Below are 52,193 nucleotides of genomic sequence, written 5' to 3'. Positions count from 1 at the left end.
CATCCTGCCACCCTGACCTCCATGAATAACCTCGCCACGATACTTCAAGCCCAAGGAGACTTCGCCGCGGCCCGCGCCCTGCAGGAACAGACCTTGGCCCTCCGCAAACGGATCTTAGGCGAAGGACATCCTGAAACCCTGACCTCCATGAATAACCTCGCCACGATACTTCAAACCCAAGGAGACTTCGCCGCAGCCCGCGCCCTGCAGGAACAGACCTTGGCCCTCCACAAGCGAATCTTAGGTGAAGAACATCCTGCCACCCTGAGCTCCATGAATAATCTCGCCCAAACCCTTCAAGCCCAAGGAGACTTCGCCGCGGCCCGCGCCCTGCAGGAACAGACCTTGGCCCTCCACAAGCGAATCTTAGGTGAAGAACATCCCGCCACCCTGAGCTCCATGAATAATCTTGCCCAGATTCAAAAGGCCCAGGGAGACTTAGCAGGGTCCCGCACTCTTCAAGAACACACCTTAGCCTTAGCTAAGCGGATTACCGAGGAAGGACATCCCAGTTTAATTTATTTCATGAGCAATCTTGCCCTAATCGAAAAAGACCAGGGAGACTTAGCGGCGGCTAGAACCCTTTTAGACCAGGCATTGATCCTTGCAAAACGTACCCTTGGGGAGAAACATCCAACTACCATTGGTTTAATTAACAATGTGAACGAAATTCTCGAAACCCTTGTGGATAAAGAGGGTTTATAATCAGGGTCAGGACAACTGCTTTTTAAGTATTAGTTGGAAAGACAATTTCCGTTAAGATATTTCTTGTGGCAATACCAGGTGTCCTCCGTGTCTGGACAGGCTTAGAGAAGGCTTTTCTGCCATTTCTTTGTTTATACCAGTTCATCTCCCCAGATGAAGACTTCCCCACTTTTTCCACGAAATCGTAGCCAAGCCGCGGAATAAAGCATAGGTCGCACTAGCAATCGGGCCATTGGGTTGATAGACAAAAGAAAGGTCGAGATGGGTTTTAGGGGAATTAACCGTGAGTGAGGATGATGCCGAGGGCAACCACAACGCCGCCTCCCATGGCGGCCAGACTGTAGGGACGGTCTTCCCGCTCGGCTAAGGGCAGAAGATGCGTGGCTCCCACATACACAAACGCCCCGGCTGAAACCGCCAGCAGCGCGCCGAGGACGGGCTCATTGATCTCATGGATCATAGGGATAGCCAACAATGTTCCAATCGGTGTGGTCAGGGCCGCAGCCAGAAAGGCAAACAGCCACGACTTTTTTGGACTGAACCCGCTGCGAAGTAATAGCACATAGGTGACAATCCCCTCCGGAAACTCATGCAAGACCATACCGATACCCGCTAACGTTCCGGTTAAGACGCTGACGCTAAACGTGATGGCATATACCACTCCATCCAACGTCGAATGCAGGCCGATACCGAGCAGAGGAATCAGTCCAATGGCTGTGTCGGGAGTGCTATCGCAGACATAGGCATGAATGAACCGGTTGATGAGGTGAAAGGCCAGATAGCCCGCCAACAAATACCCGGGCGCCTGGTCATTCATGTGGAAGGCATGAGGAATGATATGGAGGAAGGCTACCGAAATCAGCACACCTGCCGCGAAACAGGAAAAATAGGTGGCATTGTATTGTCCCCATGTTCCAAACCGGCGAATGACATAGAGGCCTGTGGTCGTGACCCCGGCCGCGAGGAGACTGGCCAGGATGGCATAACCGTAATGGGTATTCGTCATGAAGTCGGGTCACTTCCGGAATGGTTGTGGGAAAATACCTGCCAACACCCAGCAGGCATGACAAATTAAGGCAAGAATTCTAGTCTTTACCCGGAAGAGAAACAATAATTAGCGCACAAATTTGCATTAATTCTGCAAGCGAAAGACTTGATGACATTTCACGCAAGCGTGGATGGTTTGTTCGAGATGAGGGAGAATCTGCTTGAGGTCTTTGGTCGGGATCACTGCGCCCAGCGCTTCCGCAGCCTGATGATGTGCCATCGCCAGCTCATGGTATTCCGGCGGGAATGTGACACCCTGCTCACGCTGCATGGCCACATGGTGTTTCGGGAAGCCCAGTTCCTCATTTGTCAGAGTAGCCGCCCCGGCAAAATCTTCTCGCCCTAATGCGCCAACAATGGCATCAATGGCTTCAAGATGCTCCCGCATGGTCAATTTCAACCCCTCCTTCGCAGCCGGAGGGATATCCAAGGCCATGCGCTTTGTCACCGGGACTTTCGATATCTCGTGTCCGGGCTTGTGTCCGCCGGAATGATTGGTCTCTGCGGTCGTGAAACCAACGCCCGACAATAACAAGGAAACCAGAGTTATTCCGGCCCAGACCTTTTCCCGTTTCATGCCTTTCTCCTTTTTCATGATGTGGCGGCCAATTGGCCAAATCCATTTGGCTTAGCGGTTTGGCTGGCCAAGTGGCTGCTTAATACTGACTGCCCCACGCAAGTCTCCGACTTGGTAACCAGTGGCAGCATCGAAGGGATAGTGCTGCTTTAATAGTGTCTTGATCGATTCCGGCATCGTCTCTATTGGCCCATGACAGAGCAGACATTTTGGCTGGATGGGAATAGGCTTCATGAACCGATAGTACTGTCCTCCCGGTTCCGACACCACCTCCCCATGACTCATGCCGGCGAACGTTTCACCCTTTGCGGCCCGCGCAGCAAATCCTTCGAGGATGCGCTGTTCCCACGCATCCGGCATGCCGAGCAATGGATTCCGCACGCGTGTTCCCACGCGAGTCACCCGCCACCCGTTTTCCCGAGACAAGCGGTTGGCAATTTCCGGCGCTAATTCCGCACAGACCTTGATGGCCTCCATCGGACCACCTTTCGTCATTTCCCGGGTCATCGCCTCACCCAACTCTTTCAGGAATGCAGCAGTGACCTTCACAGCACCCTTTTCCCGTTCGCCGGTATCGGCCGTGGCGGGCCCCATGAACACCACCACTCCTGTGATCACCACACCGAGCAACAAACCGAATGAACAGGAGATATCTCTGGCAATCATGGCGGCCTCCTCTTTATGGGATCCTTCGGTTTATTGAGAGCCTGTACATTCACACAGGATATTTACCGTTTCAGGGAACGGAGGTAGGCCAGGAGATCGGCAAATTGCGCTTCATCTAGGGCTCCTTCAAATCCTACCATTGCGGTGCCTGACCGACCGTTCATGATCACGGCTTTAAGATCAGCGTCAGACTGAGACTGGGTTTGTTCACTGGCCAGATTGGCGGGAGGAGGGTTTAAGTATCCACCCATTTCTCCGTCACCTTTCCCGTCTAATCCGTGACAATGGCCACAGGACTGTCGAAACAATGTTTTGCCTTTTTCGATATCGGCGGCTTCGGCAACAGCGAGACCGGCCATCATGATTCCTATTACGACCCCTACCCACAGGATGAAACCATTCGTTTTCTGGTTTCCGGAATTCACCCGATCTACCCGTCTGATCATCTCTCACCCTCCTCGACCATCACTGTGATGATTATTTGAACGTCATCATGTACGCCGTGATGGCATAAATATCCTTCTCCGGAAGCGCAGGATTGGGAATATACGCTCCACTCTCTGGAACAAAGTCATCAGGGTTCAGATTGAAACGATACACCCAATCGGCCTGGAGACGATTCCCCATATTGACGAAAGAGGTACTGGACGTCCCGCCCGTATAGCCACGACGGTTGTCCGCCGGCGTCCAATGGCAATTCTGACAGACATGCTCACGATAGAGTTGCTCGCCCCGCGCGATTTCGTCCGGTTTGCCCGGCTTCATGATGCCTTCGGTGATTCTCCCATCTTTCAGCGTGCTCAAAAAATCAGCCACCTGTTCCGCTTCACCAGATGACAGCGCAAGATGTCGACCCTTGCGTTTGAACTTGAAATCGTAGCCGACCGGATAGAGTTTTTCTTTGGGGTTTTCCAGCCAGGCAACCAACCAGGCTCGCTGATATTTATTCCCCGCCCAGATCAGGTCAGGCGCTTGTTTGGTGGAGCGCGGCATTGGCGCACCCTGAATTCGATGGCACCCCACACAGGTGGATTGTACGATGCCTTCTCCCTCATTCTTGAGGTCGGCCGCCCTTGCGGGAACCAAAATACCTGCCAGGAGCCAGCCAAGGAGAACGGCTCCATTAATGAACCCGCATGTTTTTTTAATCTCTTTCCCAAAAACATTCAACCTTATCGCCTTCCTTTCTTCTGCTTCATTGCATGTCGTGCATCATCTTGCCACGGCCCTGGTGCCGTCCGCCTCCCTGAGGACCTCCTCTTCCACCATGGGATCCTCCGGAAAAACTTTCCTCATATTGCATCACGGTCCATATTTCTTCATCCGAAAGCATTCCACCAAAAGGAATCATCCCGGTCCCCGATGATCCATATTTGATCACCCAAAAAATTTCCCCTTCCGACCGATGTCCCCAAAACCCATGTGACCGGAGTACACGAGGCGGAGGGTTAAGAGTCGCCGCACCCGGGCCATCGCCCCGTCCACTCACCCCATGACAATTGACGCATCCACCCTTCCCTTCATATATCGATTTGCCTTTTTCGATAATGTCCGGTGAGGACGGCAACGGGCTCTGCAGCGCTCTGGCTTCAGCCAGCTTATCCGCGGGGACCCGGGGCTTCATCATCTGTTGGTGCCCATGTTCTTGAGCCAACACCTGGGATCCACTCACCACCAGCGCTAAGATGAGTCCACTCGCCCATCGAAATGCCTGTCTCATTGTCCCTCCTTGTGTTTTTCCTTCTCTGCATTCGACAACGACATGAGGCCAATACAACTCCTTCATATCCATCCAGGGTCATCTAGGACGTTCCGCCTACATCGAGGTTACCGGTTCAATGATTCCGCAGGCATCACGAGCCCCACCGGCACATCCCGGATTGAGTTCGCTATCCTGATCGCAATAGAGGTCTTCATTGGTGTGGATGATGAATGAACTGCCATCTTCATCAAACACGCTCAACCGGCCATCCGATAACGCAACCCGGGTGGTTACCGCATGCAGTTTCCCCACTCCGTTGACTACCGTGATATTGACCAAATCCCCCATGTGGAAGGGATGATTGAAGTCCGGCGCGTCAGGTGTGGATTTGCCAAAGGGTCCGGGATCATGATGGCCCTTCGCAGCTCCACACGGCTGACAACTGGCAACCTCATGAATATGGACCGCATGCTTCCCGTCCTTTAATCCCTTGACCTCCATCTGGACATACAGTTTTTTGATGCCTTCTTCAGATTCAAATTCTTTGAGAGTGGCGGTTCCCGTAATGGCCGGATCCGTGCAGCCTTGAATGGTCGCCTTGGCCGTCTTGGATATTTCGTGGTTTCCGTAATGACTACATCCCCCAGCTACCGCCAACAGAAGAGCGGCAAACCCTACCATCTGACTTGTTCTGAATTGTTGTTCCCGCATGATGTCCCTCCCTCTATATGTATATATTATGACTAAGAGATGAAATCCTTTCACACGACTGGGTGTATTCTGTTAAACATCGATGCACCATTATGTTCCTCCGAAGGTTCGGATATAGGCGATGATCTGCCAGGCCTCCTTATCCGTAATATACTGCGGCATGTATGCCACCATATCGGTCCCATGACTCCCATGAATCAGAACCCAGAATAGTTCCCCATCACTTCTGGCTGCCTGCCATGCCGCATCTGCAAAATTGGTTGGCATTTTGACATCAGGAGGAAAGGTTCGACCGGCGGTCGGTGCCCCTGTTCCCTCCCAGCCATGGCAAAAGGCACACCAGCCTTTCCCTTCATAGAGTTTTTTCCCACTCGCAATAAATTCCTCGGTGGGGGTGAAGGGATTCGTAAAAGACAGCGCCTGTTCCATACGATCGGATGGGACCCGGGGCTGAAGATCTCCGGCACTGCCCGCCCAAGCCGAAGCACAGACCAAAGAAACCGTGGCAACGATGATCCAGACTCTCCATTGAATCTTTTGCCAAAATATTATTTGCATTAGGACTGTCTCCTTTGTTGGTGATATAGACCTGACTGATGCCCCTGTTTTGATAGGTCATTCCAAATAGCGTGCCAGCGTAAAAAGTGGTATTTACCCAAGGTTTTCTTCTTTCAAGCATGAAAGTGAGGCAATTTGCATCACTCCTTTAACAGCGCAGATGCCCAAATTTCCCCAAATCAGGATCCTGCGTTGTGAGGCCGCAATGGGAGGACACTGGAACGGAACCCCTTCGGTCATTTGCAGTTTTCTGGATTGTTAAGAAAGGAGAAGATTTGGCGCGACAACGAACCAAATATTAGACAGTCCAGGCCCGAAGGCAATACAACAGAAGCCAGAAACGATGGGGTCATGCAAGGGGGAAATGTCGGTGAATCGCACGAGGATTCAGGAGCATGCTGCAATCTAACGATAAGATCCTGGCGTGGAAGTCCATGCCGGCTTCATCGTATTAAGGCCAAGTGCCTTTTGATGGCAGCAGAAGAGGGAGTAAGGGTTTACAATAATTTTCTGTCGGGTTCGTCCTTGGGCGCGTCTAAAGCCTGGAGTTCCAGCCCTTCAATTTCCTGCAACGTTTTCCCGGCGATGCCTTGCAGGTCCCCATACATGCCCACGGTCGCCATCATCACCCGATCAATTTGCTCTTCACGTTTAGCCCATTGCTTCATGATGACTTTTCGCTCCTTATCAAGATCCTCCTTCATTGAAGAGAACCCTTCGACGATCGCTTGAACCCGTTGCCGGAAGCGCGGACCCATCAAATACTGATAGACCATTTCCATTTTGGTTTGCTGCCCTTCCGAGGCCTGACGGGCGCCAGCCACCTCCATGAGCGTATTACGCATGGCAATGGCCAGCGGCAGGGCGACTTTGGGATGAGTGACCCAGACGCCGTCGATGAATTCGAATGTTTCCACTTCTTTGGGTAGGGCCTGGCTGACGATGATCGCGATTTCAGCTTTGGCCTGCCGCTGATCCTCACGTAACTTGATGAGCCAGCCATCACTCCAGTTCTTGGTTCTCTTCGATTCCCACAAGATGGTTCCGCAGGCTTGGCCGACTGAGCTGGCAACCCGGTGCAGCACATCACCGCCATGCTCGCCTTTGGCCACGGGTGAAATCTGATCCAGGGGGAATTTCGAGGTGAGCATGGCCTCGAGTTCGAGCTCCTGGACTTCGCCCTGAAGTTGTTGGGACCCCTGTTCAGCACGACGCTTGAGTTCTTCAATTTGTTTTTGCATGGATGCAATGGTCTGTTCTTTCTCCATGACTTTAAATTTGAGCCCTTCTTCGGCTTCTTTTTTGGCCTGATCCCTGGTGGCGGTGAGTCCCTCCTGCACGCGCTTTTCTATGGTGAGATCCAATTCGCGTTTGGCGTCATCCAGTTCCCGTTGCTTTCGGAGCAGATCGGCTTGAACTTTTTGTGCTTCCGCAAGCTTCTCATCCTTTTGTTTAAGAATTTCTTGAATCTCATGTATTTCTTTAGATTTCTGATCGAGATCATTCGAGAGCGCCAGCCTGGCTTTTCTCGCTTCTTCCGCCACAATTTTGCTGCGTTCGAGTTTTAGCTTGTCAGCCACTTGCTCTTCGAACCTTTCCTGCGATTTGGCCAGCAGAGCTTCGCGCTCACGCAAGGCTGAATCCCGCTTGGCGGCATCAGCATCTTTTTGAGCAAGTCGTTGCTCGAAGTCCCGCTTGGTGGCTTCGAGAAGAGGGGCCGCGAGCGACTCAGTCAGTTTGATTTCCGTTTTACACTGCGGGCAGATGATCGTGGGTTCAGTCATGGGGATTCATCCAGGTCTGCATTAAACATTAGAACCCTAGTTCCTATAGACACGCCAAAAATACTCACTCTCCGCGCGAATTATTTACTTACAGATTTATCCAAACCCGCCTCGACCTGCCGAAACAAATCCAAGGCGAATTGATCACGTTGGGCACCCGAACATTCGCCATAGGCTTTAGGCAAGCCAAAACGCTGGCGATCCAGCCGAAAGTTTTGCATCTGTTGCAAGCCTTTCAGGTGATACTGGCAATAGCACAAAATAAATAAAATGGACTCAAATTGCCCTGAATTCCTTCAGTCGACTGAACTCAACAAGCTTATCCAAAGTTTTTAAGGTAAAGACTTTGCCTTTTGTGGCAGTAAGTAACTTTTTCATATCCTCCCTTCGCACTCCGAAACCTCTACCACCAATGCAGGCAATGACTTCATATTTGGGTTGGTCAGATGGTTGCCCCACTGTGCTCAGATGCCCAAGATGTTGAACCCTAGTTATTTTGTCACGGGCTGTTCCATCGTCTTCAGTAATCTTAGCTTCAATTACTACTTGCGGGTTGAATTCACTTGGGATAATGAAGTCAGGCGTTTGGTCAAATCCCAGAATGCGTTCAGCCCGTTTGGTTTTTCGGTAACTGATGCTAGCCTTGGTTAAAGCATCCTCTATGGCGGACTCCATGCTATCACCGATCAAATCTGACACTGAATCTCGGTGCCCGGCAAAAGGTCTTCCAAGGAAGCGTTCATAAAGAAGCATGGCATAGGGAACACCAATACCTGCCATTGTCCTGATGGCATCCGGGCCGGTTTGAGTATCTGCTTTAAATAATCGGTGTATTTTGCTGAATTCAACTTTTGGCGCACCTTCGCAAAGAAGTTGGCATGCAGTTTCTATAAGCGCCTTTATTCGTTCTTGTGTAACTTCGCCTTTCGCTAGAGGTCTAAGTGGAGTCATGCGAATCTTTCGATCTAACGTGCGAACAAATCCCTGGCTGACATCTATCCCGGTCTTCTGAGTGGCGACATAGGCCCATTCAGGGGGAGTAAAGCCAAGCATGGACCTAACTACAATGATGGCAATTGGCACATCTAGAGCGGCATTGAGCATTGTGGTCGGTGTTATATTGCTAAAACCACTTGTGGATTTTTTTAAGGCCTCATATCCAGATTCGAAAACAGAGTATTCAATGAAGCCTTCGCCCTTGGGCATAATAAGAAATTCTGATTCTAGGCAGGAGAAAACTGCCGAGACAAACTCTTCAGGATTAGCTTGATATTGTTCAAATGGAACTTCAAAAGGAAATTTCATTACGGCGCGTCCTATATTCAATATCCGATTCGCGTACTATTGCATTTTGAAATTTTTGTGCATTTCGAAAAGCATCGCCAAGATATTTTTCAACAGTCTCTAGTCCACCCAGGCTCATCGTCTGACTGGCAATTTCTGAAAGTTTATCCTTGACAGGTCTTGTCCGATCCCATTCCTTTCTAAGATTCCAAACCGCCATTCTTATGAGATGTCCAAAGATTATGCATCGGATATCTCCGCGCGTTGCCGTTACGTTCCCGGCTAAAAGTTTAGAGATATCTTCGCTAACAAGACTAGCAATTCCTTTGGCGGATTTGACAATCCAGCGACTCGGTAATTTTCCATGTGATCGGCACACAAAAACGGTATCAATAATGGATGAACCAGTACCGTTGATATGTATGGAAGCCCCCATTTCGGCAGGGCAGGGTATAGAAGCTGAGCAAGTTAGCCCCGAATCTAAGATGGCAACAGCTATAGGATAGTAGGCTTCTAATGTGTTGTGATGGTAGGTAAACGCTAAGGGAGAACCTAGCTTTAGGGCTTTAGCCATTCGGATGAATACCTTAGACAATCCTTCAGTAAAATGAGGCAATCCTCGATCCAGGGTCAGATTACCCGTCAGCTCATTAGAATTCCTGGTTGAGTGAGTTTTGAAAGCATCTTCTGTTGCCCCCAACAGTTGACGTAACCACACATAACAGAAATCCATCAATTCGGCATATTGAACATTTCCGAAGTAAGGCGGATCTGTCAAAACCGCATCCAAAGACCTTGCGGAAATGGAAGAAAGAGTGCCACTTTTACATTTCAAGCTCACCCGACGTTTTTCAGATTCTCCTGCCCCAATTTTCTGATCTCCGATCCACTCCCCAACAATAGGCACCTGAACCTCCCTGCTCCCCTTCAACTGAATCTCAAATGGTTCATCACAATAGGCTTTTGCCTTGGAGTATTTTGAAATGATGTTCACCCAGCCACCGCTACCAACAACCGCTCCTGAGCTATCATTGGTAATACCAAGAAGATTGGATTCGCATTGTATGAGACCTACGGGAAAACCATGAACAGAAAAAATATCCAAGGACTTGAGTGCCATTGTGTCATAACGACAAAGCATATTTTGATAGCGAAGAAGATCAGATAAATTCGTTGCCAGAGCGTTCCTGACCCTTTCATCTTTGAGACCTGCGATAGCTCGACAGCTAAGTTCCAATCCAAGTAATTGTCGCGGATTAAACATTTCTCGATAAAACTGATAACCCCATTTATGCAGTCTATCTGTTTCGTCCCCTGGAGGGATCCGATCTTTGGGCACAAAGGTTGGTTTGATTCTACGCCACATATTTTCAACTTCCACAAGTTTTGACAGGTCGTCCTTGTCAGGCTTTTTGAAAAACCGACCTCGACGGGCACTTTTACATGGGTGGCAAAAGTATTCGATAGCAAACATGCGATGCCTGGGGGGTCCCAATTGTGCAGTCTGGTAAATATTGGTTACTCCGCAATGTGGGCAATTACAGCGATTGCGCTTGGCCGGTCCGGAAAGAGAAAGCCGGGAGTCACATGAATGACAATTTCCGGGAATTTGCCGGTTTTTGGCCTCGTTTAGCTCACCGCATACAGGACAAACAAAAACGTTTAGTGGATGTCGCCGATCTTCCGATAGCAGGTAACCAGAGAATAGGTCGAAATCTTTATGGCATTCTTTGCATTCCTGTATTTTTACCCACAAAAAATACTTGACATGAGCATCCTTTGTTCCGCACAAAAGGCATCTTGTTCGGTAAAGTTCCCCGATTTTCTTTTTAAGCCATGCAGTTAGATTGAAAGCTGCAGAGTGATAAGCATGCAAATCTAAATACTCAATTTCCTGTCGAACAATCCAATACGCCATAGGGTTAATATCATACCCAAGGACTTCACAACCAAGCCGATTGGCTTCGACCAGTGGTGTGCCTCCTCCCATGAACGGATCGGCCACTCTGATGCCTTTTAAGTTATTTGTTTCAAAATACCGCTCTCTTAAGGGTCCTTTGGTAAATTCGGATAGGAGCAGGGATCGAAAAAGAGTGCCAGGGCGACGAGCAAACCACTTATGAACAGCGATTATAGGCCTGTAGTTCTGCTGTATTTGTTTTTCCCGCAAGGCCATCGATGCAACGAGGGATATATCGAAATTTTTTTCAATCATTAATGATATTTATTTCCTACATGTCTGTATAATTTTTTTTCATTTTATCCAAACGGGCTTCGACCTGCCGAAACAATTCCAGCGCAAATTGATCACGATGAGAACCCGAACATTCTCCGTAGGCTTTCGGAGAGGCGAAACGCGGGCGATCCAGCCTAAAGATTTGCGTCTGGAGTAAACCTTTCAGATCATGCCGTTCCAAATCGATGGGTTGCAACATGACCGGAATGACGGCCAGACCTCCACTCTTCACAAACTTGGGAAGTTCGTGATCCTGAATATATTGAGACCCGAGCAACGCAGGACTGATCAGGACTAATCCCACATCGCACTCTCCCAAGGCGTGTTGAATTTCTTCGTGCCATTTTTCGCCTACCAGGATATCGCTATCCCGCCAGAAGGTATAGTGATACTGCTTGGAGGGCGCGGCCTGCTCTTTAAACTTTCTCGAAAACCGAGCCGCCAGATCACGATTGGCGCGGGCATAGGACACAAACACGGTGATGTTCTTTTTCATACTCGTGTAAGCAGGGGCGGCCGATCTGTCGAACCATCCTAGCCAACACATGCAACAATGTACAGGTCAGGGTCTTGCCGATTGTTCCCTCTTCACTTACTTCCTTTTTCATGTCAGGATTGAGGCTTCACCCACCATCTCAGTTGGCCTTTGAATGACACAGAAGATTCTCCTGATCGGCAATTCTGATGGAATCGGAGCGGCGGTGACCCGCACCCTTCTTGCCCGCGGCGAACATGTCGTCGGACTTTCAAGAAGTCCCAGTCCACTTGGTCCCGACGGCCCACGGCATATCGTACAGGATATCACCGCTCCCGAATATCCGCAGGTCCTAGAATCTCTTCTTGCCGACGAAGGACCGTTTGACGCCTGCATATTTTGCGCGGCCATTGGTTCGAGATTGACACTTCCTGACCTCTCACAGGAAGCCCGCGTCATTGACGTGAATTTCACGTCGATGGTTCAGACCCTGGCTGCCCTCGCCCCCAGCTGGCTTGAGCGAGGACAGGGACACTTCATCGGCCTATCAAGTCTCGCGGATGATTTTTACAACGCCGACTCCCCTGCCTTTACGGCATCGAAGGCCGGATTCAGTCATTATTTAGTCTCCATGGGGTTCAAACTCCGATCGCATGGCGTGTATGTGAGCAATATCCGCTTTGGCTTTGTGGATACGAAGCTGCCCAAGGCGTCCTGGAAACCCCTGATGATGACCGCCGATCAAGCCGCAGGCCATGTCCTACGCTGCTTGAAAACAAAACCCATGCAACTGAGCGTCCCCAAATTCGCAGGCCTCGCCATTCATGGTATCCGTTGGATGCAAACAATTCGAATATGGTGGTCTTAAAAACGGTTTAAACAATAGGCAAGATTTGATACAGTCGTGAACTTCAGATCACCCGTCACTTCGCCTCTTGACCCTCTGTGCTCACACTTTCCTGAAAGGAGCCTTTCCTGATGACCGGAACCCACCATTCCGACCCTACACATGCGGAAATCATTCGCCACTTGGGCCCACTCTCTTCTCTAGCCGGGACCTGGGAAGGCGATACCGGTATTGATATCGCACCGGCCAAAGAGGGCAGCCACGAAACTCATTTCCGGGAACGCTTGCAATTTGATCCAATCGGACCTGTCGTCAATGGCTCGCAAGTGCTTTATGGTCTCCGTTACTCGACTGTTGCCTGGCCATTGATTCAGGAACAGCCGTTTCACGAAGAAGTAGGGTATTGGTTGTGGGATGCAGCCAGCCAACAGGTGATGCGGTGTTTTATGGTCCCTCGAGGCGTCCTGGTAAATGCAGGTGGGACTTCGGCGCCTGACGCAAAAGAGTTTCACATGGCCGCTGACGCGGGGAACGGTGTGTATGGCATTATCTCCAATCCCTATCTGGATCAGGCTGCGAAAACGGTGCGATATGAATTATCTGTCACCATTCACGAAACCTGGAAGTTCAGCTATAAGGAAGATACGCAGTTACTGATTGCGGGACGCCCTGAGGTGTTTCACCACACTGATCAAAACACCCTGACACGCATCCAACTTTAGGGGATTAGAAAGGCGAACGGTCTTCGTTGAAAAATATCATACGATCACTGATCCCCTTTTTTCTCTAGGATCAATGAAACTTTTTTTCTCCCAGTCATACACCCACACGTCACCCGTCCCGATGGAATAGACCCATCCATGCAGGCGCAGATTTCCCCGACGCAATCCCGTTGCGACCGCCGGATGCGTCTTCAGATGATCGAGTTGAACCAACACATTTTCCCGTATGGTAGCCGCAAATAACTCCTCTCCCTGCAAATGCGTGTATAGATCTTTCATAATTCGCGTTGTGGTCTCGGCATGTTGCAGCCAGGCTTTGACAGCAGGAAGCTCCTGAAGTTTTTCCGGATGCAACAAGGCTGCCATGGCACCGCAATCCGTATGGCCGCAAACGATAATATCCTTTACTTGAAGGACGGAAATCCCATATTCAAGAGAGGCGGTGCTTCCCCCGATGGCCGCACCATAGGTCGGAATTAAATTCCCCGCATTTCGAATAATAAACAAATCCCCCGGTTCGGTTTGGGTGAGCAAGGTAGGATCGATCCGTGAATCTGAGCAGGTCACAAATACGGCTCTGGGCTTTTGATGGCCGGACAACCCCGTAAAAAGCTCTACCTTTTTTAAAAACACCTCTTCCTGAAACGTGATCAACCCTTTCAATAATTTTTCCATTTGCTCTCCCTGCTATATTATTGATCTTATTTTCTTTGTCGACCATTGGCCTTTCACGGTCTGGCTGGGGTACATTGGATTGGCCATCGACCAAACCCAGGACTGTTCATTGCTTGTTCACGGGTACCTATTTTATACGACAAAAGACACGTAGTCCTCTTTAATTCTTTTGCCCTCATGACACAGCCACCTCCTGATTACGACCATTTTCGAGCAACGCTCCTAACCCTCCAGAGAGATTTATTGGCCGTATCCTCCACCGGGAAGGAAGCAGCCCAACCAGTGGAACTTGACCAGACCGCAGTCGGGCGCGTCTCACGAATGGATGCCCTCCAACAACAAGCGATGGCTCAAGCCGCGCAACAACGTCGACACATTCAATTGCAGCGGATCGAATCCGCCCTCCAACGTCTTGAAAACGGCAAATTCGGCTGGTGTGTGAGGTGTGGGGAAGAAATTTCCAGAAAACGATTAGACGTGGATCCCACCGCCCCCCTCTGTATCGCCTGTGCCGATGGAAGAAGCCAATAAGTGTCACAGGCCCTGTTCACCGACCCGTCTCCTACCAGAATCCACAAACAAACGTGGATACCTGTCATGAAGAAATCTCATACTGAGACGGATGACCAAGCCTGGCGAGCCATCTTCTATCATCACACTCCTTGTTCATTCTGAATCCTCACGCGGGGAACCTATCGCCATTTCTCATGCCTGCCCACTGTGTTTCAAACCGGCATCCACATTAGTGGGAAACGACCGGTGCCGGTCATACTTCTCCTGCGGGCACTGTGGGCTCATTTTCGTTCCACCCGTCTATTACATATCACCCGAAGAGGAAAAGGAGCACTACGACCACCATGAAAACCATTCTGACGACCCGGGCTATCGAAAGTTTTTAAACCAATTAGCCGAACCACTCCACAATCGCCTGAGACCTCATAGTTCCGGATTGGATTTTGGCTCTGGTCCCGGTCCAACCCTCTCTCTCATGCTTCAAGAATCCGGACATACCCTGTCGATTTACGACCCCTTTTATGCGTACAATCCTGCTCTCCTGGAACAGACTTATGATTTCATCACAGCCACGGAAGTGGCCGAGCATCTTCACCATCCCAGGCTGGAATTGGACCAGTTATGGGCCCGACTGAAGGTCGATGGCATATTGGGAATCATGACTCAACTGGCGCCACCCGATCGACCATTTCTCGATTGGTATTACATCAAAGACCCCACGCATGTCTGCTTTTATTCACACGAGACCTGGGCATGGCTAAGCTCACGATGGGGATCGGAAATTATCTATTTGCAAAAGAATGTCGTCTTATTTCGCAAACTGTCGGACTCCCAACACAGATAGATCCTCACTCACTCCAGACGTTGCCTATGCCTTCCGACATCGACATCGCCATTATCGGCGCAGGAGCAGCAGGGCTGGCAGCCGGCATTTTCGCGGCGGAGACGAACCCGAATCTCTCTATTGCCCTTCTGGACAGTGCGAAAACTATCGGAGCCAAGATCCTGGTATCCGGAGGTGGACGTTGCAATGTCACCAATCAACGTGTCACCGCTTCCGACTTCCACGGGAATAGAAAGCTGATTGACCGGATCCTTCGACGATTCGACGAACAGGCCACCGTTCAATGGTTTGACTCTCTAGGGATCCCGTTAAAAGTCGAAGCCACGGGCAAATTGTTTCCTGTGAACAACAAAGCCCGAACAGTCCTTGATGGGCTCCTCAGGCGATGCGAGGCACTGGGCATTGCTCTTTTGACTCACCACCTCGTTCGAGACCTGACCAGGAAAGGAGAGAAATTCTTGATCCAACATTCCCAGGGAACGCTTCGGGCCAAACGAGTCATTCTCGCGACCGGTGGCCGGTCTCTCCCCAAAACCGGATCCGATGGATCAGGTTGGGAGTTGGCCCAACAGTTGGGGCATACCGTCACCGCCACCTATCCTGCCTTGGTTCCTTTGCTCCTTGAGCCTGCGTTTTTCCATGCCACCCTATCCGGTATTTCTCATGATGTAACGCTCACCACTACCATTGCGGGAAAAGCCTTCGATCGACGCACCGGCAGCTTGCTGTGGACACATTTCGGCATCAGTGGGCCGGTGGTCTTGGATGCGAGCCGGGTTTGGGTTCGCGCAGCCGCGCAAGGAGAAGCTGTCCGCCTTCATCTCAATTGCTTCCCACACCTCCCGGACCAGGATGTGGAGAAATGGCTCATGCAGGCCGCCACCCTCCCCGGGCGAAAACTTGTTCCCACACTATTAGCCGAGCAGTTACCCACGCGTGTAGCTAGCACGCTGGCCAGCATCCAAGAACCTGGGCTTTCTGACACTCCGATTAACCTCTTGTCCAAAGAGGCTCGCCGGAATCTGGTCGGGACACTCACCAAGCTTGATCTTCCCGTCATCGGATCACGCGGATGGAACTTTGCCGAAATCACGGCTGGGGGTGTCCCCCTGGAAGAAATATCAGCCCATTCCATGGGCTCCCGGCACGTGCCGGGGCTCTATGTGATTGGAGAAATGTTGGACTGCGAAGGCCGAATCGGCGGGTTTAACTTTCAATGGGCCTGGGCGACAGGGTATCTCGCTGGATGCCATGCGGCCTTGGATATCATGAAACAACCGGCAGCAGAGAAAGGGTGATGAATCAGTATATTTTCGACAACAAATCTGAAGAGCGGGAATTTCAACGACTACAATTGGTTGAAGCCGCGAACGATCCCACGACCATCAGACTGTTGGAGGAAACAGGAATTCAACCAGGGTGGCATTGTCTGGAATTGGGCGCCGGGGCAGGATCAATCTTGCGTTGGCTGGGAACTCAGGTGGGACCGGCAGGACTGGCGGTGGGTGTCGACAAGAAAACCACATATCTTCACAAGGATGATTCGCCGCCTGTTCAGATTTACCAAGGGTCCTTTCTTGATGTCCCCTTAGAACAATCCTTTGATCTCATTCATAGCCGGTATGTCCTGATTCATAATCAAGAAGAGAGGACCATAATGGGGAAATTGTATTCTCTGCTCAAGCCTGGAGGCTGGGCACTCTTTGAAGAACCAGACTTCACCTCGGCGACATTGCCAGACCGGAAGCAGGAGACCCCGCAAGGAAGAGTGAACCGAGCCATTTGCCAGATGTTCATCAATCTCGGATTAGATCCGGCCTATGCTCTCCGGCTTCCGCACAAACTGCAAGAATCAGGATTCCATATTGTCAGAGCTCAATCCCTCATGCATCTCTGTCCTGGAAATTCGCCAATGGCTAAGGTGATGGCGGAATCGGCGATGGTACTCGAACAGGAATATTCAAAGACCGGCTTATGCTCACCCGAAGACATTCAAGCATATATCAGACTCTCACAGGACTTTACCCATTGGGCGTTGTACCATTCCACCACCTCCGTAATCGCTCGTAAACCCGTCATCTGATCACACACACATTTTCCTCTTCAAGCCATATCGCAACCAACTCAAAATATTGGCGTACCCATTCACACACGTGCAATGGACTCGAATTCATTCTCTCCGGCCTGTCACTCTGCTCCAAAGGAGCAATATGTCTACGATGGGTGCGCGGTGAATCCTCTGTAGACATCTTCACTGACCGTCTCTTCCTCCTGGTTATACACACTCCAATCATCCTTTCCATTTTTCCTATTAATTTTCAGGACTGTTTTCCAAGTGAGGGCCATATTCCCTTATCAGCCCATCAAGGCACACTGGTTGCAGATACTGATAGTTATGAATGCTTCATACCATACAAAAGGATTCAGCTGTTTTGTGGGGGCAGAGACACCCTTTCACTGCCTGCGTGGCTTCAAGGGGGATTCGCCATGAACATGAACTACTTACCAGGTACGACTCAACGAACCGCAGGCATGTTTTCCGGCCAGAGCTATCGGGGCGGAGTCCTGGTCATTGATGATGAAAATGCCATTTGCAAAGTCGTTCGGATGGCCTTGGAAAAAGACGGCTACTACGTGGTGGAGGCGGAAGACGGCGCGCAAGCCATCCGCATCCTCAACGAAGGAGAGCATCCAGTGATTATTGATGTCATTATCACGGATATTCGGATGCCCAATATCAATGGCATAGAAGCCATAAAATATTTTCAACGGGAATACCCGAGCCTGCCGTTGATCGTCCTGACCGGATTTCCCGATATCGATCTGGCCACGCAACTCATGAAACAAGGAATAACCGATTATTTGGTTAAGCCGGTCGATCGGAAAAAACTACACACCGCCGTGGCCGATGCCATAGCCTCACGACATCTCAACTGGTTTTCGTGAAGTTGTTTTGGCATTATTTTGGGTGTTCCCAAGGGAGAGCCTCGCCCTCACTCTTCTGAGCGGAGACAGGAATTCGAAGAGGACGCTTTATGGCATTGCCTCTTCCCGTTCATTCTTTTTCTCTTTTGGCTTTATCCTCCCCGCGAATTCGGGCATAATGTGCCATAGACTCCGCTTAACATTATGACCCTCCTTGACCATTTTATTGATACCCTCCCGAACTTTTTCCCAATTTTACTGGTCCTCGCACTGGTTACTACAGGTTTATGGGTAGCCCATTGGTTCTTCTTTCGCCGAAATGGCGGATTGAAGGAGGAAGACCGATTTTCAGCCCGTGTTGGGATGTTGCTGCTAGTGGGCATTGGGGTTGTTCTTATTCTCCTGGCCCTTCCTCTCGACAAAGAAACTCACAAGGAGCTTTTCCAGTTATTGGCACTGTTGATCACAGCGGTGATTACCCTTTCTTCCACGACCTTCGTCTCGAATGCCCTGGCGGGCTTTATGTTGCGAGGCATGCAAAGCTTTCGGTTAGGTGATTTCCTTCGCGTGGAAAATCAATTCGGTCGGGTCACAGAGCGGGGCTTGTTTCACACCGAAATTCAAACAGAAGAACGCGACCTCACGACTCTTCCTAACTTATTTTTAGTTTCTCACCCTATTACCGTGCTTCGTTCCTCTGGAACGATTGTCTCCGCCACGGTGTCGTTGGGATATGACATCTCCCACAAGACCATTGAAAAACTCTTACTGGATGCCGCTCTTGCCGCCAAACTCAATGACCCATTTGTCCACATTATGGAGCTGGGGGATTATTCCGTGACCTATCGAATCTCTGGATTTTTAAGTGAGGTCAAACAATTGCTCAGTGCACGATCGAACCTTCGCGCAAAGATGCTCACCACGCTGCATGGAGCAGGAATCGAAATTGTTTCCCCTGTGGTCATGAATCAACGCCGGCTGGAGGATGGCATTCGAGTCTTGCCGCCCCAATCCTCCGAGTTGCCGCATGCTGAAGAAAAGATAGTGGAGAGTAATCCTGAATCACTGATCTTTGACAAAGCCGACGCGATGGCACAGATAGAGGCCTTAAAAGAGCAGCGTGAAGCGATTCGAGAGGAAATTACTGCTTTGGAGGGTCAAGCCAAATCAAAAAAAGAACACATTGGCCCATGGATAGAACAACGGATAACGCGCATTCGACTAGAAGAAGAGCGTCTCTCTCTCCAGATTCAACAAGCCGAAGCAGCAAAAATTGAATAAGTTCGCCAGAACTGCCTCATCACCAGTAATCATTTCAGAGATTCCATACTTTCCCTGATTAGGGATGATCAAGCTCACCTGTCCTCCTCAGGTATTTTGAGGTCCTTCGCTACTGTTTTAAAGTAGGCCAAAAGGTCTCGCACCGATATAATACCGACAATATCTCCATTTTCTCCGGTAACGGCTAAGTGGCGAATTTTCCGATCGGCCATGAGATCCCGGGCATAATGGACAGACATATTCCTGTCTACAGTTATGATCGGGCTGGACATCAGTTCCTTCACTTTCAAGCGTTCAACTTGGGCAGGGTGTTCAGCGACCGCGCGCACGACATCCGTTTCCGTCACAATTCCAGAAAATTCGGACTCGTGCTTAACCAACAAGGAACCAATCCGCTGGTTATGCATATGTGTAGCCGCTTCCTGAATGCTGGCATCTTCAGTCACAAAACTCAGATTCCGTGTCATGAATTGCCCAATCGTGGCCATGTCTCTTCCTCCTGCTTCAAAATTAAAAAAGTCTATTGTGGAGGAAATGCCAGAAAAGATCCAGATTAAAGACGTTTCCGTTTTCCATTAATCTTTAACCATACCTAGTAAAGCGCTGATCGCATCAGCGGATTCCACTCTCGTTTTTCTTTAATCCACAAGCACGGGCCACTCCATCACGATAGCGAAGCCAAAGATCAAGTGTTTTTTTGATCGCGGCCAGAATTTTATTTTGATGGGAACGTGTGTCGGCATAGTGGACCACCATCGCATAGGCATCATGACGATGACCGGTCTCAACCATTTGATGCGCTCGGATAAGATCCATGGATTGGTGTGAGACCCCTTGATGCTGAACCAGGGGATGATGTGTAATCTTTTCCTGAATATGCCGGAGAGCTTTGGATTTAACCGGATGGAGGAGTTCCTGACGATCATTGACGCTGCCTTCGACAAAGATCGTCAAAACGGCAGCGCTTAAGACCCAATCAGCACTATTAGAAATCCGGTCCAACCAGGACCGATAGCGCTGGGTAGCAGGCAATAACCGAATCTTTTCAAATTCGCGTGAGCGAAACCCTAAACCCTCCATCATTCTCATAAAGAGTTCCGGATGTGAAGTCCCCAATGACAGCATCCCGGTATCTTCCTCATAAATATTTTCGGCTAACATTTTTCGGACTTCTAACGGAGGATTTTGCCCGTGAATACGCGCCAAGAAAACGGGGAAGTCCCGGACATACACCGCGTACTCTTGTTGATAATGAATTTTGAGTTGCGATTTGGAGATGGTTGGCCCAACGAATTGAGGCCAGGCCCAATGATCCTTCTGAGTCATGAGATTCAGCAATTTCAGGCGAAATTGCGTTGAAGGTAGTTTTTTGATGGACATCCTGTATTTCTTGTTAAAATTCGGTGAATTACCAACCCATCAATGCTCAGACCAAATTCAACTTAATAACCATTCGGATTGCAATCGATTTTCTGGAGTCTTTAATTTTTTGGTGGATTGATAACCACAAATTCAGCCGTTGCAAGGATGATTTCTGGCTCATATGAAGATCTTGTCCAAACATTCAGAAAAGCAGGATGAGTTAATTACGCAACTTAAAGAAGAAATTAAAGAATTCCTTAGAAAGCACGAGCATCGCTACCATAACAAAAACAAATAATAATAACTCAAACCGTATCAAATTCAGTATCATGGCACCCCTTTTTTTTCTTTCTGGATCAAGGCAATCAAAGACCCAACATAATAAAAATAGCATCAAAAGAAACAAGATCGGAATAATTTTGCCAGGCAACTATCAATGTGAAATATTCTAAAAAATGTGCCTATCTGCATCAGAAGGGAAAGGCCCGAAAACATTATATTCGTCGAAAAATTTTTGCACGTTCTTGGCGCTTCACATCAGATGTACTCAAGCTTATTTTGATGCTTAACAATAAATGAATCGTTCTGTGCTGATGGTAAAAAACAGTGACCGTACTCAGCCATATCAAGAATCGAGCATACACCAGATGGATATTTATTGATGAAAATTCATTGAATCATCAAGACTTTAGGTGTCAAATCCTGAGGAAACTGAATGTGGCAACACGTTTGCTTTTGCCTACTAAAGTAATGGGGAATCGGATTAATGCATTGAAAGTATCAACCGTCAAAACACGGAGGGATCAACCAATGATGTATGTCGATAGCCGGTACATAAGCCAGGCTCGAAAAAGCGAATTATTACAACATGAGCACGCCATGAACCAATTACGCAGACAGGTGGCGCAACTTTCAAAAGCGGTTGCGTGGGAATTGGAACAACACCATTCCCATCTCAAGGAACTCCAACAGGTGGAAGAGACTCTTACTGGTAAAAGCCAGCCCGCACACGCTACTCAGCCGAACTCGGAGCCAGCTCCTCCTACTACCCGCAGATGGACTAAACAGCGAAAACACAATCACCGGTCATTTCAAAAACCAGTCGCTGAACTCGTCGGATAGTTTTTCCCCGTTCAAAGTTCATCACTTGACCCACGGAATTTCCGTGGGTCATCTCTTTTTCTTCATCAGGTTCCTCCCAAAGCGTCATAGACAAAGGCTTCAGCCATCCTCCTCACACAGCCCTCAAACAGGGTATTGCCCACTTTCTCCCTCCTGACGACATGATGAGGTCGATCGAAACCCCTATGCGCATATGTTCCCTTAAGCAAGAGATCCAGTAGCATCCAAAGAAGTGGACCATGATTTCTGGGCAGATCGATAATTGAAATTTCTGCCTTGCCTTACGCCACCTGCCTTGCTTTGAGATCAGCAAAATATACGGCATCGGGTGTTTGTCGGTTCAATGTTTGATGACGACGTGCGCTGTTATAGAATTGAAAATAGCTTGTCAGGCCAGCCCGCAGTGTGGCTGGAGTGTCATTGGCTTTTCGATACACATCCTCGTACTTCACGCTTCGCCCGAGTCGTTCCACAAAGACCTTGTCGACCCACTGACCTTTCCCATCCATACTGATTCATACGCCCTGAGCTTTGAGCACCGCCGGGAACGCCTCGCTCGTGTATTGGGCCCCCTGGTCGGTATTGAACACTTCGGGGGCTCCATAATAGCCGAGTGCTTCTTCCAACGCTTCCACACAGACCTCAGTTTCCAGGTATTCGCGATCCGCCAGGCCAGCACTCGACGTGAGTACCAGTCCATATGACCGTTCACTACATAGACCCTTTGGCCATGGGGATATAACAGATGTCACTCGTCCAGACCTGATTAGAGCGCTCAATATTCAAGCCTCTCAGCAAGTAGGGATACACCTTTTGCCCCTTGCCAGGTTGACGGGTGCGGGGCTTTGGGTAGATAGCCCGGAGCCCCATTTTTCGCATCAGGTGCTGGACCCGCTTCCGGTTCACTCCATACCCGCGCTGCCGAAGCTCAACGCACAGCCGTCGACTCCCCTAGAACGGCCGTTGGAGATAGAGCGCGTCGAGCTGTCTCATTAATGCAAGGTCGAACTCCGAGACAGCCTGTTTGCGAACATACACATGTGAGCGAGGGACGGCCAACAACCCACACTGACGAATCACAGAGAGCTCTTGCTTGACCTTGATCATCGCTTTGCGCTCGTTCATCGGCCGTGCCCGAGCGCGTTGGCTAAAAAATCCTTCTCCCTCGTCAGCTGCCCGATCTTGCATGGAGTTTCTGCTGCACCTGGTCATGAGTGGCGGGATTGGCCGTACTTGCCCCAAATACGTGCTCAGCTTTGGCAAGTAGCTGTTTCTTCCAGTCCTGGATCTGATTGGGATGCTCACCAAATTGTTTCACCAACTCTGCCAGCGTTCGGTCGCCTCGAACTGCCGCCAAGGCGACTTTGGCCTTAAAAGCGGGAGAGTGATTCCTTCGGGATCATCGTGCCATCTTCTGCTCCTTTCGTTGAACAAAAATATACCGTAGAAGGTTTCACTGAGCATCCAGAAATTCCGGTCCAATGCATGGGATCCACTGCTCGTTGAACCTCTCCCTCAACCAACATTACACCGATCACAAAGCTTTTGTGGGTCCTGGCAATTATTTGGTGCTTCGTTTACTGACTTCTTTAAAGAAATTCACGGACAAAGTTTCTTTTCTCAGACATGATGTCCATGGGCACTCACGCATTATTCAGCCCTTTTCCTGATTTTGCATGCAAAAATAGATCTTTTAGCCGTTCATACACCTCATCCTCGTCTTTTGTGATCACAATCCTTTGGCATCTTCTTTGCTCATTAAATCTTTACTTGAAGAAAAAGCCGCTCAGGGAACAGGGAGGGAACGAAAGAACTCACGCCTCTCGTATCTGAAATGTCTTACCCAAACATTCCGCAGACAAACCAACGCGGTACTTTCCAGACAAGTCAGTGGGCTTCATGAACGAGGGCAGGGAATTCACCCCTTCCACCAGCCGTGGGCCAGGCTCGTACAACCATAACCAAGGGGAGGGAATCTTCTCTCTCTATCATAAAGGAGGATATTGACTAACATGGGAAACGTGATTCAATCATTGAAAACGGGGATTCTCGTATTGCTATTCGGCCCCATGCTTATGGCCTGCGCCGAAAAACCCATTCAAGGGACGGACTCGGCATTGCAAGCCCTTCAGGCTGCCAAGCAAGCCGGTGCGGAGAAATATGCTTCTGAATCCTTGCGTGTTGCAGAGGACGAATATCAAAAAGCCCAGGAAGAAATTGCAGCGCAAGACGATACATTTGTCATGACGCGCAACTATGATGCGGCAAATGCCATCTTAGTGAAGGTCGTAGCGGATGCCGAAAAAGCCAAAACCGAAGCCATCGCAAGCAGGCAATTGGTGAAAACCCAGGCGGAAGGAGCTGTGGTACTAGCCAAAACCTCATTAGAGGAAGCCAAAAATCAGTTGGCCCAAGCGCCAACGGGCAAGGGAACCCAGGCCGATCTGCAAGCCTTACGTGGCGACCTCCAAGCTGCAGAAACCACATTTGCTGAGATTGACGCCATTATGGCCATGGAAGACTATATAGGAGTCAAGGCTAAAGCCGAATCTGTTCAAGCCTTATCAGCCCGCGTGAATGAACAGGTCGCGCAGGCCATTCAGAAGACAGGAAAACACAAAAAGGCCTAACGCATGCAATGGTGGGGCTCTGGCCGACAACCAGCCAAACGACCAGCAGTTTGGCTGGCGGCTGGAGGTCTCATCATGCTCTCATATCTGATTGTTGCCTGGTGGAAGGCAGATCGCCTTCCCGAATTCTTCCCGCCTCAGCTTGAATCGCTCGATCGCCAGGCTTGGAGCCACGGCGCGGAAGCCTATTTCCGGGAACGATATCGCGCATTTCACCAGGACATCATCGTTCTCCGAACGCAATGGCGGAGAGAACAAGCACGTTGGTGGCCAACCACCGACACCTATACGCTTCAAGCAACCTACAAAAACCTGCTAAAAGAAGGCTCGACCCTTCTTAAGGCCTCCACACACCAAAAATTCACCCGGCACCAGCAACTGAGAACTGCCCTGGAGTCGGAGCGTCGCCAAGTCACCCGTCTACGTGCATTAACCGGTATATTTGATGTTCGACGAAACCTACGGACCCTATCGGTAACAGAGGGGTTACTGAACCAGGCAGCCTCTCGACTCGCACAAGACAGCGAGAAGCAAGCTCTTATCCTTCTCAGACAGGCAAGAGAATCTCTTGTACCCGTCGAGGCTCACGCCATTTCCCAAATGAAACGGTACGGGACCGTCTCCCAAGTGGCCAAGTGGAACCATTGGGTCACCAACACCCTGGATTGGTCTTCAGGGACAGGTGGCACAGCTATCGTTGTCATTAAAGCCTCCCGCCATCTCCTAGTCTATCGGAATGGAAAACCACTGCGCCGTTTTTCTATTGATCTCGGCTTTTCAGGACTTCAGGACAAATTGCTGGAAGGGGATGGCGCAACACCGGAGGGACAGTTTCGTATCTTGCTAAAGAAAGGACCGGGATCCACCAAATTCCATAAAGCCCTCTTACTCAATTATCCCACCAATGCACATCGTCAACGTTTCCAGGAAGCCAAGAACAAGGGGGGCGTGGCGGCACACCGCGGCATTGGAGGCCTCATTGAAATTCATGGCCAACAACCTGGTGGCAACAGCAAGACGAATGGCTGTGTCACCCTCCATAATGCAGATATGGATGCCGTCTTTCATCTCGCTGAAGAAGGGACTCCGGTGACAATCGTCGGAGCCCTACAATCGGACAATTGGGTCGTAAAAGCGCTTGGCGACATCACCAACCATGCCCGCCAACGAATCGCTCTCCCTGCAGATTCCCCTACCATCCGACACCGACGCGATCATTCGTAAAAAAATTCTTTAAGGTGGGACATTCGACGGGGAACCGTCGGATGACCGCTGCACTCGCCTCATCAACATCTGCGGTTCTACCAGTTCCATATCATTTAAATCACGCAACTTTGCAATACCATTAAGCGCCGTGGCAATATTTCCATCCTGGCTCCGAAGCCATGCCGCATGAGGTGCATAGGAAAGTGATTCACGAATGGAGAAGCCGCACGCTTCTATTTCTGGTTGCCGACCCTCGACGGAAACCTGGGACCGGAAACGAATAAACACATTGCCGGACGGCACTCCTTGCGGACCATTGGGCTCAAGACGATAGACCGGTGTCACTATCAAGTCGGAAGGAAGCTCCGACAAGGCCGGGACCTCACCCCGGCACACGTTGATGACCGGATCATCAAAAGCGTACAAAACCGCAGTGGTCAAAGCCGGAGGCACTGGCCCATGGATCGCAAAACAGTCAGATTCACGAACATAGACACGCGACAATGCTTGGGCTTCTACCCTTATCCTTAGGGGAAATTGAGAAAAGGGATCGTTCATAGCCATGAGCCATTCTACGAAGGAATGCGAAGCAAGTCCACGTATCATTGGGTAGTCAAACAGAAGGAGAACATCCATGCTGTCATTTCGTTATGGAGGACAAAACGGGAAAGCATTCAAACTGAAAACCGATGAAGAGCTCGTGGTCGTGCGAACGCAGAGTCGTCGACCATTGGAAGCCGCCGCCCAGTCAACGCGGGCTCGACAGGCACTGGACAATCTTGAGCCCGTGCACCGGTTTCACAATGCCGGCGTGGAAATCTTTCGATATCCCCAAACCGTTCAACGCGCGAGCGCGCGAGGGGCCATCCGCACCACCATACAATCCGTAAAAGACGTTCAATTTGCCGGACGGGTCCTGGTCGATCCTCAATCAAAACAACCTGTTCTGTACACCGAAAATCTTTTCGCTAAATTTGATGATGACCTGGCGGAATCCACTTGTCGAAAAATCCTAAAAGCCTCCGGACTTGGAATCAAACGGGTGTTGGAATATGCTCGCAATACCTTCTTTATCGAAGCGCCCGAGGGCACAGGACAGGAAGTGTTTGCCATAGCCGAGAGTCTCTTGCGGCATAAACATGTGGAGCTCTGTCACCCTGAACTTGTCCGACAAATGGGATGGCGCACAGCCTTCCCACAACAATGGCACCTGAGAAAGACCACGATTGATGGAACGGTCTATGATGCCCATGCCAACGTGGAGGCCGCCTGGCCACTCAGTGAGGGAGAAAATATCACTGTCGCAATCATTGATGACGGCATGGATCTTGATCACGAAGAGTTTGCCGGTTCAGGAAAACTTGTCGCTCCTCGCGACGTGACACGCGCCACGGACGATCCTCGACCCGGCAGCCGGGATAATCATGGAACCGCCTGTGCAGGCGTCGCCATCGGCAACGGTTTTCATGGTGCCGCAGGGGTCGCTCCCAAAGCCCGATTGATGGCCATCCGGTATGTATCCCCTTTAGGCTCACAGGCCGAGGCTGATGCATTTATCTGGGCCGCCCAACATGGCGCGGATGTTATTTCCTGTAGCTGGGGGCCGGAGGATGGCGCCTGGTGGGATCCACGCGATCCGCTCCATCACACCGTCGTTCCCCTGCCGGATTCCACTCGCCTTGCTATTGATTGGGCCGTCGCGAATGGGCGCAACGGAAAAGGGTGTGTGATCACCTGGGCTGCCGGAAACGGCAATGAAAGTGTCGATAACGATGGTTATGCCAGTTATGAAAAAGTAATTGCCGTGGCCGCCTGCCACGCCAAAGGGAAAAGGAGTGCCTATAGTGATTTCGGCAAGGCTATTTGGTGTACCTTTCCCAGCAACGATACCATTCTCCCCATTCCGGGAATCTGGACCACCGATCGCTCAGCATCAGCAGGATATAATCCCGGACAAGTCAGTCGAGGCGATGCGGCAGGCAATTATGTGAACGATTTTGGCGGCACATCAAGCGCATGTCCCGGTGTCGCAGGGGTGGCCGCCCTCATTCTTGCTCGCAACCCCTCCCTGCGATGGGATGAAGTCAAAGATCTGCTCAAACGCTCGTGTGATCAAATTGATCCAAGCGCTGGCAAATATGACACCAACGGGCATAGCACCTTATATGGGTATGGCCGGATCAATGCCAAACGCGCGGTAGAATTGGCTGCACCGGCCATTCCGACTCCTACCACTGTTCATACCTCGACCGCCATCATTCCCATTCGCGACCTTCAAACGTCACAACTCTCTCTTCAAGTGGCCGAGACCACCCCGCTCACCTCCGTCAAGATCGGAGTGGATATTGAGCATTCGTATATCGGTGATTTGATCATTAAGGTGGTACCCCCCAATTCAACAGGAGTATCGTCCATTTTGCTTCATAATCGAATTGGAGGCGGCACAGATAATATTCACACCATCTATGATGTCACCACGACACCGGACCTCCTGGCATTCGTCGGCAAAAACCCAAAGGGAAAATGGTCACTGACGGTTCAGGATAAAGAGAAACTTGATACCGGGCGCATCTTACAGTTTTCAGTGACCCTGATTTTCTGATGTAGCCCTGGCCCGGTCAGTGGCAATAATCTTCGATCACTTTCTGGAGAGGTATTGCCCTTCTTTCAGACAAATTCCGTCTAATCAAGTCACGGGCTGCCTTCGAAAAATCACCCCACCTATCCCGGCAATCGGGGAATAATGGACAAAAGATCGCAGATTATTCGAAATAGGAGGGAGCATACCGTCACTGATTGAACGAGTTTCCCCCTCAGTAGGAGGAGGGAATCTATGTGTCCCGGCTTCACACCCCACGAGCAAAAATTATTTGGTGTTCAAAAAAAGCCGCATTTTCCCTTGTGATTCCAGCCTTCAATTCGTAAAATCCAGAGGAAACGAAACATTCACTCTTGTGAGGGAATTTTCCTGGATGGAGACAGGAAGGGTTTCTTGGGCATTAATCACAAGTTGGTCTCCTTAAGCCACTCCGGCATGTGAGTCCGGCGTTCCCTCTTAGCGAGTTTCTCCAAATTGTCAGTATTCCGTTGAAGAAATCGCAAAGAGGACTCCTTTGAAAAATATTTTCCTCCCACTTTCCAGCTTTTATCTTTCAAGCACCTTCAGCGTTCTTCTGTTGACTGGCGTCCTTATAGCTCCTTACCAATCTTTAGGATTTGAAAAAGTGGAGTACGTCCAAGAATTTCGCGCGGGACTTCAAGAACCCGTCGACGTCGCCCTTGCCGTGAATGGCGATGTGTATGTGTTAGACAAAGAAGCTTCTAAGGTTTTTGTCTTTGATGCTTCCGGGAAACCTAAATTCGACTTTGGGAGACCAGGTTCCGACCCCGGCCAATTGGACGAGCCCGAATCACTTGCCATTTCTCCAAAAGGCCAGGTGTTTGTGGCGGACACAGAAAATGACAGGATTCAGGCCTTCGATGCTTCTGGGAAACTTTTATTTCACTTCGGATCCTCCGGCAATCAACCGGGCCAGTTAAATAATCCATCCGGGTTGGCCATCGATCAATTTGGAATGATCTTCGTAGCCGACCGAAAAAACCAACGGATTCAAAAATTCAGCTATCGCGGCATTTTTTTGCAGGCCTTTTCAATAGACAATGCCCCATCAGATATTGCCATCGATCCAGAAGGAAATGTATTTGCCTTGATGCCAGGCAAACCGGAAATTGTCAAAATTTATCCCCATACGCAAAAGCGGGAATGGGTCTTTCAATCCGTCCAGAAGCCTGACTTCCTCAATTCGGGAAGAGGCATGGCCGTAGACATAAAAGGAGATGTGTATATCAGCGAACGATCCGATCACAGCATTAAAAAAGTGGATACAAAAGGTAGCCTCCTGGTGACCTTTGGATCAGGGGGTGAAGGACGGGGCCAATTCGATGAGCCCAGCGGTTTGGCCCCTGATGAACACGGGAATATCTATATCGCCGATTCCGATAATCATCGGGTGCAAGTGTTTCATGTGGCAGGAAGTCAGAAGCACCCCATGATGGTTCAAACCCAATCTCCGCCGATTATCGAATTCGAGTCCCTACTCAAGGCTGAGGAGGCCATCACAGACCTTTTTTATGTCCCAACAAAAGGTCTGCATGTTCTCTCTCAGGAGCGGGATCATATTCTGCGAATCGGCTCCCCAAATCAGGTATACGGAAGGAAAGGAAGTAAACCAGGGGAATTTGATGCTCCCATGGCTTTGACAGCCTCTGCAGATGGAATGTTGGCGGTAGCGGATACCGGCAATGATCGTGTGCAACTACTCGATCCAGAAGGGGCCTCTTTAAACCAATTTGGCAAATCAGGAGAAAAAACAGGACAATTCGATGAACCGGCCGGTATTGCCATCAGCAAGAAAAATTTAATCTATGTGGCCGATACGGAAAACCATCGAATACAAATTTTTAATAGGGAGGGCATTTTTCTCACGAGTTTTGGCCAGGAAAGTGACAAAATTACACCACAGACACCGGAACATGGAAAATTTAATAATCCAACATCTCTAGCAATCAACGCACAACACCAGGTGTATGTGTTAGATGCCAACAATCACCGAGTGCAACTGTTCGAGGAAGAAGGACAGTTTATAAAGGTGATCGGATCAAAGGGCCGGAACCCAGGCCAATTCCTGGAGCCCGTTGATATCACCGTGGACGAACAGGACAATCTCTACGTGGCCGATCGGGGAAATCATCGGATTCAAGTGTTTGATTCTCAAGGCCACCTTATCTTCATGTTTGGTACATCAGCAGAAAAGCAGATATTCGGGTTTTCATTTGGGGGGCCTACAGAGCTCCAACCAGGAAATTTCCCCACGTTGTCTTCGATTGCCGCGTTCCAAGAAAAGGTCTATGTAGCGGATTTTCATTCCGAGCATATCCAGGTTTTCCGGTTTTATCCAACCGGCTTGGTCAAGGAGGAACGATTTTTTCTAACCAAGTCCGCTTTCCCTCCTCATGAGGGCTCCAAAGATGCGACAGAATCACAACACTTAGCCCAGGAATCAGCTCTCCAGCAAGCCTTGGAGGAATTGACCGTGAAAACCGGATTCACGAAAATCCAACTGAAAAACGCTCTTCGCATTGAACGGATCGAATCACTTTCCACTGGAGCGATTCAAGTAACGGTCAGCGTGCCAAAGCAATTCGTTAGTGGGGACCCGTCAAACAAACCTTCAGATCCGGAAAAAGAAGAGCCCACGAAATCTGAGGAGTTTATTCTGCAATAGGGACAACACTTCTAAACTCCACCTTCTCGGCCTAAGGAGCTGCAGAGAGGAAATGTTTTTCATTTTTCTAGAAACCCTAAGCCCTAATTTTGGTATGGGAGAAAGTGATGAATAATCAAGGACGGATTGCCACTCGCATAATCGTTGGTCTCTTATTGGTGCTGTTTGGAAGTGGGTGCGGGTCAATAAAGGAGAGCTTCGATGGGGCCACTACAACCCTCACGGAGGGCATAGACAATGCGACATCAGCAATTGGACTGGGGAATGACGAGGCTTATGAAGCAGGAAAAACCTATTTAGAAGCTCAAGCCTATGATCAGGCTATTTTGAAATTTGAGGAAGCATTAAAAGAGAACCCGGACGACACCAGGATTCAAACTGATTTGGCTCAAGCCAAATCCCTTGCCGCAGCCCAACATTTTGCACGGGGCAAAGCGCTGACAGAGAAGCACGAAATCAATGGGGCCTTAATCGCTTTCGAAAAAGCCACATCTTACCAACCGGCCAACACCACCTATGCCACACGATATCAACAAGAAAAAGAGAAATACGCCAAGTTAAAAGGAGAGATACACCGGCTCGTCCAGGAAGGGGAGGAGTCGAAACAATGGGATCAGAGTATCAGGGGGCTGGAATCGATGAAACGCTACGAGTCCTCATTTCCGGAATTGGCCACCCACATTCAGCATACCCGCCAACAAGCTTCCGAATACCATGAAGGTCGATCTGATGCACATCTTCATCAGCAAGACTTTCAAGAGGCGGCCCAGGAAATTCAAAAAGCCTCTGAGTATGACCAAAATTCCGCTATCAGCCTGAAGAATAAGGCGCGACATCATTTGTTGTTAGCTAAACAAGCCTGGGACCAGAATAAGTATTTTCTGGCCTATGAAGAAATGCAAAAAAGTCTGGAATTGGAGCCACAGAACCCGGAAATGAAAAAATTCCAATCCCACTTGGTCGACCAGTGGACGGATATCCTATACAACGAAGCCATTCAAGATCAGAATACAGGGAATTTACAGGGAGCGAGGGACAAGCTCTCTCGAATATCCCAGCTCAAGCCAGGATATCTCAATGTGGAATCCCTGCTATCGGAACTTCAAGGAAATTTGTCAGCGACCTATTACACGAAAGCCGACTCACTTATGCGGCAAGAGGATCGTACTCGTCTGGGATTGGCTCTAGCAAATTATTTAATCGTTCGTGAACAGCATGATTCCCAATACCAGGACCTAGAAGAGAAAATCGCCCTGGTCAAAAAAATGCTGTTGGAAGAAGTCCAACTGCGGATAGCCGTGCACTTTGACAATAAATCCTCCGAGTCTGGTGCCGGAGGGGTGGTCTACAATCAACTATTAGATCGTTTGCGAAACTCGAAAAGACTGAAAAATTTGACCCTGCTTGACCGAGAGGTGATAGATCAAATTCTACAGGAGCAGGCTCTTGGACAGGGGTTCTTGGATCCGTCCACCAGTCCACAGGTTAAAAAAATAAAGGGTGCGCATGGAGGAATTTTCGGCGAAGTCCTGAGGGCCAGAGTCAATGAAATCGGGAGAGATCAACCGACATTCGGCAGCTCCACCTATGTCAGCGGGACCCGATTGGTCCCGAACCCTGATTATGAACCGAGAAGACAGGCCGTCGGCTCGGCTCGACAGGATATGGTCCTTGCCCAACAGGAATTGACCAACGCAGAAGTCCAATCCAAACAGAGTCAAGCCAACATGATGGCAACGCAGCAGCAACTGAACCAATCGCCAGGATCTCCAAAAAGTCAAGCCCCGATGGCCATCGGAAGCATTCTGCAGGGGCTGGGTTCAGTGGCCGGAGTGAGTGCGGCACGTTCGCGGCTTACAGATGCACAAAATCGATTACGATTTTCGGAGGATGAGCTTGCCCGCACCCCTCCCACACTTGAAGAAGAAATTACTGATAGTTTTCGCTACCCCATTTATGATCTCAAATTAGAAGGAGAGGTGATGCTGGCCTATCGCCTTGTGAATTTCACCACCTCTGAAGTGGGAGATTCGAAAACCATTACTAAAACCGATGAAATTCTAGACCGCTACGTACAGGGGGATCCCGGGAAAGGGGTCAATAGTGACCCTAATGAATTGCCCGCCAAAGAAGAATTTCTTCAGAAGCTCCTAGCCCAAGCCATTGAAGGGGCCGCTCAGGCCATCGAGGATAAAATGGCTAATTTTTCTGAATCCTACTATGAAAAAGGGAAAAAAGCCGAAGAGCATGGATTGGAGCAGGAGGCCATTGAGAATTATATGCGGTATATGTATTCCACCGCCGATCTTGGAGCTCCCACCGTACAACATGCCCATCAATATATTTATGACAAAATGGGAGTGTTAATTCTTCGTCGAAAAACATAATAAAATTATTTACACCTGCCACCTTTATGCAAAGGAGGGCCGGTACAATGATTATGCCTGGGTCGTGCCCTGGGACATGATTTTAAAATAAAGGAAAAAGAATCCCTTAAGAATCGATTTTAAAATTTCTAAAAAACTCCGGCAGTCCAGGAGATGTCAGCATGATCGATCAACAGCCAGCATTTTCAAAAAGACGTGTGGGGACTCTTGGCCATCCTATAATAGGTTCAATCTCCGAAACTCAACCGATCTTCCCAATGTCCGTGATCTCACCCTTCTTACATACCAAATTCTTTGGGCCCGGTCTAAGGGGATTGCTCCTGACTCTCATACCTTTCTTTCTTCCTTCTTCTTTACTCGCTGCAGTAAACCCATTGACAGGAATGTTCGAAACCAAGGAGGTCGATCTCGTTGTTCAGTTTCAATCTGTGCGGGTAGAAGTATCACGAGACTGGGTGAACCAACAGGCTGAGAGTGATGAGACGTTCACCTGGAAATTTCGTCCGTTTCAAAAACGGATTGTTCAGGGCAGCACTGCGGAGGGATTAATCGTTGCAGATGGCAAACAGAGGATTGTCTTTGAACGTTCTAGCTCAGAAAACAGGTTTTCTTCTTCGAGCCAAGGGCATATATCGGTTGAAGAAGGAACATACCAGTGGCTCAAACAAAATGGAATTATTGAGAGGTATGCTCCAGATGGCAGCCTAAGGATGCTTCAGTATCCTAATGGAAAAACTCTTAAGATCACTTCGGAAGGAATTGGCATGCACATGCCTGGAGTGAAAGATAAATCACTTCTCCACGTTAATTACAATCCTCACGGCCAGATTAACAAAATCCTTGCCTACAATGGAGTCTCTTCCTCTTATTCGTACAATTCTGAGGGTTTATTGGAATCTTCCACGAATCAAAACAACCTGACCACACATTATAAATATGACGAGCAAGGGCGATTAGATCGGATCGTTTATCAAACGGGTGACTTTGTAAAGATTTCCTATTTTGAGTCTACGGGGTTGGTCAAAGCCGTAAGGAAAAAAGATGGGGTGACGACATACACATACGTACAAGAGGAAACCGGACGAATTACGAAAACTATCATTGAAGGACCCGTGGGTATTCAACAAAAAGAAGTACTTCCAGATAATTCGGGTGGCATCCTCGTGCGATCAACAAACCCCGGAGGGTACCTGACGGAGGAACTCTACACCCCGAGAGGCTTATTGGTTTCCTATAAGGATGCAAAGGGACACTCTGTCACTTATACCTATGATAATTTAAATAGGTTAAGTACAATTTTTTATCCCGATCAAAGTTCGGTCAGGTATACCTATTTGGGGGAAACTTCACTGATTGCAAAGACAGTGCTCCCTAATGGTTCGGTCCTTCACCAGACATACAATGACCAGCTGCAACTCATTAAAGTTGCGGGGCCGGGGAAGAGCGAAACGTCCTACTCTTACAATGAATGGGGGCTGCCACAGTCTATCGTTCAAGGAAAAGACAAAAAACGGATTACAACATTGGAATATGATGAGCAAGGATTCCTTACCGCGCAACATGATGCCTTGGGAAGAACAACCAGGTACCAGTGGAACAACCAGGGACAACTTGTTGCATTCAATGATCCGCTTGGAAGAACACGGGAATTTCAATACAACCAATTCGGACAATTAGAAAACATTCTCCAATCCTCTCAGTTTATCCTATCCCGCACATATGATGACCAATTACGAATCACTAAGGAACGAGATGCCAAAGGCTTGATCACCCGATTTGAATATTTACCTGAGGGAAATCTCAAGGCCATCACCTATCCTAACGGAGCAGGAGACCAATTCGAATATGATCAGAAGGGGGAACTGGCCACCATAGTGGATTCTGCCGGAAAACGGATTCAGCTTGATGTGGGCGACCATGAAGGGCTGCAGTCAAAGGATCAAGAGAGGGGTACGCCTGCAAGACAGTATGACCCGTTTAAGAATTTGATAAAAGAAACGGCTCAAGATGGATCAATTTCCCAGTGGCAATTTGACTCGATGAATCGCTTGGAAGGGATTCTGCTGCCGGGAGGAAAAGTCCAAACATATCATTATGGTAAAGGCGGAAATCTTCTCTCAGAGAAAAACGTTCAAGGGGACGAAAAGCATTATGTCTATGATGAGGCGGGAAATTTAATCAAGGTCATTCTGCCCAATGGAGAGGAGACCACATATGACATGGATCCTCAAGGCACGGGGTTGGTTTTGGCAGCGCATACGGCCGATGGACGAACCTATCAATATGAGTACGATTTGGGAGAAAGACTTGTTCAAACCACATTTCCATGGGGAGAACACATTCGCTATACCTACGATGCGGCAGACCGCCTGACGCAAAAAACATCCTCAAACAGCGCTACCATTTCTTATGCGTACGATGACTTTGACAGAATAACAAAGGTGGTGACGTCGGACGAGGCCGAGCAGGAATTTACCTATGATGCAAGAGGGAATCTCATCAGGATTAAGGGGCCGGAATATGAAAAACACTTGACGTACAATGAGTTTAACGAGTTGACATCGGAAAAGTACCCCCTAAGAGGAAAGACCGTTCACTATACCTACAATCACCTTGGGAACCGGATCTCCTTGGAGGTGCCTGGACATCTGAAGGTAACCTACAAGTATGATTTACGGGGCAATCTTCAGAAGATTTCTTTTGGACCAAACAAAACCATCACGTTCTCCTACGACTCCCAAAACCGGAAAAGAACAGTGAAATATCCGAATGGCGTGTCCATTCGGTATCACTATCACCCGACCGATTTAGTAAGTCAGATAACATTCTTGGATCAACATGGTAAGGAAATTCAGCGCCAACAATACGAATATGATGACCTGAGAAGAGTGATAACCATCAAGGATTTGAAGGGCACATCCAGACAGTATCGATACGATGTCAATGGCCAATTAATACAATCGGTACAGGGAACTCAGACGCGAACATTTCATTATGCTCCATTGTCGAAACGGTTAGTCGACATTCATGGAGAAGATGTAAAACTGTTTCAATACAACCAAGCAGGGCAACTGGTTGGGAAGTCTACCCATTCAATGAAATATGACGGTTCGGGGAACTTAACCAAAATCATTGATAATGACGAAGAAAGCCACTTCCGGTTTAACGCCGCTGGTATGCTGACAACCATTCAAACCCCCACAGAGACAGTTCAATACGTCTATTCTCCTGAGGGTCAACGAATTCGCAAGCAAGTCGGACACACGAAGACATCCTACCTCTATGATGGGAAGAATCTCCTCATGGTTCTTGATAAAGACCATAATCCCCTTCAGACCTTCATTCAGGGAAATTTCATCGATAGTCCACTCGTGATGCTTCAGAAGGACGAGGCATACTATTTTCTTCCGGATCAACAGGGGAGCACGATTGGACTCGTGAATGATCAAGGTGAAGTGACAACTCGCTATGCCTATGAACCGTTTGGGAGTATGACTAGGAAAGGGAAAGACCTTGAAAATCCCCTAACCTTCACAGGCCGATTTTATGATAGAGAAAGTCAGTTTTATTATTACCGTGCTCGATACTATTCGCCAAACCTAGGCGTGTTTCTTTCTCCAGACCCCTATCCTAAAAAGTTTGAATATCCTGAAACCTTCAACGATTACGTGTATGTTCAAAATGACCCAATCAATCTCGTCGATCCCTTAGGATTAATCGGGGCTGAAACTGGAGCGCATTTCATCAACACATATTTGCCGGCGTTTACCGAACCAACCCTGCTAGGAGGACCAGGTTCGAATCCAACAGCATTTTGGCAAAGGATGGCCGAGGATTATCGGTGGTTGCATCAGAATGTTGGTCCTCAAGCCGCAGAGCGTTTCAGGGGGATGATGAACCGGGGACTGTATGACATGTTGCCAAAACGTTCTCCACCCAGACCGGGAATGCTTCAGCGGGCGTGGGAAGGAGCGACCAACATGGCGAACCGACTTCTCAACGGTGCCAGGGGAGTTGCCAGCGGCATGGGAAATGCCGCGCAGAGAGCCAGGATATTGCTCCGAGGCGGGAATACGTTGCAAGTGGCCCCTTCTGTTGGAACAGGGACACCAACCGGAGTAGCGCGACCAACAATGGCGGCACCTCAACCAACGGTAATGAACCAGCCTCCAGGTGCAGGGGCACTCCCACCATCCAGTCCTGGTGCGACTATGCTGACGGAAGGCCAATCCTCTTTTCAAAGTCCGTCCCTCATAAACCGATTAAACCAACCTGTTTCCGGAGGAAGGATAGTTGGAGGAATTCTGGGAGGAGCGTTAATTGGGTATGATGTGGGTTCTCAATATGCAGAACAAGCGAGACAAGAGGGACGGTCTGTCACAGCAGGCGAATATGCCCAAAGCGCAGCGTGGTCGGCCACACGAGCGGTAGCAGCCGTCTTAACCCTTGGCGGATCAGAGGCTGCAATGACTTTGGCTACGGCTATTCAGGAGGGGGTTGCCGCAAATGCGGCCGAAGAGGAAAAAGGACAGGCATTACAGGCAGCCAGACAAACTCAGCGTCAAGCCGCTGACAAAATTCAGGCTTTTGCCCAGCAAGCGACAGCACTGGCGGGAGAAGGGCGAGCATTCCAGCCGGCTCAGTCCACGGCCATCCAGCAAGCAAAAATACAATACGAGAACGCACAAGGAAAATTGGCCGTGCTCGAGGGGATGCAGACTCCGGCCGACTTCAACGCCGCCTGCGGCACCTGCCAAGCCAAAATTGATCAACTCATCACGTTGAAAGCTGATGCCGAAGGGTATAGGGATCCTCTCATCAAAAATCGCGATCTGGCAAAAGAGCGTCGGGGGCTGGTGTGCCAGGATCCCCACCAAGCCGATGCGTCCAGCCATGTTCAAATGGCATCCGGTGCTGCCAGTTTGGCCCAAGGCAATGTCCAAGCCATTCAGCGATTTGCCACTCAAGCTCCGGCCCTTCAATCCGAAATTACCCAATGTTTGGCCTCAATTGAAGCCAATACAACTGCACTTAGGGATCTTCAGACAAGCAGTGGACCTGTCGACGCCATTATCACAGAAATTTCCTCTCTTGCCGATCAAGCTCGGGCCTTTGGAGCAGAAGCCAGATCTTTCCAAGGAAAGTGTCAACAGCATCAGAGCCGCATGGCCAGGATTGACAATATTGCCAAAGCGACACCTGATCAGATCGTCATTCAAATCAGTGGTGCAGATGGTCCTCATGAAATAATTCCGACCGCTGGTGCTAAAGCTACGATTTCGAATGCCGTGGGAGACCTAAACAGTACGTGCGACCAAATTTCTGTGGACGCAACCAAAGGAGATACCTATGGCAACTATGCCGACGCCATCGCACAATCGGCTAAGGAAAAAGCAGTCAGCTACAAAGCCAAACTTGAAGCTCAAACGGTACATGCCTGTGCCGCTGGCCCTCTTCCGCCAGGTATTGTAGCTGACCTCCAGGCATTGTCTGGTGCTGCGGAAGTCTTAGCCTCGTATGCGGCAACAGATGCCGGGGAAGCTCAACGGTGTCTGGCCAAAGCACAACAAGCCAACCCATCCGATCAACCTTCTTCAGGGGGAAGCCAGCAAGGGGATGACTTGTTAGCAGGATTCCCAGACGCACCAGGGGATGCACCACCGGCTAATGATGGGCCGATAACCCCCGAACAGGCCGCAGCGGTGGAAGGGTTTGGAGAGAATGGCTCCACCGGTCATCTGCCCCCTTCTGACCCGGATCAAATGGTCAGCGGTGATTCGAATGACACGCCCCCCGTGGATATCGCCGCAGTGGCCCAAGCCGACAAGGACCAAGACGAAGCCCGCAATCGCGACCGGGAAGGCATCCAGAGAGACACAGACCGACAAGCAGATAACGATCGCCAAAGGATCAATCAACAAAATGCGCAAGACCGACAAACACAGGACGCGGCGGCCCAGCAAGGGGTGGCACAAGCGCAAGCCCAAGGGCAAATGATGATCGATCAAACCAACCAGAATGCCGATCCCATCATGAGCAGTCAGGATATGGCCGGAGCCATCAATACAATTCAGCAAGAAGGGGATGACAAGGTCCAAGCCATTGATGATCAAATTCGCCAAGGGTTAGGGGGAAGTGGTCAAGGAGCCGGAGGATCGGGATCTACCCGCCAGCCTCTACCACCACCCCCTTCAATGGGAACAGGCCCGGTGGACACCGCCGTAGTCCAGTGTAATACGAAGTATGGTTCAGGAGGTGATAATCCTGGCTTTTTCACGATCGACTTTAATGGAGCAACCGGGGTGGCACAATTTGTCTATGATACCGAAAGTATCAAGGATGAAATGGAAGTGAATGCGGGAGGGGCTTCTTTTAATACGACATGCCGTAGTAACGGCGAAAAAGTGCCCATCACGATCCCGTCGCCGAACACGCCGGTGACTGTGACGGTGAAGCCCAATTGTGCGTGCAAGAAATCAAAATGTACAGGGACCAGTTGGAGTTTCACCTTTCATTGTCCCAACCAAGCCGGATCGCCAAACGGGGGCCTATTACCGAGAGGAAATCCTACTGGGGGTCTTTTTGGGCAATAACGACAAAAAAAACTTCTTCCTTAACAATGGACGATGGCATTCCTTGAAAACGAATTGGACTGCCATCGACCTATTATTGGGGTATACCTCCAATAGAAAACCCATACATGCCTTGTTGTACGTTGTGTTGATGTTGTGGTGTACCTTCCCATACCTTTTTCCACCTACCGTACTCGCTGAAACTTTCACGACATTTTCCGGAAAGGGGTCCGCTATAGTGATTGAGGGCAATCAGTCGCGTGCCCAAGAACTGGCCCGCCAATCGGCTTTAAGAAAAGCGATTTCCCAGGCTATAGAAAGTGAAATCCAAAAAGGTACAAAGGAAGAGCTGCAATATCAGGTTAAAAAAAATGATCTATTAAAAGAACCTTACCCCTACCTCGTGAACCAAAAAATTATGAAGTCAACCATGGAGGGCAAGCTGTTAACGGTGTCGGTGGAGATTCAAATCAAGACCGAAGCATTGACTCGATACCTGGGACAAGTGGGGATTCTCGCGGAACGAATAGAGAAACAGAAACGGAAAGAATTGCCTCTCATCATGGTCCTGGTCGGGGAGGAAATCAACGGGAAGGAACATCGTCCCTCCTTTTGTAGGACTCTGTTGACAAAGAGTTTACTTGATGAGGGGTTTTCCTTGGTTGACGAAGAAACCATTCAACGAAGCATCAAACATGATCAGGCTGTTCAGAGTCTGTTAAGAGGGAATCAGAAAGCGGCAGCAGCTATGGCAATCCAATATGGGGCAGGTATCGTCATTACCGGAAGAGCGATGGTGACCAAATCGGCACTGAAATCAGGTCCCATGCAGGTTCATGGAGCCAATGTCACTTTACAGGCACTGCATGCCGACTCCGGAGAAATTTTCGCTTCAGCCATCGGGGACGGTTCCTATCCACACATTAATATGTTAACGGGTTCGCAAAAAGCGGTGGAGGAAGCCACGCAAAAAGCCCTCAGGATGCTCCTGGATGATTTTCAGCACCAATTAGAAACGTCTGCATCCACGCTTTTAATTTCTATTAGTGGGATCACGTATGAGCAACTGGCTTATCTCAAAAAAATCCTCAGAGAAACAAGCCGGTTTCCCGATTTGACCGATATCCAACAGAAAAGTTTTCAGGGACAGGTGGCCAAACTCCAATTTACTATCACCAATAGCCCGCAAGAGTTTACGGATCGCCTCGCCACCTATGATTTTCAGAAATTCGCCCTAAATGTCCTCAGCTATTCTCCACGAAAAGTTGATTTTGCCCTTAAACTGAAGCCCCTTTCCTCCCGGTAAAGAGGTTTTGAGCCCCATCCGCTTCCCCGTCCCCAGAAAACCTGTGTGTAAAGGAAGAACAGGTATCTCGTCCATTTTCAGGCATGTCTCGTGAAAGGACGGCCTTCCGGAGATTTCTTCAATCAGGCTTAATCTGCAGAAAACTCTCCCACTATATTTGCCATACCAAGATGGCAATTCCAGTCGATTGTTGTAAATCTACCTGCTTTCCCATTACTCGCCATAACCGTGCTCATTCCTGCACACTCGTGAACGTTCCTTCTCCCCGTTCAACAGCAGTTAACCAACTTGGAATGATGAGTTCTTTTTCATTCTCGGTCGTCACATCCAAGGTCAACGGAAACTGATCTAAAACCTAAAATGTGTTTTCCTGCATGGAGTCGAATACGACCATGCCCCAAGCTTGCCGGCAGATCCCGGCGATTTAATTAACACTTTTCTCTAAGGAGGTACCTATGTCCCAGTCCCCGACTTCACCTGATTCTCCTATCGGTTCCACACCGGAAGACATTCCCCATTGGATCGAACACGTATTTGAAATGGGCATTTTTGCCAGCCGATGGATACAAGCACCCTTATACGGTGGATTGATCCTCGCTGAAGTGCTCTATGCATGGAAATTCCTGACCGAACTATGGCACATGGTGCACGACATTGGGGACCTCACCGAAACCGTGTTTATGTTAGGAACCCTCACCCTGGTGGATATCACCATGGTCGCCAATCTGCTCACCATGGTCGTCATCGGAGGATATGCGACATTTGTCAGTAAAATAAGTCTGGAGAGTCATCCTGATCGACCGGATTGGCTCAGCCATATTGACCCGGGCACGATCAAAGTGAAACTCGCAGCCTCGTTGATTGGCATTTCCAGCATTCATTTACTCAAAGCCTTCGTCAACATTGCCAATGTGCCCATTGAACATATTCAATGGCAACTCATTATCCATCTGACCTTTTTAGGCTCGGCCATCTTGTTAGCCTGGACCGATAAAATCATGACCAGGGTGAAACCCCATTAGCACTTAGGCACGGGCTGAAATGGCAAGCAGGCTCTCTCTTCTCTGCCTTCTCTGGTAATTGCCAAAGGGGACAGAGACCACGAGTCCGATAAACGCCAGGCACACCACCCATCCAATGCCCCCATATCAGACTGGAAGCTCAGGACTGCTCAGGGCAGGGTGGATTCACTTGAGGGAACAGCTCGCAGGAACGTGTTCATTTAGCTCACTCGCTGTAGACAGGAACGATCAGCGTTTCTTTTTGCCATGATTTCTTCTACAATTTCCGTGTAATCTGCTTTCCCGAGAAAGTCGAATCCGGTGCCTCACAGCGTTTCTTCCTATTCGTTAACCAGAGAACTTCTCCAATAGATTGTCTCATGGAATCTTCCACTCCTCACGAATCCTACAACCTGGATATTCAAACCCCTGTCGGGCATCTGACGGCGTCGGTTGCGGTACCGACCGGATTCATTCCCATTACCGACATTATTCCCCTCATGCAGTCCCTTGGAGAACAAGCTCACCAGCTGGCCATCGACAACACCACTCAAACCGGTGCCACCATATCCTGCCAAAAAGGCTGCGCCGCCTGCTGTCGCATGATGATTCCCGTCGCCCCTCCGGAGGCCCTTGCGCTCCTGTCGGTTGTTGAAGCCCTCCCATCTCCAAAAAAGGAGCGGTTGCTTGAGCGATTTCAGGCGGCTCAAAGGACCTTGCGTGAGGCCGGCCTGGAGGAGGGGTTGCAACGATTGACCTTTTCTGAGGATCAAGGCACAGATGAAGAATTGGAACCTCTTAATCGCGCGTACTATGCGCTGCGAATGCCCTGTCCATTTCTGGAAGATGAAATCTGCTCAATCTATGAACAGCGGCCATCCGCCTGCCGGGAATTGCTGGTTACTTCCCCTGCGGAACTTTGCCAAGACTTGATACGAAACCCCATCCAACTGATTCCTTCCCCGTTTCGAATCGGGACGGTCCTGAGCAAACTTTGGACGGATTGTTACCAGGGCCCGGTTCGTCTCATTCCCCTCCCCTATGCACTGGACTGGGCCACAGTCCATCAAACCCGGAACACCCGAACCTGGGCCGGGCCTGAACTGCTAAGCCGGGCCTTGGATGCCGCGGCGCAATATTTACAACGCCAATCCCCATAAGAGGCACAAAGCCCCTCCTGTTTCATACACGAATCAAAGGTCCTTCGTGCGGACCTACCGGGTGTCAAGCAGCACCGGCAAAAGAATGGTAAAAGCGGGATCAACCCTCTGCCCTTAAGCCGGAAACCATCTCCGGACCTCAATCGAAACGCCGGAAAATATTTCACAGAGACACTCCATACCTGAACCAGAATCTTCAGGAAAAATGGACAAGATTTCTTTCCTTGGACAGGATGTCTCTCCGCATAATGTTCTTGCAAGAAATTTCACCGCCTTATCTCAATAAAATCCAGGAATTCCTCTTACCCAGCAGGTCAAAATCTGGCATTACGTTTGCTGATATATCTAAGAGTAGTAAGCCATGACGGCTTACCCAACCTTTAAAGGAGGTGCTACTGTGAACCAATCAAATCCAAAAGATCCCAAAAAGGGTATGCCAATCGGCAAACCGACTGCCGCCCCGAGCCCCACTAAGCCACAGCAGAACCCGGCCAAAAAGCCAATGGGCAAATAGGTATCCGGACGATACCCGATACCTGCCATTCACGACCTTTTACCATCAAGGAAAAGGCCCCACCTGTTCAGGTTTTGATTCGGGCGAAAACAAGAGGGGCCGGAATGGTTCGGCCCCTCTTCCTCCTAAAGAAAAACCGACCTTCCGGACTGATAAGGATACCCCAATCATCGTGACTGAAAGAATCCAAATCAACGCCGGCTGGAAATCCCTCAACGGGCACATGCCTCAAACCGTTGACCTTCCCTGGGGCAGACATGTGCTTTTCCTGACCTGGCTGCTCTTGACCGGTTGCGCGGAACCGCCTATCTCCCAATTGAACGCAGCCACCCAAGCTCTTGAAGACGCGAGAATATCAGAAGCCGAACATTACGCCATTGAGAGATTCACTGAAGCAGAAACGGCATTCCGACAGGTACAACAAAAACTGGATTGACAAGGAGATCGGATGCCGCTCTTTCGTAATTATGATCCTGTCATCACAATGCTGTCGGAAGTCTTCAACAACGCCACGCAGGCCAAAATCGAAGCCATCGCCAACAAAAAGGAGTCCAAAGCCAATGCCGAGGTGGCTCTCGCCTTTGCCAAACAGCATCTTCAAGAGGTTCGTGCGCTCCTGGCTGATGTTTCCGCTTCCACGCCTGATCACGGGGAGCTGGACCAACTTCTACAAGCCTTTCAGGACACGGAAACCCTCCTCGCTGAAATCGAATCCATTATGGCACAAGAACACTTCATCGACGTGATGACCACCTCCCATTCCGTAGAATCTTTTGCCACTCGAATTCAAGCACAGATTATTTCTGTCAAACGGCTTGCCGCAAAGCAACACGTATGATGATGGAGAACATTATATGATCACTCCGCCAACCAGGTTTCAGTCGGCCTGGCGTCGGCGCTGGATGATCACGCTCATGCTGGTCCTGCTTCCAGCGTTGACGTTTGCCTGGTGGGGACACACGGACTATCCCGACACTTTTCCTTCACTGGTCGAAGACCTGGACCGACAGGCGTGGGTCAACGGCGCAGAGACCCTGTTTCCTGATCGATATCAACAATTCCATACACAAATGCTCGAACTCCGTGCCCGATGGCGGACAGAGGCCAACCACTGGTGGACAACCGGCGACGCTGAACAGTTCAACCAGACCTATCAACAACTGGTGGAAGAAGGGTCTCTGCTGATTGAAGCCTCCCGCCAAAAAATCATTGCCCTGCGCCTGGAGGTCGAGGAGCTCCTTCTGCCTGAACAGGCGCAGCTCACACGGTTGCGAGCGCTTTCTCATGTATTCGATCTGGAGGACGAGATGCCGGCACTGTCCCGGGCAGAGAGATTGCTTCGAGAAAGTGTGTTGAGATTGGAGCAGGGACAATACATGCAGGCCAGGTCAGCCGGAGAGCAGGCGATTGAACATCTTCGCCGCGTGGAAGCCCATGTCGTCACACAAATGAACCGCTACACAAACGAGGCCCAAATTGCCCGCTGGGAGGAATGGGTCACGCAGACCCTACAACGATCAGTCGGCACAGCCGTCATCGTCCTCAAGGCCCCCCGTCGCCTCCTCGTCTACCAACACGGCCGGGTGGTTGCGGAGTTTCCGGCACGGGTGGGATTTTCAGGATTGGCCGACAAGCTCTACGAGGGAGACGGAGCCACACCGGAAGGACAATTTCGCGTGATGCACAAAAAAGAAGGACCGGGGACCATCTATTATAAAGCGTTACTCTTGGACTACCCCACGAGAGCCCATCAGCAGCGCTTCGACGAGGCTAAAGCCAAGGGCCTGGTGCCCCAGAAACGGTCAATCGGCAGCCTGATTGAAATTCATGGCGAAGATCCCAATAACGAAGAAACCACCAACGGGTGCATTGCCTTGGAAAATTCCGCGATGGGTGACGTATTCGAACGGGTAAACGTCGGAACGCCGGTCACCATCGTAGGGGCACTGAACCGGGACAATGACGTCGTGACCTCCTTACACCAGTTGGAAGTCCATATTCAGGAACGGAATGAACGGTGGCACAAACCCCGTACGCTTGCCGCCTCCTTCGCCCGCACAGAATAAGATGATATCCTTCATGCCCCCCCACTCACGCCAGACACTTCTGCTGAGCCTGCTCGTCGTCGTGACAACGGCACTTGGGGCTTCTCCTCCCCAGGCTCCAAAGCGCACCCCAGCCGTGGTCCCGGTGACGATCCACCCCCAGGAAGCACACATCCCGTTTTATCCTTCCGGTCTCGATCTCCTTGCCACGGCACCCAAGGGCATCTACCTCGTGGTCGATACGGCTCAAAATCGGGTATCCCTTCGAAAGGGCAATCGAATTCTCTACAGTGCCGTGGCTTCAACCGGCAGCGGGGCACGACTGCAAGATCCCCGCAATCCCGGCAACGGATGGGTGTTCGATACTCCGCGTGGGGTGTTTACGATTTCCAGTAAAATTAAAAATCCGGCCTGGAACAAACCCGATTGGGCCTTCATTGAAGAGGGGCAACCCATTCCAACCAAACCCCAAGACCGGATTGAAACGGGCGTGCTGGGAGACTATGCCCTTGGTTTCGGCAATGGCTATTTCATCCATGGCACGCTGTATACGCGAACGCTGGGCACCAACGTCACCCATGGCTGCATCAGACTCGGAGATGAACCGCTTGAATATGTCTTTCACCACGTGCCCCTTGGCACCACCCTGATCATCTATTGAATCCTCACAAGCCGTTTTTCATCCACTGGCCACTCCAAACCATCAGCTCCTACTTGGTGTGGATGCTTCTCCTCATGCTTGTCCTGGGAGAAGCCTGTTCTTCCCAGAGCGGGGCTCAACAAAAAACCTCTTCTCCTCCCGCTGAACAAGAGCTGCAAATGGCAAAAACCAAATCTCTCTATTTCATCGTCGATACCGACAAAAACATCGTATTGCTCAAAGCCCGTGGCATCCCACTGCGGACATTTCCTCTAACCGGCGCCAAGTGGATCGGAGCCCCTCTCACCCACTCAACCGTACTGCACCTCCAGACGAAAGACCCATCGGTCTCTCCCCTGCCCATTTCTCCCCCATCAGATTTATCTCAGGAATCTTCGCCGGAAGATCCCATCACTCCGTTAACCGTCAGCAACATGCCCACTCGCTATGAGCTCACCTTTCAAGAATCCCTGACCATTCTGGTCCAACCCCCTCACCTCCCCTCCTTTTGGGCAAACCTGGGGCATCAAATTGCCGGCTGGGGGCGACAGGTCACAGCCAGAATGGCGTCCTGGGGAGGGTCACACCAATACCTGGTGCTCTCACTTGATCCTGCCGAAGCGCAAGCCTTATATTGGGCCGCCATCCCGCCTATGACGTGCCTGGTAATTCCGGGAAATCCCGCAGACCAATAAAGCCCGTTCTCTCATTCAGTGATCTATGGTTCGTTTTCTACCAGTGGCTGAAGATTCGCCAACGATATCACCCAAAACATGAAAGCTCAGAATCTACCAACTACGCTGGGCATGAAAAAAAAAGAGGGGGAATACTATCCGAAGGATTGAAGATGGCATACAAGACAACGAGGGAGACTGTACCACCAAAAAGCAGCAACCGGAGAACGGAAACTCCAAGGCGGCCGTGAGCACTTCAACCCAAACGGCTGGAGATAAACGGCACCGGGTGGGAAATTTCTTTTCGCCTGGGGCGGCGCGAAAGTCGAAAGGAGAGAGGATGATGTTACTGAAATGCTTGAAATTCAGCCATGTTCTAGGCGAATGAACCGTCTTGCGCTGGAAATGGGCGACGACTACTCTTTCAACATGACATACAATTGACCATCCTGGATTTTCATATCCTCGACACCCTTCGAAAATTGATCCCAAAATCCACCTGAGCCACCATATTCTTCCACCAGGTTGGTATTCTTAATATCTCCCCACCAGGCACTGGGAAGCGGAATGCCACCGAGACTAATACCCCGCATCGCCACCACAGGCTTCCCATTCGTATAACTGAGCTCCAGTCCAAAATTAAGTTTCAACATCTTTCCACCCACAATGGGCATCTCGTGATTAATCGGGACCACCAGTTGGACACTGACGAGGTCGTCCGCCATATCAACAGCCACATGTCTGGCCATATACGAATCGGTGGCAATCAAGGCATTCACTTCCCGCTCGGTTAATTGAATCTCCCGATTCCCATCGGCTTCAGAATAGGGCACTGGTTCAAGGGCCGCGTCTAGTGTGGACGGGGAAGGTTGGGACACAGATGAAGAAGCGGCATCGGCCGACTGAAGTAAGTAAGTCATTTTGGCATTCAAAACCTGCTGCTCCGATTCAGCCAGTCGGGTCGGTTGAAACATTGTGGCATACACGTACTGGTTCATCCACCATATGACACCCAACCCCGTGGCCAACACCGCAAGCCCGACAAAAAGAATAACCTGTTTCCCACTAAACTTTCGCCGTGAAACCACGACTTGGGATGTCTCAGTATTCATCGCCTCTCCCTTTCCCAGGTGACCATCATGCAGAAAACACGCATGCCCATTTTAGGATTATCAACGCTAGCCTCTTTTGGCTTGTTTGCAGTAAGCTTTCACCCTCCTGCCTATTCTACCGCAAAATTTTACTAGCGATACCGTTTCATTGAGCCCCAGGAGAACACAGACGATGCGATTAGGATTATTTGGGGAAAATAGGGGAATGAGGGGACGACCCCGTGCACGCATGAGTTGGAAAATGCGGCTCATCCCGCTCGTCTTATTCGCGATATACGGACTGTATTTTTACGTCTCGAACCAGGAAACCGTACCGTTGACCGGTCGTTCCCAATTGGTGGACATAACTCATGAGCAGGAAATGGCCTTGGGTCTCCAGTCCTACCAGGAAATCCTCAGCCAATCCCGGGTCATTCCGGAAGGACAGGTCGTAGATCTGGTCCGAACCATCGGCCGCCGTCTGGCAAATGCGGCAGCCGATGTGGATCCCGGATTCGAATGGGAATTTAATGTGATTGACTCTCAACAAGCCAATGCCTTTGCCTTACCAGGTGGGAAAACCGCCGTATATACCGGGCTCATTCCGGTTGCGGAAAATCAACACGGATTAGCCGTCGTCATGGGCCATGAAATCGCCCATGCCATCGCGCGTCATGGCGCCGAGCGGATGGCGCATCAAAAATTAGTCCAGATCGGCACCATCGCCGCCACGGTGGCCGTCGGGGATATGGATTACGATACCCAGAGAATGGTCATGGGTGCATTAGGAGTCGGCGCACAATATGGCGTGCTCCTCCCCTTTTCCCGCGACCACGAGTCGGAAGCCGATTACATGGGCCTGCTGTTTGTGGCCCGTGCCTGTTTCGATCCCACGGAAGCGCCAAGACTCTGGGAGCGCATGGGAGAAATGAGTCAAGGGAGACAGCCGGCCGAATTCATGTCCACCCACCCCAGCCACGGGACCCGCATCAAACAATTTCAAGAATGGATGCCCGAAGCCCTCGCCCTTCGTGACCAACATTGCAGTAGCAAGGCTCTTCCTTCCTCATAGAAATCCTCAATCAAGATATTCTTACACCCTACCACCCTCCACTTTCTTGAACCCGACGCCTGCCGTCCGGCCCAAGGATCTTGAAGAATCGCCTCAAGAGAATTCAAACCCGTATAGGCTGTTAAAATTTTGAGTGCAAGACATGAGGTGAGAAATCGAAATTTTCTCATTCCAGCAATTGTGAGGCCATCGGCACAACAGGCTTTCAGTATTCTTCTGCACAGCACAGGAAAAAGGAGCAAAACTTGACATTATTAGGAGTGATATCTAATTTCCTTGCGCATGCATCCGTAAACCCTTCTAATCCAATTATTTACTCCAATTGCTTATAATTGCCCAATTTCACTTAGAGAGGATTCGTCATTCTCGTCAGGGAAGGCATAACCCTGATCAAAATCAGCAAGCTGGCGCTTCTTCACAGATAGAGCGGCTTGGCTTTTCTAACAGAAAAGAAAATCCTAGCCACTCATGCCATTGTTCGGGACAACGATGGTGACCATACAAACTCAGTATTACACTCCCAAGCTTAGTAATTTAGGAATGGGTATCCCAAGAACAAAAGTCAATTTCACCTGAACTAGGCGAGTAATAAATAAAATTACAATCGTGAGAATGGGCAACCGAGACGAAACGGATGCAATGGGCCGGGAGACGCTATTATGGGGATATCATTAAGCGAAGCAACCACGTTGTTACTTACGGGGAAGACGCTGACATGGGAAAAATACAAAGTCCACAAGGCCGGATCGATCACCCTTGACAAGCCGGAGCAGCGCCGCTTGCTCGAATTCTTACTTAGCTGCAATTCCGCAGATGTCGCACAGGAAAGCGAAAATCTCTTTGCAGGCATTGTAAATACTTGGGAAAACGAAGGACACGATCCTGCGACTCGTAAGGTCCATACAAGCGCCCCAACCAACTCGCAATCATGGCGACTTGACCGGATTGAGGCCTTCGGCTTCGGTGGCCTTACTGTTTGCGGTGGAAAAAAGTTTGATCTTTTCGTTGGCGGTAGCAATTGGTGCCTTGAAGGCCAAAACGGTTCGGGTAAGACCTCCCTTGTAAGTGCGATTCTTTGGGCGCTGACCGGAAAGCGAATTCGAGAACATGAAGGGCCGGTGGACGAACGGGGCGAACGCGAGCCTGTTGAAAACGACGAGGGCAAATCGATCGGAAAGTGGCCGCCATTGGCTGCTTATCCGCCAACCGTAGGCGAGCTAGGCCATTCAGCCGAAGTTTGGGTGCGCCTAACCTTCAAGGCTAAAGACGGCGAGATCGCGACCGCCTACCGTCGGATGGTGAGCCCGCCGAATGGCTATGCGCAGATGGAAGAACAAATCGATGACCGGCTGCAGACGGCGTCTCGCCCTGCAGAAATTGGCGTATTAATGCCTGCACGGCTCGCAAAGATCGGCTTTGGCAAAAGCAGCCAGTCGCTTTTCGAAGCGATCAAGCAGCTTACTGGGCTAGACCAGTTATCGGACATTGCCGAGGGCTGTTCTGTCCTTGGCGCGGGCAACAGAAAATTTATGAAATACGCCAAAGAACAAGGGATCGAGAATCACGCACAACGATTCCGCGACAGTATCACCACCGCGAAGCAACTGGCGGAAGAATTCCAGTTCGAGTTGCCCGACCCTATCGCCCTCGGCATCAAAAATATGGACACCACGCTCAAGGCGGCGGCAAAGAATGCCTCGGAGAGTGCAGGCAAGATTCTTACGACTCTGAAGAGTGAGATTTCGACTACCATCGACACCGCCACCACCGAGGGACGCGCCAGCGTTAAGAATGCGGTCACGACCGTGCGCGGGCTTGTCACTCAAGACGCCAGGTCCATTCCACTCTTCCAGACATGGAAAACGCTAACCGATGCAGCGTCGGATGAATCATTCGCCAAATTGCCTGTGGTCTTGGAAACCGCTAAGGCCGACTTGGCTAAAGGATTGGAATGGCACGAGCGGCAGATGAGGGACGGGAAGCTCCGCCTGAAAGCACTTGCCGCGCAGAGCTTCGTTCTCGAGAAGGATAAGGATTCCGATTGCCCACTTTGCACATCACCGCTCGATAACGAGCAGAAGCGGAGCTTGGCGGCGGAACTGCAAGACCTGAAGATTAACGCCGTAGCGGCGGAACGGAAGGTTGCCGATGTTTGCCGTAGCATTCAAGAGACGGTGACCGCTACAGTCCCGGTAGCCATCCGAAACAGTCGCACCACTATCGATGCCCTGAATCCGGTGGAGGGTTACTCCGCCGCGATGACCGAGATGTTTGTCACGGAAAAGCGGTTTTCCAATGTTTTGACGGGACTGGCCGCTTCGGCAAAGACCATGATCGAGACACATGCTAAAGAGTTACCCCACTTTTCCTACGTAGCATATACGCCGACCGATGGCGAGCTCGACGTAGTCACAAAATTGCGCCGCGAGATTCACGCGCTCGAACGCCTGATCATGCTCGTCGATTGGTGGAAGACCAATCACCCATTATTTGCCGACGCGTGGTGCAACCTGATCGGAAAGAAGCTGGAAGATGGCACCTTTCCCTTGGAAAGCGTCGAAGGAAAGTTGGTGG

The 52,193-nt window shown here is 50.0% G+C and carries 44 protein-coding genes and 1 pseudogene (1 of these 45 only partly in view); 26 read left to right on the top strand and 19 right to left on the bottom strand.

The genetic code is table 11. The features are described 5' to 3' along the window. On the top strand, positions 1-705 hold a 705-nt coding region (locus ACTRXD_RS03270), incomplete at its 5' end, for a tetratricopeptide repeat protein (RefSeq protein WP_442430413.1). A gap of 277 nt (positions 706-982) precedes the next feature. On the opposite strand, the gene ACTRXD_RS03265 is transcribed toward ACTRXD_RS03270, so the two are convergent. From ACTRXD_RS03265 to ACTRXD_RS03205, 13 genes are all read right to left on the bottom strand, one after another. After that, positions 983-1,711 (bottom strand): ZIP family metal transporter, encoded by a 729-nt coding sequence (locus ACTRXD_RS03265; RefSeq protein WP_442430412.1) that lies wholly within the window; start codon positions 1,709-1,711, stop codon positions 983-985. A gap of 126 nt (positions 1,712-1,837) precedes the next feature. Beyond that, positions 1,838-2,329: a hypothetical protein gene (locus tag ACTRXD_RS03260; RefSeq protein WP_442430411.1), complete on the bottom strand. Its 492-nt coding sequence runs from the start codon at positions 2,327-2,329 to the stop codon at positions 1,838-1,840. A gap of 51 nt (positions 2,330-2,380) precedes the next feature. Next, positions 2,381-2,995, bottom strand: coding sequence for a Tll0287-like domain-containing protein (locus tag ACTRXD_RS03255; RefSeq protein WP_442430410.1), 615 nt, complete (start codon positions 2,993-2,995; stop codon positions 2,381-2,383). A 62-nt stretch (positions 2,996-3,057) separates the two neighbouring features. Further along, positions 3,058-3,441 carry a c-type cytochrome gene (locus ACTRXD_RS03250; RefSeq protein ID WP_442430409.1) on the bottom strand — a complete coding sequence of 128 codons (384 nt, stop codon included), beginning with the start codon at positions 3,439-3,441 and terminating at the stop codon, positions 3,058-3,060. A 31-nt stretch (positions 3,442-3,472) separates the two neighbouring features. Beyond that, positions 3,473-4,165 (bottom strand): c-type cytochrome, encoded by a 693-nt coding sequence (locus ACTRXD_RS03245; RefSeq protein ID WP_442430408.1) that lies wholly within the window; start codon positions 4,163-4,165, stop codon positions 3,473-3,475. 25 nt (positions 4,166-4,190) lie between these two features. Next, positions 4,191-4,715: a c-type cytochrome gene (locus tag ACTRXD_RS03240; protein ID WP_442430407.1), complete on the bottom strand. Its 525-nt coding sequence runs from the start codon at positions 4,713-4,715 to the stop codon at positions 4,191-4,193. 96 nt (positions 4,716-4,811) lie between these two features. After that, a complete protein-coding gene (locus ACTRXD_RS03235) occupies positions 4,812-5,408 on the bottom strand; it encodes a superoxide dismutase family protein (protein WP_442430406.1) in 597 nt (198 codons plus the stop codon). Between the two features lie 90 nt (positions 5,409-5,498). Continuing rightward, positions 5,499-5,966, bottom strand: a complete 468-nt coding sequence (locus ACTRXD_RS03230; protein ID WP_442430405.1) for a c-type cytochrome — start codon at positions 5,964-5,966, stop codon at positions 5,499-5,501. A gap of 497 nt (positions 5,967-6,463) precedes the next feature. Further along, entirely contained in the window at positions 6,464-7,750 is a 1,287-nt protein-coding gene (locus ACTRXD_RS03225; protein WP_442430404.1) for a DUF2130 domain-containing protein, read from the bottom strand. Between the two features lie 80 nt (positions 7,751-7,830). Further along, the gene (locus ACTRXD_RS03220; protein ID WP_442430403.1) at positions 7,831-7,971 is read right to left on the bottom strand and encodes a hypothetical protein; all 141 of its coding nucleotides are present in this window, start codon (positions 7,969-7,971) and stop codon (positions 7,831-7,833) included. Between the two features lie 55 nt (positions 7,972-8,026). After that, the gene (locus ACTRXD_RS03215; protein WP_442430402.1) at positions 8,027-9,055 is read right to left on the bottom strand and encodes a hypothetical protein; all 1,029 of its coding nucleotides are present in this window, start codon (positions 9,053-9,055) and stop codon (positions 8,027-8,029) included. Then, a complete protein-coding gene (locus ACTRXD_RS03210; protein ID WP_442430401.1) occupies positions 9,039-11,249 on the bottom strand; it encodes a DUF1156 domain-containing protein in 2,211 nt (736 codons plus the stop codon). The genes ACTRXD_RS03215 and ACTRXD_RS03210 overlap by 17 nt, the downstream gene beginning before the upstream one ends. A gap of 16 nt (positions 11,250-11,265) precedes the next feature. Then, positions 11,266-11,766 carry a toll/interleukin-1 receptor domain-containing protein gene (locus ACTRXD_RS03205; RefSeq protein WP_442430400.1) on the bottom strand — a complete coding sequence of 167 codons (501 nt, stop codon included), beginning with the start codon at positions 11,764-11,766 and terminating at the stop codon, positions 11,266-11,268. A gap of 154 nt (positions 11,767-11,920) precedes the next feature. Here ACTRXD_RS03205 and ACTRXD_RS03200 point away from each other — a divergent pair, with 154 nt between their 5' ends. Next, complete coding sequence (locus ACTRXD_RS03200) at positions 11,921-12,613, top strand: SDR family NAD(P)-dependent oxidoreductase (RefSeq protein WP_442430399.1); 693 nt, start codon at positions 11,921-11,923, stop codon at positions 12,611-12,613. A 110-nt stretch (positions 12,614-12,723) separates the two neighbouring features. After that, positions 12,724-13,314, top strand: a complete 591-nt coding sequence (locus ACTRXD_RS03195) for a heme-binding beta-barrel domain-containing protein (protein ID WP_442430398.1) — start codon at positions 12,724-12,726, stop codon at positions 13,312-13,314. 36 nt (positions 13,315-13,350) lie between these two features. Here ACTRXD_RS03195 and ACTRXD_RS03190 read toward each other — a convergent pair whose 3' ends face one another. Next, positions 13,351-13,989 carry a carbonic anhydrase gene (locus tag ACTRXD_RS03190; protein WP_442430397.1) on the bottom strand — a complete coding sequence of 213 codons (639 nt, stop codon included), beginning with the start codon at positions 13,987-13,989 and terminating at the stop codon, positions 13,351-13,353. A gap of 177 nt (positions 13,990-14,166) precedes the next feature. Between ACTRXD_RS03190 and ACTRXD_RS03185 the strand changes: the two genes are divergently transcribed. The 6 genes from ACTRXD_RS03185 to ACTRXD_RS03160 all read left to right on the top strand — a co-directional run bounded on the left by ACTRXD_RS03185 (position 14,167) and on the right by ACTRXD_RS03160 (position 19,552). Continuing rightward, positions 14,167-14,520, top strand: a complete 354-nt coding sequence (locus ACTRXD_RS03185) for a TraR/DksA family transcriptional regulator (protein WP_442430396.1) — start codon at positions 14,167-14,169, stop codon at positions 14,518-14,520. Between the two features lie 91 nt (positions 14,521-14,611). Beyond that, the gene (locus tag ACTRXD_RS03180) at positions 14,612-15,346 is read left to right on the top strand and encodes a class I SAM-dependent methyltransferase (RefSeq protein WP_442430395.1); all 735 of its coding nucleotides are present in this window, start codon (positions 14,612-14,614) and stop codon (positions 15,344-15,346) included. Then, on the top strand, positions 15,256-16,644 hold the full coding sequence (locus ACTRXD_RS03175) for an NAD(P)/FAD-dependent oxidoreductase (protein WP_442430394.1): 1,389 nt from the start codon (positions 15,256-15,258) through the stop codon (positions 16,642-16,644). Before ACTRXD_RS03180 ends, ACTRXD_RS03175 begins: the two co-directional genes overlap by 91 nt. Next, positions 16,644-17,429 (top strand): methyltransferase domain-containing protein, encoded by a 786-nt coding sequence (locus ACTRXD_RS03170; protein WP_442430393.1) that lies wholly within the window; start codon positions 16,644-16,646, stop codon positions 17,427-17,429. Before ACTRXD_RS03175 ends, ACTRXD_RS03170 begins: the two co-directional genes overlap by 1 nt. Positions 17,430-17,833: 404 nt before the next feature. Then, entirely contained in the window at positions 17,834-18,292 is a 459-nt protein-coding gene (locus ACTRXD_RS03165; RefSeq protein WP_442430392.1) for a response regulator, read from the top strand. A 183-nt stretch (positions 18,293-18,475) separates the two neighbouring features. Beyond that, positions 18,476-19,552, top strand: a complete 1,077-nt coding sequence (locus tag ACTRXD_RS03160; protein ID WP_442430391.1) for a mechanosensitive ion channel domain-containing protein — start codon at positions 18,476-18,478, stop codon at positions 19,550-19,552. 74 nt (positions 19,553-19,626) lie between these two features. On the opposite strand, the gene ACTRXD_RS03155 is transcribed toward ACTRXD_RS03160, so the two are convergent. Beyond that, positions 19,627-20,040 (bottom strand): CBS domain-containing protein, encoded by a 414-nt coding sequence (locus ACTRXD_RS03155; RefSeq protein ID WP_442430390.1) that lies wholly within the window; start codon positions 20,038-20,040, stop codon positions 19,627-19,629. 124 nt (positions 20,041-20,164) lie between these two features. Then, complete coding sequence (locus ACTRXD_RS03150; protein WP_442430389.1) at positions 20,165-20,932, bottom strand: iron-containing redox enzyme family protein; 768 nt, start codon at positions 20,930-20,932, stop codon at positions 20,165-20,167. A gap of 699 nt (positions 20,933-21,631) precedes the next feature. Between ACTRXD_RS03150 and ACTRXD_RS03145 the strand changes: the two genes are divergently transcribed. Then, positions 21,632-22,036, top strand: coding sequence for a hypothetical protein (locus ACTRXD_RS03145; RefSeq protein WP_442430388.1), 405 nt, complete (start codon positions 21,632-21,634; stop codon positions 22,034-22,036). Positions 22,037-22,317: 281 nt separating this feature from the next. Here the strand turns inward: ACTRXD_RS03145 and ACTRXD_RS03140 are convergent. Further along, positions 22,318-23,393 (bottom strand): annotated as a pseudogene (locus tag ACTRXD_RS03140) (IS3 family transposase). A 655-nt stretch (positions 23,394-24,048) separates the two neighbouring features. Between ACTRXD_RS03140 and ACTRXD_RS03135 the strand changes: the two are divergent. Together ACTRXD_RS03135 and ACTRXD_RS03130 are read left to right on the top strand one after the other, a co-directional pair. After that, positions 24,049-24,666, top strand: coding sequence for a hypothetical protein (locus ACTRXD_RS03135; protein WP_442430387.1), 618 nt, complete (start codon positions 24,049-24,051; stop codon positions 24,664-24,666). Between the two features lie 3 nt (positions 24,667-24,669). Continuing rightward, positions 24,670-25,890: a L,D-transpeptidase family protein gene (locus tag ACTRXD_RS03130; protein WP_442430386.1), complete on the top strand. Its 1,221-nt coding sequence runs from the start codon at positions 24,670-24,672 to the stop codon at positions 25,888-25,890. Between the two features lie 9 nt (positions 25,891-25,899). Here ACTRXD_RS03130 and ACTRXD_RS03125 read toward each other — a convergent pair whose 3' ends face one another. Then, positions 25,900-26,508, bottom strand: coding sequence for a hypothetical protein (locus ACTRXD_RS03125; RefSeq protein ID WP_442430385.1), 609 nt, complete (start codon positions 26,506-26,508; stop codon positions 25,900-25,902). On the opposite strand from ACTRXD_RS03125, the gene ACTRXD_RS03120 reads away from it, so the two are divergent. The 12 genes from ACTRXD_RS03120 to ACTRXD_RS03065 all read left to right on the top strand — a co-directional run bounded on the left by ACTRXD_RS03120 (position 26,507) and on the right by ACTRXD_RS03065 (position 47,477). Further along, positions 26,507-28,474, top strand: coding sequence for a S8 family serine peptidase (locus ACTRXD_RS03120; RefSeq protein WP_442430384.1), 1,968 nt, complete (start codon positions 26,507-26,509; stop codon positions 28,472-28,474). The genes ACTRXD_RS03125 and ACTRXD_RS03120 overlap by 2 nt on opposite strands. Positions 28,475-29,096: 622 nt before the next feature. Then, the gene (locus ACTRXD_RS03115; RefSeq protein WP_442430383.1) at positions 29,097-31,157 is read left to right on the top strand and encodes a 6-bladed beta-propeller; all 2,061 of its coding nucleotides are present in this window, start codon (positions 29,097-29,099) and stop codon (positions 31,155-31,157) included. 107 nt (positions 31,158-31,264) lie between these two features. After that, positions 31,265-33,544: a hypothetical protein gene (locus ACTRXD_RS03110; RefSeq protein ID WP_442430382.1), complete on the top strand. Its 2,280-nt coding sequence runs from the start codon at positions 31,265-31,267 to the stop codon at positions 33,542-33,544. Positions 33,545-33,927: 383 nt separating this feature from the next. Further along, positions 33,928-40,137 (top strand): RHS repeat-associated core domain-containing protein, encoded by a 6,210-nt coding sequence (locus ACTRXD_RS03105; RefSeq protein WP_442430381.1) that lies wholly within the window; start codon positions 33,928-33,930, stop codon positions 40,135-40,137. A 217-nt stretch (positions 40,138-40,354) separates the two neighbouring features. Further along, complete coding sequence (locus tag ACTRXD_RS03100) at positions 40,355-41,422, top strand: hypothetical protein (RefSeq protein ID WP_442430380.1); 1,068 nt, start codon at positions 40,355-40,357, stop codon at positions 41,420-41,422. A 455-nt stretch (positions 41,423-41,877) separates the two neighbouring features. Next, positions 41,878-42,444, top strand: coding sequence for a TIGR00645 family protein (locus tag ACTRXD_RS03095; RefSeq protein ID WP_442430379.1), 567 nt, complete (start codon positions 41,878-41,880; stop codon positions 42,442-42,444). Positions 42,445-42,803: 359 nt separating this feature from the next. Further along, entirely contained in the window at positions 42,804-43,583 is a 780-nt protein-coding gene (locus ACTRXD_RS03090; protein ID WP_442430378.1) for a YkgJ family cysteine cluster protein, read from the top strand. A gap of 686 nt (positions 43,584-44,269) precedes the next feature. Continuing rightward, on the top strand, positions 44,270-44,533 hold the full coding sequence (locus tag ACTRXD_RS03085) for a hypothetical protein (protein WP_442430377.1): 264 nt from the start codon (positions 44,270-44,272) through the stop codon (positions 44,531-44,533). 12 nt (positions 44,534-44,545) lie between these two features. Further along, entirely contained in the window at positions 44,546-44,935 is a 390-nt protein-coding gene (locus ACTRXD_RS03080) for a hypothetical protein (protein ID WP_442430376.1), read from the top strand. 16 nt (positions 44,936-44,951) lie between these two features. Beyond that, on the top strand, positions 44,952-46,163 hold the full coding sequence (locus ACTRXD_RS03075; RefSeq protein ID WP_442430375.1) for a L,D-transpeptidase family protein: 1,212 nt from the start codon (positions 44,952-44,954) through the stop codon (positions 46,161-46,163). Between the two features lie 13 nt (positions 46,164-46,176). After that, positions 46,177-46,803 (top strand): L,D-transpeptidase, encoded by a 627-nt coding sequence (locus tag ACTRXD_RS03070; RefSeq protein WP_442430374.1) that lies wholly within the window; start codon positions 46,177-46,179, stop codon positions 46,801-46,803. Between the two features lie 74 nt (positions 46,804-46,877). Next, on the top strand, positions 46,878-47,477 hold the full coding sequence (locus tag ACTRXD_RS03065; protein WP_442430373.1) for a hypothetical protein: 600 nt from the start codon (positions 46,878-46,880) through the stop codon (positions 47,475-47,477). A 395-nt stretch (positions 47,478-47,872) separates the two neighbouring features. Here the strand turns inward: ACTRXD_RS03065 and ACTRXD_RS03060 are convergent, their stop codons facing one another. Further along, complete coding sequence (locus ACTRXD_RS03060) at positions 47,873-48,568, bottom strand: arginine N-succinyltransferase (protein WP_442430372.1); 696 nt, start codon at positions 48,566-48,568, stop codon at positions 47,873-47,875. Between the two features lie 172 nt (positions 48,569-48,740). Here ACTRXD_RS03060 and ACTRXD_RS03055 point away from each other — a divergent pair, with 172 nt between their 5' ends. Then, complete coding sequence (locus tag ACTRXD_RS03055; protein ID WP_442430371.1) at positions 48,741-49,619, top strand: M48 family metallopeptidase; 879 nt, start codon at positions 48,741-48,743, stop codon at positions 49,617-49,619. 659 nt (positions 49,620-50,278) lie between these two features. Then, positions 50,279-52,193 carry the 5' end (the start) of an AAA family ATPase gene (locus ACTRXD_RS03050; protein ID WP_442430370.1) on the top strand. Its footprint extends 1,967 nt past the window's final position, so the window shows 1,915 of its 3,882 coding nt (coding positions 1-1,915); its start codon is at positions 50,279-50,281; its stop codon lies beyond the right edge, outside the window.

The sequence above is a fragment of the Nitrospira sp. T9 genome, assembly GCF_052156535.1.
Taxonomy (GTDB): domain Bacteria; phylum Nitrospirota; class Nitrospiria; order Nitrospirales; family UBA8639; genus Nitrospira_E.
Note: the sequence above shows the minus strand (reverse complement) of the source record. Positions and strands in the feature narration are given on the sequence as shown.

What these genes read in the sequence shown, in the direction of transcription:
- ACTRXD_RS03110 (WP_442430382.1), top strand. Translation starts at nt 31,265, where the DNA reads ATGAATAATCAAGGACGGATTGCCACTCGCATAATCGTTGGTCTCTTA.
- ACTRXD_RS03180 (WP_442430395.1), top strand. Translation starts at nt 14,612, where the DNA reads ATGACCAAGCCTGGCGAGCCATCTTCTATCATCACACTCCTTGTTCAT.
- ACTRXD_RS03065 (WP_442430373.1), top strand. Translation starts at nt 46,878, where the DNA reads ATGCTTGTCCTGGGAGAAGCCTGTTCTTCCCAGAGCGGGGCTCAACAA.
- ACTRXD_RS03235 (WP_442430406.1), bottom strand. Translation starts at nt 5,408, where the DNA reads ATGCGGGAACAACAATTCAGAACAAGTCAGATGGTAGGGTTTGCCGCT.
- ACTRXD_RS03265 (WP_442430412.1), bottom strand. Translation starts at nt 1,711, where the DNA reads ATGACGAATACCCATTACGGTTATGCCATCCTGGCCAGTCTCCTCGCG.
- ACTRXD_RS03250 (WP_442430409.1), bottom strand. Translation starts at nt 3,441, where the DNA reads ATGATCAGACGGGTAGATCGGGTGAATTCCGGAAACCAGAAAACGAAT.
- ACTRXD_RS03220 (WP_442430403.1), bottom strand. Translation starts at nt 7,971, where the DNA reads ATGCAAAACTTTCGGCTGGATCGCCAGCGTTTTGGCTTGCCTAAAGCC.
- ACTRXD_RS03175 (WP_442430394.1), top strand. Translation starts at nt 15,256, where the DNA reads ATGGCTAAGCTCACGATGGGGATCGGAAATTATCTATTTGCAAAAGAA.
- ACTRXD_RS03170 (WP_442430393.1), top strand. Translation starts at nt 16,644, where the DNA reads ATGAATCAGTATATTTTCGACAACAAATCTGAAGAGCGGGAATTTCAA.
- ACTRXD_RS03150 (WP_442430389.1), bottom strand. Translation starts at nt 20,932, where the DNA reads ATGTCCATCAAAAAACTACCTTCAACGCAATTTCGCCTGAAATTGCTG.
- ACTRXD_RS03240 (WP_442430407.1), bottom strand. Translation starts at nt 4,715, where the DNA reads ATGAGACAGGCATTTCGATGGGCGAGTGGACTCATCTTAGCGCTGGTG.
- ACTRXD_RS03225 (WP_442430404.1), bottom strand. Translation starts at nt 7,750, where the DNA reads ATGACTGAACCCACGATCATCTGCCCGCAGTGTAAAACGGAAATCAAA.
- ACTRXD_RS03205 (WP_442430400.1), bottom strand. Translation starts at nt 11,766, where the DNA reads ATGAAAAAGAACATCACCGTGTTTGTGTCCTATGCCCGCGCCAATCGT.
- ACTRXD_RS03105 (WP_442430381.1), top strand. Translation starts at nt 33,928, where the DNA reads ATGTTCGAAACCAAGGAGGTCGATCTCGTTGTTCAGTTTCAATCTGTG.
- ACTRXD_RS03090 (WP_442430378.1), top strand. Translation starts at nt 42,804, where the DNA reads ATGGAATCTTCCACTCCTCACGAATCCTACAACCTGGATATTCAAACC.
- ACTRXD_RS03070 (WP_442430374.1), top strand. Translation starts at nt 46,177, where the DNA reads ATGCCCCCCCACTCACGCCAGACACTTCTGCTGAGCCTGCTCGTCGTC.
- ACTRXD_RS03060 (WP_442430372.1), bottom strand. Translation starts at nt 48,568, where the DNA reads ATGAATACTGAGACATCCCAAGTCGTGGTTTCACGGCGAAAGTTTAGT.
- ACTRXD_RS03080 (WP_442430376.1), top strand. Translation starts at nt 44,546, where the DNA reads ATGCCGCTCTTTCGTAATTATGATCCTGTCATCACAATGCTGTCGGAA.
- ACTRXD_RS03210 (WP_442430401.1), bottom strand. Translation starts at nt 11,249, where the DNA reads ATGATTGAAAAAAATTTCGATATATCCCTCGTTGCATCGATGGCCTTG.
- ACTRXD_RS03075 (WP_442430375.1), top strand. Translation starts at nt 44,952, where the DNA reads ATGATCACTCCGCCAACCAGGTTTCAGTCGGCCTGGCGTCGGCGCTGG.
- ACTRXD_RS03135 (WP_442430387.1), top strand. Translation starts at nt 24,049, where the DNA reads ATGGGAAACGTGATTCAATCATTGAAAACGGGGATTCTCGTATTGCTA.
- ACTRXD_RS03120 (WP_442430384.1), top strand. Translation starts at nt 26,507, where the DNA reads ATGCTGTCATTTCGTTATGGAGGACAAAACGGGAAAGCATTCAAACTG.
- ACTRXD_RS03125 (WP_442430385.1), bottom strand. Translation starts at nt 26,508, where the DNA reads ATGGATGTTCTCCTTCTGTTTGACTACCCAATGATACGTGGACTTGCT.
- ACTRXD_RS03155 (WP_442430390.1), bottom strand. Translation starts at nt 20,040, where the DNA reads ATGGCCACGATTGGGCAATTCATGACACGGAATCTGAGTTTTGTGACT.
- ACTRXD_RS03095 (WP_442430379.1), top strand. Translation starts at nt 41,878, where the DNA reads ATGTCCCAGTCCCCGACTTCACCTGATTCTCCTATCGGTTCCACACCG.
- ACTRXD_RS03215 (WP_442430402.1), bottom strand. Translation starts at nt 9,055, where the DNA reads ATGAAATTTCCTTTTGAAGTTCCATTTGAACAATATCAAGCTAATCCT.
- ACTRXD_RS03195 (WP_442430398.1), top strand. Translation starts at nt 12,724, where the DNA reads ATGACCGGAACCCACCATTCCGACCCTACACATGCGGAAATCATTCGC.
- ACTRXD_RS03190 (WP_442430397.1), bottom strand. Translation starts at nt 13,989, where the DNA reads ATGGAAAAATTATTGAAAGGGTTGATCACGTTTCAGGAAGAGGTGTTT.
- ACTRXD_RS03165 (WP_442430392.1), top strand. Translation starts at nt 17,834, where the DNA reads ATGAACATGAACTACTTACCAGGTACGACTCAACGAACCGCAGGCATG.
- ACTRXD_RS03130 (WP_442430386.1), top strand. Translation starts at nt 24,670, where the DNA reads ATGCAATGGTGGGGCTCTGGCCGACAACCAGCCAAACGACCAGCAGTT.
- ACTRXD_RS03230 (WP_442430405.1), bottom strand. Translation starts at nt 5,966, where the DNA reads ATGCAAATAATATTTTGGCAAAAGATTCAATGGAGAGTCTGGATCATC.
- ACTRXD_RS03260 (WP_442430411.1), bottom strand. Translation starts at nt 2,329, where the DNA reads ATGAAACGGGAAAAGGTCTGGGCCGGAATAACTCTGGTTTCCTTGTTA.
- ACTRXD_RS03160 (WP_442430391.1), top strand. Translation starts at nt 18,476, where the DNA reads ATGACCCTCCTTGACCATTTTATTGATACCCTCCCGAACTTTTTCCCA.
- ACTRXD_RS03055 (WP_442430371.1), top strand. Translation starts at nt 48,741, where the DNA reads ATGCGATTAGGATTATTTGGGGAAAATAGGGGAATGAGGGGACGACCC.
- ACTRXD_RS03255 (WP_442430410.1), bottom strand. Translation starts at nt 2,995, where the DNA reads ATGATTGCCAGAGATATCTCCTGTTCATTCGGTTTGTTGCTCGGTGTG.
- ACTRXD_RS03185 (WP_442430396.1), top strand. Translation starts at nt 14,167, where the DNA reads ATGACACAGCCACCTCCTGATTACGACCATTTTCGAGCAACGCTCCTA.
- ACTRXD_RS03200 (WP_442430399.1), top strand. Translation starts at nt 11,921, where the DNA reads ATGACACAGAAGATTCTCCTGATCGGCAATTCTGATGGAATCGGAGCG.